Genomic DNA, 57671 nt, shown 5'->3' with positions numbered 1-57671 from the left:
CGGGACGTACGAGGGCTGGCTGGCGTCTCTCGACGAGGACGCACTGACCGATCTGCTGCACCGTCGGCCGGACGTGGCCACCGACCCGCCACCGCGCTCGTTCGGCTTGCTCGCGCAGCTGCTCGGTGCACCGGCTCGGGTGTCGATGCTGCCGCGTCGACTCGACAGCGGCTCGCTCGTTCTGCTCGAATTGTTCGCGCTCATGGGCGATCTGAGCCGCGCCGAGATCGGGCACTGGGCGAGTGAGGGATCGATCAACGAGACGCCGCACATCGATGCAGCTCTCACGACCCTGACGGCCCACGGATTGATCTGGCCGCACTCCTCACCCGGCGCCGGCACCGTCGAATATTCACCCATCGATCTGTCCGGGGTGTTCTCGCATCCCTTCGGACTTGCTCGTAGACAACGAAAGCTGTTCCTGCACTGCGCCGTCGAGCAGGACAGGCTGGCCGTGCTGTCGATCCTCGGTATCGATCCGGCGCTCGAGCGAGGGGCGCGCGCAGACGCCGTTGCGGCTGCGATGACGCCCGAACGCATCAGGGCGCTGTTCGACGGCGGGCCCGAGGAGATGCGAGAGATGTTGTCTCGCTTCGTCGATGGCAAGCCGGTGTCACTGATCTTCGATATTCCTCCGAGCGCGGGGACGCCCGCCTTCGAGCGGGGATTGTTGTATCGACTGGACGGGCACCGCGTCGAGATGCCGTTGGAGGTGAGCATCGCACTGCGAGGGGACGGGTGGCGTCTGCCCATCGAACTCACGCCTCCGACACTCGACACCCGCGTGCTCTCACACGACGACGTGCGGCGCAACCGTTCCATCGCCCTGCTGCAGTTCTGTGAACACACGCAGGCGTTGCTGACGGCCGTCGACGCCGACGGCCTGACGATGATGAAGACCGGTGGCATCAGTGCCAAGGCGCTTCGAACGCTGACGAGCAGGCTGGGATTCGCCGACGAACACGACACCGCGTTGATGCTGATGCTGGCACGCGAAGCCGGGCTGCTCGCCGAACGCGGGAAGACCGGCGTCGCGTTGACCTCGGCGTACGAGACATGGCGGACGAGCAGCCGAGCCGAACAGGCAGCCACGCTGGTGACCGCGTGGTGGACTTCGCCGTTCACGCCCACCCACCGAGTGCCCCGTGCGTCGCAGAAAACCGTTCCCGTGCTCAAGAAGATGCTCGACGACCCCGCTGCAGCCGACCTGCGCGCGACGGCGCTGACAGCTCTGCTCCGATACGAGGCCGCCGACTCGCCGGTGACGATTCTGCACAGTTCCGAGGAGTTCGCCGGGTACCTGGACTGGCACATCCCGGTCGTCTCGACGAGCGCCGGACCCGGTCACGTGCACGCGCTGTGGCTGGAGGCCGGTCGGCTCGGGATACTGGCCGACGGTGCACCGACCGATCTGTGCCGCACTCTCGTCGAGTTCCCCGCGGGTCGAGACGGCGACCCTCGCGAAATCCGTGCGGCACTGGCCGCACAGTTGCAGGACATGGCCGAGTGGGTTCCGTTCTCCGTTCGGCTGTTGCCCGATTCCACGGCGGTGGTGACCGGACCGCCCAGTACCGAAGTGGCGTCGATACTCGGCGCGTCCGCGCAGCCCGAGTCCAGAGAGGTGGCGTCGGTCTGGCGGTTCACCCCGACGACCATCCGAGGCTTCTTCGACACCGGCGGCACCGGCGAGGAGTTGATCGATGCGTTGACCGCGATGGCCGACACCGACGTGCCTCAGGCGCTGAGCTACACGATTCGAGACTGCTGGCGCACTTACGGCGCGCTGGCCGTGCGCAGGATCCCCTGCGCCATCGTCTCCGAGGACGTCGTCCTGCTGACGAACATCGAGAGCGACGAGTCCCTGGCCGTACTGCAGTTCCAGCGCCTCGCTCCCACCGTCCTGGTCAGTTCGGCCACGCCGATCGACACCATCGCCGTGCTTCGCAGGCACGGATACTCCCCGGTGCGGCACTCCGACACCGGGCAACTCCAACTCGACAGCGCACCTCGGATCCGTGCGGGGGATACCCGGTCGACGCATCGTGCCGTCCACCCGGCACGGCACCGACGCGAACCACGCGAGCTCGCGCGGCTCCTGCTGGCCGGCAGCAGCGGAACCGTCGACGAGGCACGAGTGCGGTCTGCATTGGATTCGCACAGCAGGCTGCTGCCGCGGGAGCTGGATCTGTTGACCGACGCCGCAGCGCGCGGCACCCCTGTCTCGATCGACTACCAGAACTCCAGGGGAGCCATCGTGCGGCACGCGATCTCGGATGCGCTGCAGGACGGCCATTGGCTGTACGCGCTCTCGGAATCGACCGGCACCCGCGAGAGCTTCGCCATCATGAACATCAGAGCGGTATCCACCGGCCAACGATGACCGGCGATGCAACTGTGTCCGTGGTCGCCGGTACCCTTTCGGGCGTGGCCCTCTACCGGAAGTACCGTCCTGCGACGTTCGCCGAGGTCGTCGGTCAGGAGCACGTCACCGAGCCGATCAGCGTGGCGTTGGACAGCAACAGAATCAACCACGCCTACCTCTTCTCCGGGCCGCGCGGCTGCGGAAAGACCTCCTCGGCGCGCATCCTCGCCCGATCGCTGAACTGCGCCGAAGGTCCGACGTCGACGCCCTGCGGCGTCTGCAACTCCTGCGTCGCCCTCGCCCCAGGCGGACCCGGCAACTTCGATGTCGTCGAGATGGACGCGGCCAGCCACGGTGGCGTCGACGATGCGCGAGATCTGCGAGACAAGGCCGTGTACGCCCCGGCCGAATCGCGCTACGTCATCTTCATCATCGACGAGGCACACATGGTGACCCCGGCAGGCTTCAACGCGCTGCTCAAGGTCGTCGAGGAACCGCCCGAGCACCTCGTCTTCATCTTCGCGACCACCGAGCCCGAGAAGGTGCTCCCCACCATCCGCTCGCGTACCCACCACTACCCGTTCCGGCTGCTCGCGCCCTCGACGATGCGCGTTCTGCTGGAGAAGATCTGCGGCCAGGAACAGGTCCCGGTCGAGGACGCGGTCTACCCGTTGGTCATCCGCGCCGGCGGCGGTTCGCCCCGTGACTCGCTCAGCGTCATGGATCAGCTCTTGGCCGGAGCCGGGCCCGAGGGCGTCACGTACCCGCGAGCACTCTCGCTCCTCGGCGTCACCGACGTCGCACTCATCGACGAGGCTGTCGACGCATTGGCCGCAGGCGATGGCGGCGCACTGTTCGGCACCGTCGACAAGGTGATGGACGCGGGCCACGACCCACGCCGCTTCGCCATCGACCTCCTCGATCGCATGCGCGATCTGATCCTGATGAAGGCCGTGCCCGACGCCGGAGAACGCGGTCTGGTCGACGTGCCGGGCGACGTACTCGAGCGACTGCGTGACGAAGCCGATCTGCTCGGCTCTGCGACGCTGACTCGGTACGCCGAGATCGTGCACTCGGGACTCGGCGAGATGCGCGGTGCCACGGCCCCGCGGCTGCTGCTCGAAGTGATGTGCGCCCGCATGCTGCTGCCCTCTGCTTCCGACGCGGAATCGGCGGTGCTGCAACGACTCGAACGCGTCGAACGCCGCTTGGACGTCACCCTTCCGGCGGGAGAGCAAGCAGCCGTCGCCCAGGCAGCCGCGGATCCGACGCGACCGCAGCTGCAACCCACCGAGGAACCAGCACCCTCGGGTCCGGCACCGGTGAACAAGTTCCAGCGGCCGTCGCAACGCCCACCGGCCGCAGAGCCGGCAGCCGCCGCACCAGCTGCTCCGGTAGCGCCCGCACCCGCTGCGTCTGCTCCCACACCGGCACCGGCACCGGAGCCCGCCCGGCCCGAGCCAGCTCCGACACCCGAGCCGACGCCGGAACCCGAGCCCACACCCGTGCCCGCTCCGACGCCGGAACCCGAGCCTGCTCCCGCACCCGAGTCAACCCCGCAACCCGAATCTGCACCGGAACCCGTTCCAGCGCAACAGGACTCGGTACCCGCCGCCTCGGTGGCTCACGAGGATTTTCCGCCGGAGCCCGAGGACGATTACGGCCCCGAGCCGGATCCGGTGTTCGAGTCGGAACCGGAACCCGTGGCGGCCCCCGCCGCCGCGTCGAGCGAGCCCGACGCAGCCGCGGTTCGAGCGGTGTGGTCCGAGGTGCGCACGAAGGTACGAGACCGGAGCCGCACCGTCGAGGTGATGCTCTCCGGTGCCTCGGTGCGCGCCGTCGAGAACGGCACCATCACGCTCGGCCACGACTCGGCACCGTTGGCCAAACGGCTCGAGGAACCCCGCAACGCCGACGTCATTCGCGACGCTCTGCGTGACGTCTTCGGCGTCGAATGGTCGGTGGTGTGCCTGGTAGGTGCGGCGGCACCACCGGAACAGTCATCAGCAAAAAAAGATGAACCGGCAGCGAAACCCGCGTCGCTGCCGAAGTTCTCGAGGCCGAGCCAGGCAGGGGCTCCCCGTCCCACGTCGGACGGTTTCGGATCAGCGGGCGACGGATCCTCGACCGGCATCGGGGCGGACGACATTCCGATGCCCGAAGCGCCGGACTATCCCGACGAGCCCGAGCCGGTAGGCCCACCGCCGCCGGAGACCCCGGAGGACGAGGAAGAGCTGCTCAAGGCCGCGGCCGAGCCCGCCGATCCGACGGTTCGCCGCGACCCGGAAACCGTCGCGATGGAGCTGTTGGTCAGCGAACTGGGAGCAGTACCGCTCAAAGAGATCTGAGCGTCAACCGACGCTGAGGTCCTCGTTGTCCGCGAACACCAAGCGACCACTGTCGAGTGCCACGGCCCAACGCCGTGCCACCGCCCAGTCCCGCGAGGTGGTGTCGGCTGTCTGGACACCGAAGTCCTCGACGATCGCCCCGGTCTCGTAGGCGTCCTGACCGGCCTTGTCGTCTGTGCCGGTTGAGTGGATGCGTACTTTGACGCGAGCGCCCACGGTCAGTTCGTTGTCGGTTTCCATGGTGGGTCTTCTTCCGCGCTCGGTAGATCTGATCTATCGGAGTGTCCCATGCCGACTTCGTTCAAACCTGAACCTCCGCGTCGGTCATGGACCACGCTCGTTTCGGTCCTTATGTCGGATCTACCCGCGGCTCTACTGTGGCATGAGCTGAGGTCTGTTGTGGCCTCGCACCGATGCGGTCGGCCACCACTGCGACCGCGAGAAGATCGAGTATCTGGAAGGAACTGCGCGCTGTGACTACAGAGGCATTCATTTACGAGGCCATCAGGACTCCCCGAGGTAAGGGAAAGAACGGCTCCCTGCATTCGGTGAAGCCGATTTCCCTGGTGACGGGCCTGATCGACGAGCTTCGTCGACGTTTCCCCGACATGGACGAGAACCGGATCTCCGATCTGATCCTCGGCGTGGTCTCACCCGTCGGAGATCAGGGTGCGGACATCGCGCGCACGGCAGTGCTCGCGGCGAAGATGCCCGACACCGTCGGCGGCTTCCAGCTCAACCGCTTCTGCGCGTCCGGTCTCGAGGCCGTCAACCTGGCTGCGCAGAAGGTGCGCTCGGGCTGGGACGAGCTCGTCATCGCCGGTGGCGTCGAGTCGATGTCGCGCGTGCCGATGGGCAGCGACGGCGGCGCGTGGGCCATGGACCCCGTCACCAACTACGACACCTACTTCGCCCCACAGGGCATCGGTGCCGATCTCATCGCGACGATCGAGGGGTTCAGCCGCGAAGACGTCGACGCATACGCCGTCCAGTCCCAGGAGCGCGCCGCAGCGGCGTGGTCCGGTGGCTACTTCGCCAAGTCCGTCGTTCCGGTGACGGATCAGAACGGCCTTCTCATCCTCGATCAGGACGAGCACATGCGTCCTGGCACGACGGTCGAGTCCCTCGGCAAGCTGAACCCGGCCTTCACCGGTATCGCGGCCATGGGCGGATTCGACGACGTCGCGCTGCAGAAGTACCACTGGGTCGAGAAGATCGATCACGTGCACACGGGCGGTAACAGCTCCGGCATCGTCGACGGCGCAGCACTTGTCCTCGTCGGCAGCGAGCAGGCCGGTAAGGACCTGAACCTGGTGCCGAGGGCGCGCATCGTCGCGACCGCCACCAGTGGTGCCGACACGACCATCATGCTGACCGGGCCCACCCCGGCGTCGAAGAAGGTTCTCGCAACCGCGGGCCTGACCGTCGACGACATCGATCTCTTCGAGCTCAACGAGGCATTCGCCTCCGTCGTGTTGCGCTTCCAGAAGGATCTGAACATCCCGAACGAGAAGCTCAACGTCAACGGCGGTGCCATCGCCATGGGCCACCCGCTGGGAGCGACCGGAGCGATGATCACCGGCACCGTGCTCGACGAGCTCGAGCGCCGCGGCGGCCGGTACGCCTTGATCACCCTGTGCATCGGCGGCGGCATGGGCGTCGCCACCATCATCGAGCGAGTCTGAGGTATTACGATGTCTGACAACATGATTCAGTGGGACCAGGACGCCGACGGTATCGTCGTTCTGACGATGGACGACCCCAACCAGGGTGCCAACACGATGAACCAGCTGTACAAGGATTCGATGGGAGCGACCGTCGACCGCCTCGAGGCCGAGGTCGATTCCATCACCGGCGTCGTGCTCACGTCCGCCAAGAAGACGTTCTTCGCAGGCGGCGATCTGCACACCCTCATCGCCGCTCAGCCCGAGGACGCCCAGCGGGTGTTCGACGAGGTCCAGGAAGTCAAGAGCCAGCTGCGTCGGATCGAGAAGCTCGGTAAGCCCGTCGTATCCGCCATCAACGGCGCTGCACTCGGCGGCGGACTCGAGATCGCCCTCGCGACGCATCACCGCATCGCGGCCGATGTTCCCGGTGTCCAGATCGGTCTGCCCGAGGTCTCGCTGGGCCTGCTGCCCGGCGGCGGTGGCGTTGCCCGCATCACGCGACTGCTCGGCATCCAGACCGGCTTCATGACCGTCCTCGCCCAGGGCACCCGGTTCCGTCCGGCGAAGGCTCTCGAGATCGGTCTTGTTCACGAGTTGGTCGGCAGCATCGACGAATTGGTGCCCACCGCCAAGGCGTGGATCAAGGCCAACCCCGAGGGCGGCGTCGCACCGTGGGACGTCAAGGGCTACAAGATCCCCGGCGGCACGCCGTCGAATCCGAAGCTCGCACAGATCCTGCCTGCGTTCCCGTCCAACCTGCGCAAGCAGATCAAGGGCGCACCGATGCCGGCTCCGCGTGCGATTCTCGCGGCTGCTGTCGAAGGTGCGCAGGTCGATTTCGACAACGCGTGCACCATCGAGTCGCGCTACTTCACCGAGCTGGTCACCGGCCTGGTGTCCAAGAACATGATTCAGGCGTTCTTCTTCGACCTGCAGGCGATCAACGCCGGCAAGTCCCGTCCCGACGGCATCGAGAAGACCACCTTCACCAAGGTCGCGGTTCTCGGCGCGGGCATGATGGGCGCGGGCATCGCGTACGTGTGTGCCAAGGCCGGAATCGACGTGGTGCTCAAGGACGTTGCCCTCGAGTCGGCGCAGAAGGGCAAGGCGTACTCCGAGGCCATCGAAGCCAAAGCGCTCTCGCGTGGCAAGACCACCCAGGAGAAGTCCGACGCCCTGCTCGCGCGTATCCACCCGACGGCCGATGCGAAGGACGTCGAAGGCGCTGACCTCGTCATCGAGGCCGTCTTCGAGTCGGAAGAGCTGAAGCAGAAGGTGTTCCAGGAGATCGAGGACCTCGTCGATCCGACGGCGCTGCTCGGTTCCAACACCTCGACGCTGCCCATCACGAGCCTCGCTCAGGGCATCAAGCGTCAGGAAGACTTCATCGGAATCCACTTCTTCTCGCCCGTGGACAAGATGCCGCTGGTGGAGATCATTCGCGGCGAGAAGACGTCGGATGCGGCCTTGGCCAAGGCATTCGACCTGGTACAGCTCATCAAGAAGACCCCGATCGTCGTCAACGACAGCCGTGGCTTCTTCACCTCGCGCGTCATCGGCACGTTCATCAACGAGGCCATTGCGATGCTGGGCGAGGGCGTCGAGCCGTCGACCATCGAGCAGGCCGGTCTGCAGGCCGGCTACCCGGCTGCGCCGCTGCAGCTTTCGGACGAGCTCACGCTCAACCTGATGCAGAAGATCCGCAAGGAGACCTACGACGCCATCAAGGCTGCCGGCGGAACTCCGCCGGAGGATCCGGCCGGTGAGGTCATCGACAAGATGGTCGACGAGTTCGAGCGTCCGTCGAAGGCCAAGGGTGCGGGCTTCTACGAGTACGAGGACGGCAAGCGCGCCGGCCTGTGGCCCGGACTGCGTGATGCGTTCAAGTCGGGCTCGGCGGACATCCCGTTCGAGGACCTCAAGGAACGCATGCTGTTCATCGAGGCCATCGAGACGCAGAAGTGCTTCGACGAGGGTGTGCTGAACACCACCGCCGATGCCAACATCGGCTCGATCTTCGGCATCGGCTTCCCCGCTTGGACCGGAGGCGTGCACCAGTACGTCGTCGGCTACCCGGGAGGTCAGGCCGGATTCGTCACTCGTGCAGACGAATTGGCCAAGAAGTACGGCGAGCGCTTTCAGGTTCCCGCCTCGCTGCGCTGACCCCATGTGAACGGAACTTCGTAGCCCACTACAAAGTTTCGCTCACATGCGCGTAGCGCTCAACCGCGATGCGCGATCAACCTCTCGGCGCCGTCTGTGAATTGTTGCTTCATCAATTCGCAGGCGGCGTCGATGTCGTTTCGAATGAGTGCCTCGATGAGTTCCTCGTGGTTGCGCACCGTCGCTCGGCCCCAGTCGCGGTCGGTGGCGTAGAGGCGGGTGGGTGTGTAGCGGGTGGCGTTGTTGAGAAACCACGCCAGTTTCGCGGATTCGGCGAGTCGGTTGAGGACGCGGTGGAACTCGAACTCGCAGTTCTCGACGTCCTCCGGCTTTCCGTTCTCGACGGCGATCGACAGTGCTGCGGTGAGTTCGGCGAGCCGGTCGAGTTCGGCCTCGGTGATCTTCGGCGCAGCGCGGCGAACCAGCTCGACGGCGATCCGCCCCTGCAGCCAGAAGATGTCGACGATGTCGTTCGGCGTCAGCGGCGAGACCTTGTATCCGCGATGCGGGACCAGCTCGACGATGCCCTCACCCCGCAGCGTCAGCAGTGCCTCGCGGACCGGAGTGACGCTCACTCCGAGTTCGGCGGCCGTCTCGTCGAGTCGGATGAAGTCTCCCGGACTCACTTCGCCGGACATGACGAGGTGCCGGACGTGGCTGGCCACCTCCTCCGACAGCTGCGGCCGTCGGCGCAGAACCGATGCTCGACGCTTGTCCACCATCCCGAAAGCCAATCACACGGCGGGCTTCGCGCGCAGGAGGACCTGCGCGACCGGTTCGACGACTCGAGCGGCAATGGGCCCCAGGATTGCCATCAGCAGCACGTATGCCGTCGCCAGAGCCGCGAGCTCGCCCTCCACCGCGCCTGCGGCCACGGCCAGCCCGGCGATGACGATGGAGAACTCGCCGCGTGCCACCAGCGCCGCGCCGGCACGCAGGCGGCCCGGTCGGCCGATGCCCTGACGCCGGGCCGCCCACCAACCCGTCGCGATCTTCGTGGCCGCGGTGGCGAATGCCAACACGACGGCCCAGCCCAGCACCGGTGGGATGGTCGCGGGGTCGGTGGCGAGTCCGAACACCACGAAGAACATCGCTGCGAACAGGTCGCGGAGGGGTTCGAGTACGCGGGTGGCGTTGGCGGCCGTCGAGCCGGAGATCGCGATGCCGAGCAGGAACGCGCCGACGGCGGCCGAGACCTGCAGTTCCGACGCGATGCCCGCCACCAGTAGGGCAGCGCCGAGGACGTTGAGCAACATGACCTCGCGGTCTTTGCTGTCGAGCAATGCGGAGACCGAACTGCCGTAGCGCAGAGCGACGACCAGGACGATCGTGACGACCAGTAGAGATATCCCGAGAGCTTCGAGCCCGCCGAGGAAGCTGGCCCCCATCAGAACGGTGGTGAGGATGGGCAGGTAGACGGCCATCGCGAGGTCCTCGAACACCAGAATGGACAGCACGATGGGGGTTTCGCGGTTGCCGAGTCGGCCCAGGTCGGTGAGGACCTTGGCGATGATGCCCGAGGACGAGATGTAGGTGACACCGCCCATCACCAGCGCCCCGACGCCGCCCCAGCCGAGCAGCAGTGCGACGACTGCGCCCGGGGTGAAGTTCAGGACGATGTCGACCAGCCCGGCCATCCAGGAGCGGCGCAGTCCGGTGACGAGTTCGGTGGCGGTGTACTCGAGTCCGAGCAGGAGCAGCAGAAGGACGACGCCGATTTCGCTGGCGAGTTCACTGAACTCGTCGATGCCGCCGAGGGTGACGATGCCGCCGTTGCCGAAGGCGAGACCGGCGAGCAGATAGAACGGAATGGGGGAGACACCGAACTTGCCTGCAACGCGTGCCAGTAGGCCGAGGACGAAGAACACCGCTCCCAGTTCGGTGAGAGCGAGTGCAGTCTCGGCCACCGGTCAGTACCGACGATTGTCAGGCATTGCCGAGGATCCTGGCGGCTGCGTCGAGCCCGTCGGCGGTTCCGACAGCGACCAGCAGATCGCCGGAGACGAGGGTGAAGCCCGGAGTGGGCGATGGTTGTACTTGGCCCGCACGCATCACTGCGACGATCGAGACGCCGGTCTTGGTGCGCATCCCGGTATCGCCGAGGGGGCGGCCGTCGAATCGCGAGCCCTCCCTGACGGGAAGCTGGCGGGTGTTGATTCCGGGGAGGTCGCGGTGCTCTTCCCCGAGCTGAGCGATGAGTTGCGGCGACCCGAGCAGATTGCCCAGGGCCGCCGCTTCCTCATTGCTCAACGTGATGGATTCCTGCGTCGCATCGGGGTCGTCCTTGCGCGAGACGATCAGCTCGTTCGCGCCGTCCTTGCGGGTGATGACGCCGATGCGACGCCCGGAAGCGAGGGCGAAATCCTTCCGCACCCCGATTCCCGGCAGCAGGGTCACTTCGACGTTCATGGTCGAAATGCTAGCCCTGCAGGCAACGCGTTATCGCAGGTTGTGAATCAGGATGCGACGGCAGCCAGGAGGGCTTCGCGCTGGTTTGCACCGAGGCCACCGATACGGCGGGTATCGGCGATGGACAGCTGCTCGAGCAGCTGTGCGGCGCGCACGGAACCAACACCCGGCAGGGCCTTGATCAGGGCGGACACCTTGGTCTTCTTGACGATCTCGTCGTTCTCCGCCTTGGCGAGAACGTCAGCGACGCTGAGTTCGCCGGACTTGACGGATGCGAGCAGCTTCGACCGCGCAGTGCGTGCCTCGGCCGCCTTGGCCAGCGCCGCGGTGCGCTGTTCCGGTGTCAATACTGGTAAAGCCATGGCCTGTTCTCCTCGATTGTGGTGACCCGTCGCTCGTTGACAGGTCTCGACCCTCTTGCATCGTGCCTGGTGGCTCTCCCAATCTAACCGAACAACACGACTGTCATTCCGGTCGAGCCACCGAACCTTCCCAGCCAGGCTACGTCCTATCCGATTCGGGGTGTGCCCCGACCAGCACTTCGGCCCCGTGTCGGCTCTCGAAGGGCGTCGTGTACCGGGCATGTCCGACGCCTCCCTGAGGCGTCTGTCAGGCAGGTGCAGGCGAGTAGGTCTTCCTGAGTGCGACCTTGACCACCTTGCCGCTCGCGTTGCGCGGGAGGGCGTCGACGACGACCAATTCCTTGGGGTGCTTGAACCGCGCGAGATGGTCGCCGAGCCACACGAGAAGCTCGTCGAGGGTCAGGTCGGGGGTGGCCGGCGAATCGTGCAGTGCGACCACCGCGACGGGCACCTCACCCCATCTGTCGTCGGGGCGGCCGATCACCGCGGCCTCGAGGATTCTGGGGTGGGAGAACAGGACGTTCTCGACTTCGGCGCAGTAGATGTTCTCGCCGCCGGAGATGATCATGTCCTTCTTGCGGTCGACGACGAACACGAAGCCTTCCTCGTCCTGGCGTACGAGGTCGCCCGAGTGGAACCAGCCGCCGTGGAATGCGTCTGCCGTCGCGTCGGGGTTCTCCCAGTATTCGCGCATCAATGTGGGCCCTCGATAGACGATTTCGCCGATCTCGCCCAGCGCCACGTCGTTCATCTCGTCGTCGACGACGCGTGCTGCGATGGTCGGGATGACGCGTCCGACGGAGCCGAGTTTGCGGAGGGCGTCGACGCCGTCGAGCACGCAGGTGATGGGCGACATCTCGGTCTGCCCGAAGACCGCGACGTTCATCGCACCCGGGAACGTTGCCGACATCGCGCGCAGGACGGTGTCGGATGCCGGGGCGGCACCCCAGGAAATGACCCGCAGGGCAAGTTCTCTCGGGTTGGCAGCCTGCTCGGCGCACATCGCCTGCCACTGCACGGGGACGAGGAAGAGGTTGGTGACACCCTCGGCGGCGAGTACGTCCAGCAGGGTGCCCGGATCGAATGCTCCGACCGGGTGGACGACGGTGGGAATGCCGAGCAGCAGGCTCGGCGCGAGGCTGCCGAGTGCGGCGATGTGGAACATCGGTGAGGCGCAGAAACCCACCTCGTCGGTGGCGCTCATCTGCAGTGCCCGGATGCAGGTGAATGCCTGGGCCTGCATGTTCGCGTGCGTGAGCACAGCGCCCTTGGGTCTTCCGGTGGTGCCCGAGGTGTACATGATCAGTGCCGGGGCGTCGTCCGGCACGTCGACGGTGTCCGCCGGCTCGACGGTGGACAGCAGCGCCTCGTAGGCGTCTCCGACGGTGATGATTTCGGTGAGTGAATCGCTCTGCGCTACAACTGCTTCGGCCAGCGGCGCAAGGGTCTCGTCGGTGATCACCAGGGTGGAGCCGCTGTTCTGCGCGAGAAACGCCACCTCCGGTGGAGTCATCCGGAAGTTCACCGGGACGGCGAGTGCGCCGAGCGCGTTGATCGCCAGTACCGCCTCGAGGTATTCGGGACGGTTGAGCATCACGATCAATACCCGGTCGCCGAATCCGATTCCGCGGCTGTGCAGCGCGCCCGCGAACCGCGAGACGCGGTCGTCGAGTTCGCGCCAGCTGATCGATCGTCCCTGAAATCGAAGCGCCACCGCTTCGGGCTGCATGAGGGCGTGCCGTCGAACGTGGTTGTTCCAGTTGTTTCGGTTGGACAATCCGGGTTCGTTCGGGTGAGCGGCCATCGCCGGTTCCTCTCGTCAGCCGTATGAGCAGGGGATCGAATGTGATGCAGCCTACATACTGTGTGCCGCTTTGTCCGGAACTTCGTCGACTACATTCCTGCAGGTCAGTGCAGTAGTAAGTTTGCGATCATTCGCGTCGATGCGGCTACTATGAGGATTCGAGACAACCGGCGGGGCAAGGGCAGGCGATGAGCGAGACAGGTACGACGGCGCAGCGGCGTCGGCCACGGAATCGAAAGGCGCAGATTCTGGTGGCCGCAGCCGAGGCCTTCAGCGAGCGCGGCTATCACCCCGTCGGAATCGAGGACATCGCCGCCACCGTCGGCATTTCCGGACCCGCGCTGTACCGGCACTTCCCCACCAAGTACTCCCTGTTCGTCGACACCGTCATGCGGATGACCGACTCCTTGGTCGCTGCAACCGATCCGGCCGTCATCGAGGTGGAGGATCCGCAGGCCCGGATCGACGCGGTCATCGGTGCCATCATCGCCACCACCATCGACAATCGCCGCACCGGTGGGTTGTATCGATGGGAGGGGCGCTATCTCGTCGGTGCGGACCGCGACTACCTACGCCGCGCGCTGCGAACGGTGCACGAGCGGGTGACGGTCCCGTTGCGACAGCTGCGCCCCGATCTGTCCGAGGCGGATGCCGCACTGCTGGCCACGGCGTCGATCAGTGTGGTCGCCAGCATCACCGCGCATCGATCGGCGTTGTCGGCCAAGCAGATCGAGGAGTCGATGCTCGCTGCGGCACGGTCGGTACTGCGGACCGATCTTCCGCAACAGGGCAGTGAATCTCCCCACCGCGAATCGGTGCTGGAGCACGAATCGAAACGCGAAGAGCTGCTGCATCATTCGATTCGGCTGTTCTACCAGCACGGCTACCACGAGGTTGGCCTGGACGACATCGGCGCAGCAGCGTCGATCACCGCCTCCAGTGTGTACCGCTACTTCCCCAGCAAGGCCGAGCTGCTCGAGGCCGCATTGCATCGCGCCAACGCCCAGCTCACCGACACCCTCGCCGGTGCGCTCGAGCAATCGAACTCCCCGGCCGACGCGGTGCGGACCTTCGCCAGGCTGTACACCGAATTGACCTTCCGGCAGGGCGAACTCGTGGCCGTGTACTTCGCCGAGATCGGAAATCTACCGGCCGATCGGCGGTCCACACTGCGCCGGATCCAGCGCCACAACATCGACGGCTGGTCGCAACTACTGCGTCAGGCACGGCCGAACACGAGCGTGGTGGTCTCGAAGTTTCTGATCCACGCCGCCCTCGGGTTGGTCTTCGACGTCGGTCGCACGGTGCGGTTCGAGCGCTCCGACCGAACCATGGCCCGGGTGCAGCAAACGATGACAGCGGTACTTCTGGGATGAATCCACTCGACGTGAAACGGAGAACAACGATGTCCGAGAACCGAACGATCGCGCGCGCAAACGAATTGCTCGCGCAGCAATCGGGTGTCCTGGCCAGTGAACTGGACGAACTCTGGTCGCAGCTCGCACCCGTGCGCGCCGAGGACATCCTCGGAAGCTGGACCGGTGCCGCCTTTCAGACCGGCCACGGACTGTGCCGGGCACTGCCCGCCAGCAAGTGGCACGGAAAGAACTTCATCTCCGTCACCGAGGCGCAACCGCTGATCTGCCGCGCCGACGACGGCTCGCTGTTCTCCAACGTCGAGATGGGGTCCGGGGAGGCCTCGCTGTGGAACATCGAGTTTCGAGGCGAGGTGACCGCCACGATGGTGTACGACGGCAAAGCCGTCTTCGATCACTTCAAGCAGATCGACGACCGCAGGCTGATGGGCATCATGAACGGCAAACCGGAGCTGGTGCTCTCTCGCGGCGAGCACTTCTACTTCGTGTTGGAGCGAGACTGATGGGCGCTGCGCGGGCGCTGCTCTCGCGTGATCCTGCCGAGTCCTTCACCGTCGAGAACATCGACATCGACGAACCCCGCGAGAACGAGATCCTGGTTCGGATGAAAGCCACGGGGATCTGTCATACCGATCTCGTTGCGCGACGGGCAGGTTCTGCCCAGCGGCCGGTACTGCTCGGGCACGAGGGCGCGGGCGTGGTCGAGTCGGTCGGCCGGTCCGTCCGCGGAATCGATCCCGGCGACCACGTGGTGCTGACGTTCCGGCACTGCGGTCTGTGCGGCAATTGCAGGCAGGGCCGACCCGCTTACTGCGTCGATGGCCACGCCCTGAACCAGTTCGGTGCACGCGCGGACGGCACGTCCCGCGTCACGAGCGCGGGTGCTCCGGTGCTCGACGGATTCTTCGGACAGTCGAGTTTCTCCGAGTTCGCGCTGACCCGTCAGGACAACACCGTCGTCGTCGATCGGGATATCGACTTCGCTGTCGCAGCTCCGCTCGGGTGCAGCGTGCAGACCGGTGCCGGGGCAGTACTCAATGTCCTGAAGCCCCGGGCGGGGGACACCGTGGTGGTGCACGGAGTAGGCGGGGTGGGGATGGCGGCAGTGCTCGCGGCGATCACCACCGGTGCCCGCGTGATCGCGGTGGAACGATCGAACGCCAGAAGAGAATTGGCGTCGAGTCTCGGTGCTCACGCAGTCATCGATCCCGAGTCGGAGGATGCGAGCGCTGCGCTACTGGACGCGACCGACGGAGGCGCTACGCATGCACTCGACACCACCGGCAACGCCGAGGTGATCCGCGACGCGATGGCCGCTCTCGGCAAGGGCGGCACGCTGGCGATCGTGGCCCTCGGCCGTGGTGTGTTGCAGCTGGATCTGCTGGATACGGTGTTGAGCGGTAGGGGTATTCGCGGATGCCTCGAGGGCGACGCCGTCCCGCAGCAGTTCATCCCGACGCTCGCCGAGATGTACTCCGCGGGGGCGCTCCCCGTCGATGCGCTGATCACCCGTTATCCGTACGACCGGATCGACTCCGCGCTCGGCGACCACCGCCGCGGAGACACCGTCAAGCCGGTGCTGGAGTGGCCTTGATCGGTGCTGCCGAATCGGCGGTGTACGGGCACGCCGCAGCGCCCAGATCCCGAGGGCTGTAGCCGACGGGATAGCCGGGGTAGGTCTTGTTCGACGCGTCGGCGGTGGCCCGCGATTGCGTCCGCTTGGGTAGGAACCGCTCGACGCGAGCCTTGGCGCGCAGAGCCCGCACGGCCACCCGCTCGACCGTCGCCGATCCTGCGGGGAAGCCGAAGGCAGCGGCCATCCGGTCGTCCAACAATGCGAAGACTCCCTGCTTCACGGCGGGGGTCAGCGCAGCCGGGTACCAGGAGCAGTACAGATCGAGGGTGTACGTGCCGATCCGACGATTGTCCTCGGTGAAGCGGAACGTTCGCTCCTCGTAGTCGAGCTTGAACTGCGCGAACTCGGTGTACGACTCGGGAATGTTCTTGATGCCCATCCGCTTTCCCACTTCGCGGTAGAAGTGGAACGTCGCGAGTCTCTCCTTGGGGTGCAGGCGACGCCATCCGTAGGTGTCGATCCACTCGATCGGCTCGTAGATGAACGTCGTCAACACGTAGAGCATGTCGTCGTTCGAGATGTCGTACTGTCCGTGCATTCGGTTGACCATCCGAAGCGACTCACGTCCCCGCTCGGAGTCGTATCCGTGCTCGAGCAATTCGGCCATCAGCAGCGAGGTGTCGTCGTAGCGCTTCTGCGGTCGCTTCTCGAATTCGCCGGTCTTTGCCAACAGCGCCGAGATGGTCGGCACGCAGTAGGTACGGAACAACGCGAACTCGAGTGCACGCTGGTAGTCCCACGGGAATTCGTAGCCGGCGGTGATGCGGTGGATCGTGTGGCAATCCCGCACCGGGTCGAGTTCCTCGATGCGCCGGAGCCAGCCGAAGCGCCCCTTCTTCGGCGTGATGTCCATGCTCAGCCCCGTCCGTGACGAAGCTTCAGTGCCAGCACGGAGAGCTTCATGTTTCGCGCTTTGCGCTTCATCGTCAGCAGATTGACCGGAGCTGCAAAACTCTGCACGGTCAACGATTTGACGGTGCTGAACTCGCGCAGGCCGTCGGCCCCGTGGATGCGGCCGAATCCCGAGTCGCCCGTGCCGCCGAACGGCAGCGCCGGAACACCCGCGAACCCGAGCACCGAATTGACCGTCACGACGCCACAATCGAGCTTCTCGGCTGCGCGTCTGCCCACCGCGCCGTCCTGGGTGAACACCGATGCGCCGAGTCCGTACTTGGACGCGTTGGCCCGTTCGATGGCCTCGTCCAGATCGCGCACCTTGTTGACCACCACGGTCGGGCCGAAGGTCTCCTCGGTGATCGCAGTCGAATCCTCGGGTACGTCGGTGAGAACCACCGGGTCGATGTAGGGCCCGTGCAGCGAGTCGAGTCCGCCGACGACGGCCTTGCCGCCCTTGGCCAGAGCGTCCTCGATCTGGCCTCGCACGATCTCGCTCTGCTTGCCCAGTGTCATCGGACCGTAGGACGAGGTCTTCGTTCCGCCGGGCTTCAGCGCTTTCACCGCGGCGGTGAATTCGCCGACGAATCGGTCGTACACCGGAGCCGCGACGTAGATGCGTTCGACGCCGGCGCAGGTCTGCCCGGCGTTGCCCATCGCTCCGAACGTCGCGAATTCCACTGCGGCAGTGATGTCTGCGTCTGCGTCGACGAGCATCGCGTCCTTGCCACCGCACTCGGCGACGAGTGGGGTCAGCGACTTCGCGCAGGTGGCCATGACCTTCTTGGCCGTGGCGGTTGAGCCGGTGAACGCGATCTTGTCGACGCCGGATTCGACGAGGGCGGTGCCGGTGGATCCGTCGCCGGTGATCGTCTGGAACACCGGGTGCGGCGCGGCCAGTGACTGCCACTTCTCGGCCAACCAGGTGCCGACGCCCGGCGTCAGTTCGCTCGGTTTGAACACGACGGTGTTGCCTGCCGCGAGGGCGTACGCGATGGAACCCATCGGGGTGTAGAGCGGGTAGTTCCAGGGGCCGATGACTCCGACGACGCCGAACGGGCGGTAGCCGACGTAGGCCTTCTGGTTCACGGCGAGCAGCCCTGATCCGACCTTGCGCTGCCGCAGAATCTTCTCGGCGCTGCGGGCCGCCCAGTCGAGGTGTTCGACGCCGAGCATGACCTCGAGCAGGGAGTCCTCGTCGGGCTTGCCGGTTTCGGCGGCGATGACGGCAGCGAGGCTCGCGGCGTCCTTGGCGATGGCGGACTTGAATTCGAGCAGCCATCGTTTGCGTCCGACGAAGCCCTGCACGTCCCACCATCGCGCGGCCGACCGGGCGCGAGCGACGGCGACGTCGACCTCGGCGGTGCCCGCGATCGGATACGTGGCGAGTGCGACACCTGTTCTGGGGTCGAGGCTTTCGAAGGTGCTCTCGTTCGTTCGTTCGATCTGGTCCGTCACGGGCTCTATCCTCCAGCAGATCGCATCACATATATTTGATGTGATTCAATGTTGTCCAGGACACACTATGCGCCACCTCGGGTTGCTACAACCCCCGCCGTCCGACCGTGTAGGAGCAAATGCAGGAGTAGTTCCATGAGCACCGATCTCACTCGCGCTGCATCTCCCGAGCGACCGATTCCGCGACGGCCCCAGCTGTCCGAGGATGTCGCTGGGAGTATTCGTCAGCGGATCGTCACCGGAGTGCTGCAGCCCGGCTCGTTCGTACGCATCGACGAGGCAGCGGCCGAGCTCGGGGTCAGCGCGACTCCTGTTCGGGAGGCACTCGTCGCGTTGCGAGGTGAGGGGCTGGTCGAGCAGGTGCCCCATCGTGGCTACCGCGTGAACGAGTTGTCGCCGCAGGACGTCGACGACATCTTCTGGCTGCAGGGCACCATCGCCGGCACCCTCGCCGGCCGGGCAGCTCGCAGCATCACACCCGAGCATCTGGAACAGTTGACCGCACTCAACGACGGTCTGCGTGACGCAGTGGCCCGCTCGGATACCGAATCGGTGGAGTACTACGAGTTCGAGTTCCATCGATTCGTCAACAAGATCGCAGGCGGAACCAAGTTGGCGTGGTTCCTGCTCGGTGCGGTCAGATACACGCCGCGGTTGTACGCGACCGACCGCCGGTGGGGCGACGATGCAGTGCGCAGTCACGAAGAACTGATCGAGGCCTTTGCTCGACGCGACGTCGAGGCCGCAGACGAGGTGATGCGTCGACAGTTCCGGCAGTGGGACATCGCGTAGGACGACCCACTGCCGGCCGCGCCGGTGCCCGTCAGCTCAGATGATGCGGCTGCGGGTGCGACTTGTGGCCCTCGTCCGATCCCTCGTTGTCCTGATGGCCGTTCACCGTTCCCTGCACACCCGTCCCCGCCGGAACCATCGAGATGATCACCGACTTCGAGGTGGGGCAGTTGCTCTGCAGCGCAGTCGAATCCAGCGGGATCAACGGATTGGTCTCGGGGTAGTACGCGGCGGCCGATCCACGCGGGGTGTCGTACTCGACGATGCGGAACGACGGTGCGCAGCGTTCGACATCGTCGTCGTCCCACTTGGTGACGAGGTCGACCATGTCACCGTTGCGGAAGCCGAGAGACGAGATGTCCTCCCGGTGCACGAAGATGACGCGTCGGCCGTTCTCGATACCGCGGTACCGATCGCTGAGGCCGTAGATGGTGGTGTTGAACTGATCGTGGCTACGCAGGGTCTGCAGAATCAGATGGCCCGGCGGAACCTGCAGCACGTCGATCGGTGATACTGCGAATTCGCCTCGGCCGCTCTTGGTTTCGAACGTCCGGCTGTCCCGGGGTGGATGTGGGAGCACGAACCCGCCGGGGCGTCGAACATTGACCTCGTAGCCCTCGCATCCGGCGACGACGCGGGAGATGTGCTTGCGAATGTTGCGGTAATCGTCGCGGAAGCCCTTCCAGTCGAGACCGTAGCGATCCCCGAGGGTGGCCTCGGCGATACCGCTGACGATGGCGACCTCCGAACGGAGGAACTCGCTCGCAGGCTTCAGCGGACCGCGTGAGGAGTGCACCGAGCAGGTGGAGTCCTCGACCGAAATCCATTGCTCGCCACTGGCTTGCACGTCCTTCTCGGTGCGGCCCAGGGTCGGCAGAATCAGTGCGGTCTCGCCGCACACCAGGTGTGAGCGGTTGATCTTGGTGGAGATCTGCACCGTCATCCGCATCGACCGCAGCGCCAGGAAGGTGACGTCACTGTCCGGGGTGGCCTGGACGAAGTTCCCGCCGAGGCCGAGGAAGAAGTGCGCCTTGCCGTCGCGCATGGCTCGGATGGAATCGACGGTGTCCAAGCCGTGTTCGCGCGGTGGCTCGAAGTCGAACTCCGCCGCCATCGCATCGAGGAACTTCACCGGAGGGCGCTCCCAGATGCCCATGGTGCGGTCGCCCTGGACGTTGGAATGGCCACGGACCGGCAGGAGACCGGCTCCTGCCTTGCCGATGTTGCCTTGCGCGAACGCGAGATTGGTGACTTCCTTGATGGTGGCGACGGCATTGCGGTGCTGCGTCAGGCCCATTGCCCAGCAGAAGACCGTTGCCTTGGAGTCGCGCAGCATCTCGGCGGCCTCGGTGATCTGCGCTACCGACAATCCGGTCACCTCGGTGACGAGATCCCAGTCGACTTCGGCGACATGCGCTTTCCACGCGTCGAAACCGACGGTGTAGTTGTCGAGGAACTCGTGATCGAGCGCGTCCCACTTCACCAGCAGGGAACCGAGCGCCTGGAACAGTGCGAGGTCGCCGTTGAGCTTGATCGGCAGATGCAGATCCGACAGGTCCGTTCCCGGTCCCACCATGCCGCGCGGGGTCTGCGGGTTCTTGAAATTGAGCAGACCCGCTTCGCGAAGTGGGTTGATGGACAGGATCTTTGCGCCGTTCTGCTTCGCCAGCTCGAGGGCCGAGAGCATGCGCGGGTGATTGGTGCCGGGATTCTGGCCGGCCAGGATGATCAGTTCGGCGTTGTGGACGTCGTCGAGCGTGACGCTGGCCTTGCCGATGCCGATCGACTCCTGCAGCGCGATGGACGTCGACTCGTGACACATGTTGGAACAGTCGGGCATGTTGTTGGTGCCGAATGCCCGGGCGAAGAGTTGATAGGCGAATGCAGACTCGTTCGAGGCGCGGCCCGAGGTGTAGAAGATGGCCTCGTCCGGACTGGCGAGGGACTTCAGCTCGTCGCCGATCAGGCGGAACGCGTCGTCCCACTCGATGGGCTCGTAGTGAGTGCCGCCGGGCAGCTTGATCATCGGATGCGTGATGCGGCCCTGCTGGCCGAGCCAGTGCTCGGTGTGAGCATCGAGTTCGGCAATGCTGTGCTGCGCGAAGAACTCCGGCGTCGCACGCGTCGTCGTCGCCTCCTCGGCAACGGCCTTCGCGCCGTTCTCGCAGAATTCCGCCGCATGCCGATGGCCCGGATCCGGGTCGGGCCAAGCGCAGCTCATGCAGTCGAAACCCTCGGCCTGGTTGAGCTTGAGGAGCGTCTGCGCGGTGCGCTTCGGGCCCATGTGCCCGAGTGCTCGCTTCATCGACACTGCGACGGCGACGGGGCCTGCCGCGTGGGTCTTCGGCTTCTCGATATCGAGCTCGGCCTCGTCGACGTCGCTGTCGGTGCGTCTCATGCGGGTCCCTTCGTTGCGTTACCCCCGCACTCGACCATAGCCGTAGGCTCAGCCGGCGAGGAGCTTGGTCACCAGATCCACGTACTGCTGCTTCGCCGAATCCTGGCTCGTACCTTCGAGCTTCGCCCAGGCATCGAACTTCGCGCGGTTCACCATGTCCAGTCGTCCGGGCCGCTTACCCGAGGCGTCACCGATCGAACCCTGCTTGTAGAGCGAGTACAGGCTCAGTAGGTCGTCGTTGCTCGGCTTGGACGTGAGCTTCTTGACGTCTACCTGCGCGTCGGCGAAAGACTGGTCGAGATCGGACATGGAAAAACTCCTTCGATTAGAGGTGGTGTCATCCTCGCATGGAGGCTTCGGAAATCAGCCGAATGCAGTGCGCCACGAGGGCTTCGCGGGTAACGGTGACGGTGCCGTCGAGATAGCCGATGAACAGGGCGGTCAGTGCCCCGACGGTTCCGACGGCGATCAGCTGTCGGTCGGCGGAGTCGGGGAGTTGGGCGTGCACCAGTTCGACGAAGCCCGGCAGCAGGTCGAGTCCGCGGCGGCTGAGCGCCGGTTCGGCCAACGGTGCGATGAGCAGCACCCGTCCCGTTCGCGGTTCGTCGATGATGAGTTCGACGAATGCGCGTACCGGCGCGGCGATGGTGTCCTCGGCGGTGGTCGCCTGCATGACGGCGTCGAGCAAGGTGCTCTGCGCTCTCGTGCCCACCCATGCGTACACCGCCCGGACGAAGGTGTCGCGGTCGGAGAAGCTCTCGTAGAAATACCGCTCGGTCAGTCCGGCGGTACGGCAGACGGCGCGCACGTTGACGGCCGGTCCGTCCGGGGAGCCGAGGAGCTCGACCCCGGCCGCGAGCAACGCGTCGTACCGCTTGGATCTGCGTTCCTCCAACTGTTGACTACGCATGTTGTCAACCCTAGTCTGACAACATGCGTAGTCAGTCCGATCGACCCGTCCCGCTCGGTCCCGATTCACTCACCTGGAAGTACTTCGGCGACTGGCGCGGGATGCTGCAGGGCGTCTGGGCAGGCTCGATGCAGAACATGCACCCGGGGCTCGGAGCCGGGGTGGAGCAACACTCCACGTTCTTCGACGAGCGCTGGCAGCGCCTGTATCGGTCCTTGTATCCCATCGGCGGGGTCGTGTTCGACGGCGATCGGGCCGAGGAGACCGCACTGCAGGTCCGCGGCTATCACACGAACATCAAGGGAGTCGACGCCAAGGGCCGCAAGTACCACGCGCTCGATCCCGACACGTTCTACTGGGCACACGCCACCTTCTTCATGGGCACCGTGCTCACTGCGGACCACTTCATGGGCGGACTGACCGAGGCGCAGAAGGTCCAGCTGTTCGACGAGCACGTGCAGTGGTACCGCCTCTACGGCATGAGCATGCGGTCGGTGCCCGCCACCTGGCCCGAATTCCAGACGTACTGGGACCACATGTGCTCGGAGGTGTTGGAGGACAACATGGCTGCGCGTGGGGTGTTGGACCTGTCGAAGCTGGGACCACCGCCGTACGCATCCTGGCTGCCTGAGCCGATCTGGGCCGTGCTCCGGCGTCCGGTGGCGAGGCTGTTCGTCTGGATCACCGTCGGTCTCTACGACGAGCCGGTACGCAAGCTCCTGGGCTACAGCTGGTCCGCACAGGACGAGAAGCTTTTCACGCTGTTCGGCAAGGCGGTGAACCTCGTGTTCGGGTTGGTACCACCGCGACGGCGCCTGCACCCGCGAGGCCGCGCCGGGTGGGACCGCGTGAAGGGCCGGATCCCGAGAACGGCACCGCTCGTGCACACACCTGCCCGCAATCTGCCGCCGGTGGAGAGGCGTTCGGACCCCTCGCACTACAGCCCGAAGGTGTAGAACGGCGCGCTCGGGGTACCACGCGGGGTATGCACAGTGTCAGAACCGGAACCGGAACCCCGATCGTCCTCGTCCACGGGCTCGGGTCCTCCTACCGAAACTGGGACCCGATCGTTCCCGCCCTCGCCAAGCATCGCGAGGTCATCGCCCTCGACCTGCCCGGGTTCGGGCAGACCCCGCCGCTCCCCGAGGTCTCCATCGCGACGTTGACCGACGCGCTGAGGGAGTTCCTCGACAACGAGGGACTGTCCGACGTAGACCTCGTCGGCAGCTCGATGGGTGCGCGGATGGTCGTCGAACTGGCCCGTCGCGGTCATCGGGGGTCGATGGTGGCGCTCGATCCCGGTGGCTTCTGGAACGACCGTCAGGTCAAGATCTTCGGAGCCACGATCACCGCATCGTTGGCGCTGATGAAGAACGTGCAGCCGCTGGTGCCGTTCCTGGCCGGCAACCCGGTCACCAGAACCGCTGCGCTGGCTCAGTTCTCGGCTGCGCCGTGGAAACTGCCGAGCGGACTTGTCGAGCAGGAGCTCAAGGGCTTCTCCTCCAAGACGTCACCGTCGCTCGACGCCGCGCGCAAAGCGCTGATCCACGGACCGAAACAGTTGGGTGCGACCAAGGGCTCCTTGCAGGGCTCACTGCTCATCGGCTGGGGCCGACAGGACAAGGTGACGACGCCCAGCCAGGCGAAGGTAGCGCTGGAGCGGTTCCCCGACGCCACCCTGCACTGGTTCGACAAATGCGGGCACTTCCCGCACTGGGACCAGCCGACCGAGACCGCGCGGGTGATCCTGCGGGCGACAGGTCGCTGACGCTCCCATGTGAGCGAAACTTCGTAGCAGGCTACGAAGTTCCGCTCACATGCTTCAGCCGTTCCACCAAGGTCGCAGGGGGACGTCCGCCTGCCCCTTCGGTCCGAGTTTGACCGCCAGAACCTGGTGCAGCTGAACCACATTGCGCTCGAATCCCAGACGTGACCCGGCCATGTACAGGCCCCATACGCGGGCTGTTCCCTCGCCCGCCTCGGCGACGCAGGCGTCCCAGTTGTCGACCAGGTTCCGGCACCATCCGGCGAGGGTCAGGGCGTAGTGCTCGCGGAGGTTCTCCTCGTGACGGACCTCGAGTCCGACGTCCTGGATCTCGGTGATGATGCGGCCCGAGCCGGTCAGTTCGCCGTCGGGAAAGACGTACCGGTCGATGAAGCTGCCCGCCTTGGCGTGCGCGCGATTGTCCGGACGGGTGATCGAGTGATTGAGCAGACGGCCGCCGTCACGCAGCTTGGACTGGATGAACGTGAAGTACGACGGGTAGTTGTGCACGCCGATGTGCTCGGTCAGTCCGATGGAGGAGATGGCGTCGAAGTTGGTCTCGGGCACGTCACGGTAGTCGGAGAAGCGCACCTCGGCGAGATCGGAGAGCCCCTCTTCGGCGATGGCCTTCTGCGCCCACGACGCCTGCTCCTGCGAGAGCGTCACACCGATGACCTGGACGCCGCGGCGCGCGGCATAGCGCACCATCGAGCCCCAACCGCAGCCGATGTCGAGCAGGCGATCACCCGATTGCAGGCCGAGCTTGTCGAACACCAGGCGGTACTTGTTCTCCTGTGCCGCCTCCAGAGATTGATCCTCGCTCTCGAACGCCGCGCAGGTGTACGTCATCGAGGGGCCGAGCACCTTCTCGTAGAAGGCGTTGGACACGTCGTAGTGGTGGTGGATCGCTTCTGCATCGCGAGTCTTGGAGTGGCGCAGACCTTCTGCGATGCGACGCCACCGCGGAATCGCCTCCTGGGGCGGGGGAGCGATGGGCCGCAACACATCCCAGCCGAGCGAACGGGCGATCGATGTCAGTGTCATAGCCGAGGGCCGGCGAAAGTGCAGCTCGTCGCCCATCAGTGCCAGTAACTGGTAGGGGTCGCCGGGATGGACTCCCGTTGCTTCGAGATCGCCCGAGACGTACGCGCGCGCCATGCCGAGATCGCCGGGAGCGGTTGCGAGATAGGTGGTTCCGCGAGGACTCTTGAGGTTGAGACCGATTCTCGCGTCCTCGGGTCCTGCGGTGCTGCCGTCGTATGCGGTGAAACGCAGTGGGATGTTGCCGTCGGAGATCAGTTCCAGAATCTCGGAGATCTTGAGCTTCTGGGCACCGTTCACCGTGCGATTGCCGGAGTCCTTGAACGTCGTCATCTGCGTTGCACCGCCTTCGAGTACAAATCCAACAATCGGGATTCGGGATCGTATTTCTTCTTCAGCTGGATATATCTCTCACCGCCGTACAGCACGGCGAATTCATCCTCGGTGTAATAAGCATCCGAGTACAGCGATTTATGCCCGTCGAACTCGGTCACTTTCTTCTCGATGGCGCGGTTCGCGGCACCCTCGGGTTCGCCTGCAACGATCGGGACCGAGGACCAGAAGCCGATGTTGACGTAGGTGCGTTTCGGTTCGAGTGGGTACAGCGGCCACGGTCGGGCCGGATTGGCACCTGGCGCTGCGGGCTCACGAAGACGCAACGGGCACAACCACAACGGCTCGATCGGGATGTTGTCGAGGAACCACTGCGCGAAGCCGGCGGTGTGTTCGATCGGAACCTCGACATCCTGCACGACGCGTTCGCGCGGCGGATTTCCCTTGCGCTTCTCGAGTCGATCGGCGATGTCGTACTTGCGATCGAGGCCGATCAACTTCCAGTAGAAACTACTGCGCCGGTACCTGCGCGGCCAGAAGCGTCGGATTCTCGGGTTCTGTGTTCCGAATGCGCGGGAGCACCAGAACCAATCGGTGTCCCAGCGCCACAGGTAGTCGTGAATGGTGAGGCGGTCGGTCTTCGGTGTGTCCGACGCGTGCTGGATCGAGCGGTAGAAGATGTCGGCACCGGTGTAGTCGCTGACCGGCCCGGGTTCGTCGGTCTGGACGCCGAGGGTGAGGTAGCTTTCGTCGGCGCTGAACACCACACCGTCGAGGTACTGGACCTCGATGCCGTCGTACTCGCGCTGTTCGACGATGGTGTCCATCGTGGACTGGAGAGTGTCGAGATCGTGAAACCGTAGGTGGCGCAACGCGACATACGGCAGCACCGGTTCGAGCTGAATCCTCAGCCGAGTGGAGTAGCCCAGGGTGCCGTAGGAGTTGGGGAAGCCCCAGTAGAGATCTGCGTGTTCGCCCTCCGGTGTCGCGGTGACGATCTCGCCGCTGCCGGTGAGTACATCGATCTCTAGGACCGATTCGTGCGGGAGTCCGCTACGAAACGACGTCGACTCGATACCGAGTCCGGTGACGGCTCCACCGAGGGTGATCGTCTTGAGCTGCGGGACGACGAGGGGCGCGAGACCGTAGGGAAGCGTCGCGTCGACCAGGTCCTCGTAGGTGCACATGCCGGCGACATCGGCTGTGCGCGAGGCGGGATCGACGGAGATGACCTTGCTCAGGCCCGATACGTCGAGCCCCGGCGTGGTGGTGTTCGTCCTGGCCCGGAACAGGTTGGACGTCTTCTTCGCCAGACGCACCGTCGCATCGGCCGGAATTGCGCGATAGCTGCGAAGCAGCTGCTCGACACCCGACCGGTGCGCTGCGTAACCGCTCTCCCTCGGTTCTGGCCGTCGTCCGAGAAGAGCATTCACTGAAGCCACATACTGACGCTATATCTCGTACCGCGTGGTATCCACCGGCATTGGCGTCCGACCGGTGAAACTTCACGCAACTGTTGCCGAATCTCGACCGGGAATCCGATCAAATCGGACAAATGGTTGGGTCATGCATGTGTTTTGCGGGCTCCAGAATTATCTTGTTAAGCACATCACACGGCGCTCGACGCGATGTCGGACGCGAGCGGTCGGCGAGGCAGGATGGATGCACATCCCGTCCGCTAGAGAAGGAGAACGTTTTCGTGGCTCAGGTCAGTGCATCCAGTTCCGTCACCATCGCTGCCGCACCGGATCGGGTGCTCACCGCGCTCGCCGACTACGAGACGGTGCGCCCGCGCATCCTGCCCGAGCAGTACCGCGATTACGAGGTGGTCGCGGGCGGGCAAGGAGACGGAACCGTGGTCAGGTGGACTCTGCAGGCCACCGAGAAGCGAGTACGCAATGTCGCCGCCACCGTCACCGTCGCCGGATCGACCATCACCGAACGCGACGCCAATTCCTCCATGGTCACCACGTGGTCGGTCGCCCCGGACGGCGCAGGCACCACGGTCACCACGACGACCGAATGGAAGGGTGCAGGCGGCATCGGCGGATTCTTCGAGAAGACTTTCGCGCCGCTGGGACTGAAGAAGATCCAGGCCGCGACGCTGGAGAACCTGCGTCGCGAGTTGATCTAGAAGGGTCGTTCCGCAGGCTCCACTCCTGCCTAGACCCGCTCGAAGTCGGGGGCCTGGATGAGCGCCAGGGTCCCGACCACCACGGTGCGCATCGACCACAGAAACATCCCGTCGGGTCCGCGGTCGATCGTGTCGTAGGCCCCGGGCAGGGTGTCGAGGTCGGTGCGGGCAGCGATCGCGTCGTCGTACTCACGATCGCGTCGGGCATCGTTGTAGACGATCTCCGCCAATGCAATCGCGTGCTCGACGACGGTGATGACGGCCCACGTCGCCTGCTTGGGGGTGAGGTCGTAGCGCAGTCGGTAGCGCGTCTGGACGGCGTCGGCCATACGAAGGGCATCGATCGAGCTGGGGGTCAGGCCGATCAGGTACTGCGCGATGCCCGGATTCGTGTGCACGAGTTTGCGCATCGCGGAGGCGAGTTTCAGTAGGGCGTCGTGCATCGATTCGTCGTCACCGGGAAGCGGCGGCGACCACCTGCGGAGAATCTCCTCCGCCACCAGGGCTTTGAGTGAGCAGAGATCATCGATGTTGTTGTAGATCGCAACGATCGAGACACCCAGGCTCTCGGCCACCGATTTCACCGACACCTTCGGCAGCGTCAGCGCAATACCGGCCTCGGCCATGGTCTCGGGAGTCACCCGACGCTTACGAGGGGAGTGGCCCTCGGGGCTCGTCGGTGCGGGCATTCGAGGATGGTACGCGCTTCAGTTGTGACGCATCCTCAGCTGTGTGGCGCGCCGCCCGCGAACTGCCGTACGACTACGCTGGAGTTCGCTTCGACCCACGCGAGAGGACGGCACAGTGCAACCCGGTGAACAGCCCGACATGGCATCGATCCTGCAGCAGGCCCAGCAGATGCAGCAGCAGCTGATGGCGGCGCAGGCCGAGATCGCGGAAACCGAAGTGACCGGCCAGGCGGGCGGCGGACTCGTCGTCGCCACCGTCAAGGGAACCGGTGAGGTAGTCGGACTGACCATCGACCCCAAGGTCGTCGATCCCGACGACATCGAAACGTTGCAGGACCTGGTGATCGGTGCCATCGCCGATGCGTCGAAGGCAGCGCAGAACGTCGCGAGCGAGAAGCTCGGTCCCCTCGCTGGTGGTCTCGGTGGCATGCCCGGCCTGCCCGGGTTCTAGTCAGTGTACGAAGGTCCGGTACAGGATCTGATCGACGAACTCGGCAAGTTTCCCGGAGTCGGTCCGAAGAGCGCTCAGCGCATAGCTTTTCACCTCCTGGGCGTCGAACCTCCCGAGGTGGATCGGCTCATGCGCGCGCTGCAGCGCATTCGCGACGGTGTGCAGTTCTGCACCGTGTGCGGCACGGTCTCGGACAAGGAACTGTGCCGAATCTGCGCGGACTCACGACGTGACAGATCCATGATCTGCGTCGTCGAAGAGCCCAAAGATGTTCAGGCCGTGGAACGTACACGAGAATTCAAGGGCCGCTACCACGTGCTCGGTGGGGCGCTCGATCCACTGAACGGAGTGGGGCCGGATCAGCTCCGCATTCGAGAGTTGTTGACTCGCGTGGGAACTCAGGACGACGGCGTCGACGTCACCGAGGTCATCATCGCCACCGACCCCAACACCGAGGGCGAAGCCACTGCCACGTATCTGGTCCGCATGATGCGAGACTTCCCCGGCCTGGCCATCACCCGCCTCGCGTCGGGCCTGCCGATGGGTGGAGACCTCGAATTCGCCGACGAACTGACCCTAGGGCGCGCGCTGACCGGGCGCCGACGTATGTAGAGCGGCTTCGCCGCACGTGCATGGAACCTCGTAGCAGGGGTCGAGTTTCCGCTCACGACCCGGAGTTATGCACAGCCTGTGGATAGATTCTGACGCGGTCATCGCAAACCGGCCATCCTGAGGTCCATGAGGACGAGACCAGCGGGTGCCTGGCAGCGACTACTGGACGATCAGCACGGAATAGTCACCACGAAGCAGATGCATGCGTTCGGCGTCAACAAGGATTCGATCAATCACTGCGTGGAAACCGGTCAGTGGCTGAGAGTGTTTCGTGGAGTCATCTCGGTGACCAACGGGCCGCTGACTAGAGAGATGCAGCTGTCGGCAGCGTTGCTGTACGCGGGGCGAGGAGCATTGCTCAGCCACGCCACTGCGGCAGAGGAATGGGGGTGGGTTCGGCCCGGGTCAGGCCCCGTTCACGTCACCGTTCCCTACGGATGCTCGGCGACCAGCAGGCCGCCGACTATGCGGCACGCCAAACAGAACTTCACCTCGGAGAGCAACGAACAGATCCATCCCGGGGTCGTGGTCCACCGCTCCCGCGCCATGGGACACATCGGTGTCGAGACGAATCCGGCGCGTACGAGCATCGCCGACACGGTGCTCGACCTGGCAGTCGCAGAGCCATCGTCGAGGCTGGCGACGATCTCGTTGGTCTCGGCAATGTCGTCGGGTGGTGTGAACGTTGCGGCCATGACTCGCAAGATCGAAGCGCGGCGACCGATGCGCTACCTGAAACCGATCTTGCACACCCTGTCGCTGATGCGCGACGGCGTCCATTCTGCACTGGAGCATCGCTACGTGCTCGACGTCGAGCAAGCGCACGGTCTTCCGGCCGGGCAGCGTCAGGCTCCGGTGTTCGTCGACGGCCGACAGCTCTTCGAAGATATTCGTTACGAGCTCTGCGACCTCATCGTCAGACTCGACGGCCAGGCCTTTCACTCTGCCAAGCAGCGACGATATCGCGATCGCAGACGTGACAATGCCGCCGAGCTTCGGAACCTGCCGCGGTTGATGTACGGCTGGCACGAAGTGACCCAAGATCCCTGCGGCGTGTACCGCGAGGTTCGCGATGTGCTGGTCAGAGAGGGATGGGACGACGCGTCGTACCCGTGCGAGCGGTGCGCCTTGTGAGTGGAAATTCGTAGTGGGCTACGAAGTTTCGTTCACGTGCGGCGAAGCCGCTCCTTGCGCAGCTGCGCAACCTCGGCAAGTTCGAGCGGCGCGAGAGTGGTGCCCAGAGCCCGCTCCAGCAGGTAGTCCGCCAACTCCGGGTTTCGGGCGAGTACCGGGCCATGCATGTAGGTGCCGATCACAGAACCTTGTACGACGCCTTCGCGGCCGTCGCCGACGCCGTTGCCCACGCCGTGGGTGACCTTGGCCAAAGGGGACGCGTCGAGTCCGAGAGTTGTTCCACCGCGGTGGTTTTCGAAGCCGGAGAGTTTCTGGCTCAGGCCGTCGAGCGCGGGTTCGGTGACGACTTCACCGATGGATCTGGTGGCCTGCGGTGCGGTGGTCACGTCGAACAGGGAGATGCCGTCGACGCGTTCACCCGCAGAGGTTTCGTACCAGTGACCGAGGACCTGGATCGCGGCACAGATGGCGAGCACCGGCACCCCGCGGGCGGCCGCGTTCTGCAGTCCCGGGTATCGGGTGAGGTGACGGGTCGCGAGGCGTTGAGCTGAATCCTCCGCTCCACCAAGGGTGTACACGTCGAGTGAATCGGGAACCGGATCGTTCAGGGTGATCTGGACGACCTCGGCGTCGATGTCTCGCATCCGCAGTCTCTGCCGCAGAATGAGCGCGTTTCCGTTGTCGCCGTAGGTGCCCATCACGTCGGGCAGGACGAGGCCGATGCGAACGGTGGACTCAGACATCTTTCACCTCACGTGCCAGCGCGCGCCCGAGATCGCGGAACGCGGTGTAGTTGGCGAGCACTTCGACGCGTCCCGGCGGGCAGGACGCGATGGCCTGCAACGGATCTGCGATGGTGGTGTGCTGAGAACCGGCGTAGAGCAGACGCACACCGAGGTCGGTCGCGCGCTCACCGGCGGCGACGACGGCGACGTTCTCGAAGTGCTCGAAGCGGACATCCCACAGCCACGACAGGTCTTCGCCGTCGGGAACCTGCCCGTTGACCGCGATGACGAGTCCGTCGCAGGTGGGGTCGATCATCGACAGCGCTTCCTGCCAGCCGGCGGGATTCTTCGCGAGAAGCATTCGGACGGAATGCGATCCGTACTGAATGGTGGAGTAGCGCCCGGCCACCTCGTCGACGCTCGACGCTGCCGCGACGGCATCTTCCGCGCTCGCGCCCAGGGTCACTGCCGCGGCGACAGCCTGAGCTGCGTTGCCGCGGTTGGCTTTTCCTGGCAACGCCAGAGTCATCGGCAGTACGAGCCCGTCGGGGCCGTAGAGATTCTCGTCGTCGAGCCACCAGTCCGGCGTCGGGCGCTTGAAATCACTGCCGGTGCTGTACCAATGCTCGCCGTCCCACACGATGGGTTCGCCGGTGCGCGGGCAGCTGACCGAGTCGCCTGCCCATCCACCACCCGCTGCGACCCACACGACGTTCGGTGCGTCGAATGCGGCAGAGGTGACGAGGACGTCGTCGCAGTTGGCGATGACGACGGTCTCGGGGTGCCGGGCCAGGCCCGCGCGCAGCTTGCGTTCGATCATGTTGATCTCGCCCACACGGTCGAGCTGATCGCGACTGAGATTGAGCAACACGATGGCAGCGGGGTCCACCGCATCGGACACATGCGGGACGTGCAGCTCGTCGACCTCGAGAGCCGCCAGCTCGGCGTCGAAGTGGGCGTGCAGTGCAGCGACGATGCCGGCGTCCATGTTCGCGCCGTCGGCCTGGGTGGCGACGTCACCGAGGGTGGCCAGCGCCGCAGCAGTCATTCTGGTGGTGGTGGACTTGCCGTTGGTGCCGGTGACGATGACGGTGCGTCGACCGCGGCCGAGTCCGCCGAGGATGTCCGGGTCGATCTTGAGTGCGACGAGGCCGCCGATCATCGATCCCTTGCCGCGGCCTGCTTTGCGGGACGCCCAGGTCGCCAGCTCCGCCGCGCGCAGAGCCACGCGACCACGTGCGCCGATACGTCTGCGCTCACCCACTTCAACCATCCGCCGAGTCTGGCACAGAAGAGCGCACAGTTTCACGTCGGCGGTCGCCCTTTACACCGGTGCTTTCTCCAGTACTTCGACAGGTCGTCGGACGGCCATGCCCCCGAGACACCCGCCGATGACGACGACGCCACCGATCAGTGCCAGCACCGAGGGGTTCTCGCCCAGGAAGATCCAGGCACCCGCGATGCCGACGACGGGAACGAGCAGCGAGAACGGCGCGACGAGACCGGCGGGGTTGCGGCTCATCAGGATGCTCCACAGGCCGCTACCGACGATCGTGGCCGGAATCACGATGTAGGCCAACGCGACCAGACCGGGCCAGCCCTGCGGACCGAACGATGCCATCAGTGCCTGCCAGCCCGTGCTCGGACCCTCGACCATCGCCGACAGCGCCAGCATCGGCACCGGCGGGACGACGGTCATCCACAGCATCAGCGTCATCGGCGAATCGGACTTGGCGAGTCGATTCCCCAGGTTGCCGAACGCCCAACCGAGGCCGGCGAGCAGGGTGAGGATCACCGGCAGCAGGGTGGCGTTCTGGGCGCGATCCCACCCGATCAGCACCATGCCGATCACGGCGATCGCGATACCGATCGCCTGTCGGCGGGAGACGTGCTCGCGCAGCAGAATCGCGCCGAGAACGACGGTGAACGGGGCGGACGACTGCAGCACGAGCGACGCCAATCCGGTGGGCATGCCGGCCGCCATCGCTGCGAACAGGAAGGCGAACTGCAGGAACCCGAACCCGAACCCGTAGAGCAGCAGCCACTTCAGCGGAACCTTCGGCCGCGGGACGAACAGCGCGACGGGAACGGCGATGACCAGGAATCGCAGTGCGGCGAAGAAGAACGGCGGGAAGTGATCGAGCCCCACGCGGATGGCGAGAAAGTTGAGTCCCCACAATACGACGACGGTCAGTCCGAGGAGGCGGTCGCGAGTGGTCATGCCGTCCATCGTGACGGCAGCAAATGATCAGCACAATCGAATATATCCGCAGCAACAGTTAAGATTTACTACATGAATGTGGAGCGGCTCAGGGTTCTCCGGGAACTCGCCGACAGGGGGACCGTCGCTGCCGTCGCCGAGGCGCTGTCCATGACGCCGTCGGCGGTGTCTCAGCAGCTCAAGCTGCTGGTCAAGGAAGCTGGGGTGACGCTCCTCGAACCCGACGGGCGTCGGCTGCGCCTCACCGACGCCGGGCGGGCATTGGTGCTCAGGACCGACGATGTGTTCGCCGCTCTCGATCGAGCCACAGCAGAGATGGATCACTACCGGGCGTCCCCGCGGGGACGCGTCCGAGTTGCGCTGTTCCCGTCCGGTGCCGCGCTGCTGCTGCCCGGGTTGCTGACGCGGTTGGCGAACTCGGACGTCGACATCGACGCCCGCGACGAGGATCTGCCCGCATCCTCGGTGCCGGAACTGTTGGCGGATTACGACGTGGTGCTCACGCACCGTGACGACCGGGCACCGTCGACCGCGGGCCCGCGCATCGAAGTGACCACCCTGATGCGTGAGCCCATCGATCTGGTGTTGCCGCCCGGTCATGCGCTGGCGCAACACGAATCGATAGATCTTAGGGACCTGGTCGACGAACGATGGATCAGTGTTCGCGGCGGATTCCCGGTCGACGACGTACTGCTCTCGGTGGCCGCCGCCACCGGCGTCGAACCGCGAGTGATGCAGCGAGTGAACGATTTCCGCGTCACCGAGGTGTTGGTGGCGGCGGGGCACGGCGTGGCGTTGATGCCGCGCTATGCCGTCGTGCATCCGGGCTTGGTGCGCAGAGAACTGTCCGGGGTGCGGGCAGGGCGCATCTACGAACTCGCGACGAGACCCGACGCAGGACGGCTACCGGCGATCGCGGCAGTGCTCGACGCGTTCAGGGCGGAAGCGACGTTCAGGACAGGGCTTTGGCCTTCAGCGTCCTGAACTCGTCCTGGTCGATGGTTCCGTTGTCCAGCAACACTTTTGCGTGTGCAATCTCCTCCGATGCCGACCGCCCGGCCACTTGCTTGATGTAGTCCTCCTGCTGGTCCTTGGCGTGCTGCATGGCTGCAACCTGGCGCTCGGCCATGTTGCCGCCGTTCACGATGAGGTAGATCAGTGCGGTGAAGAACGGCGCAATGATGAGGAACAGTACCCACGCGGCTTTCACAAGCCCGGATGCCTTGTGGTTTCGGAAGAGGTCTCCGATGATCGACAGCATCACCATGAGATAGGCCACGAAGGCGAATCCGACGATGAGTAGCCAGAGAAAATCCCAGAAAGAGTCCATGGCGAACTTCCATTCCCTCAAGGTGCCCCGACAGCAGAGTTATTGTCCCACGCGGAGTGTCGGCTGGACGCGGGTTGAACACTTTCGCTCGCCCGAGCATTGGGTTAGCCTGGGTAACGATCCTGATCGACGAGAACCAGGGGAGATACGATGATCGTCTTCGTGCGCAGTGGTCTGTTCACCGTCTTGTGGTTCGCTTGGCTCGTTTTCTTCCAAGACGGAGCGGTTTGGGAATCGCTCATTGGCGCGGTTCTCGCGGGAGCGGTGTTCACTGCGCTGATGTGGCTCTACGAGCGCAGGGCTCCCGACGCCGCATCCACCGAATAGCGCCCGACACAGGAAAGGCCGCCCATTCGACGTGTGGATGGGCAACTTTTCGTCGAGCAGAGGATTTATTTCAGTGCACGGTTCGCAGCCGCGACCACGGCACGCGCGATCAGCACCGTGACCTTCATCGAAGAATTTGCCGAAGCGGTTCCGTAGGTAATGCGCGTCGATCCGGGCACTGGGGGTTGCCAGAAAGCATTGCTACGCCTATTCGCCGCAGTACCTTTCCACCCTCCCGCGTATCTACTCACCGAATGGAGATACCAGCCCGTGGCACCCAAGTCCAAAGTCGAAACCGTCGCCAACCTCGCCAAGCGCAGAGGCCTCGTCTACCCGTGCGGCGAGATCTACGGCGGTACCAGGTCGGCCTGGGATTACGGTCCGTTGGGCGTCGAGCTCAAGGAGAACATCAAGAAGCAGTGGTGGCGCAACATGATCACCAGCCGCGACGACACCGTCGGGCTGGATTCCTCGGTGATCCTGCCGCGTGAGGTGTGGGAGGCATCGGGCCACGTCGAGACGTTCTCCGACCCGCTGGTGGAGTCGCTGCACACGCACAAGCGGTACCGCGCCGATCACCTCATCGAGGCATACGAGGTAAAGCACGGCCACCCGCCGGAGAACGGCCTGGCCGACATCCGCGACCCCGAAACCGGCGAACCCGGCTCGTGGACCGAACCGCGGGCGTTCTCTCAAATGCTCAAGACCTACCTCGGCCCTGTCGACGACGGGTCGGGCCTGCATTACCTGCGTCCCGAGACCGCACAGGGCATCTTCGTCAACTTCGCCAACGTGTTGACCACCTCGCGAATGAGGCCGCCGTTCGGCATCGGCCAGATCGGCAAGAGCTTCCGCAACGAGATCACCCCGGGAAACTTCATCTTCCGTACCCGCGAGTTCGAGCAGATGGAGATGGAATTCTTTGTCAAGCCTGGCGAGGACGACGAGTGGCACCAGTACTGGATCGACTACCGCATGAAGTGGTACACCGATCTCGGTATCGATCCGGAGAACCTGCGGCTCTACGAGCACGCCAAGGAGAAGCTGTCGCACTACTCCAAGCGGACCGTGGACATCGAGTACAAGTTCGGCTTCCAGGGCAGTGCGTGGGGCGAGCTCGAAGGTGTCGCCAACCGCACCGATTACGACCTGTCGGTGCACTCGAAGGCGTCGGGTCAGGACCTGAGCTACTACGAGCAGGCCACCGACACTCGCTACACCCCGTACGTCATCGAGCCTGCGGCAGGTCTGACGCGTTCGCTGATGGCATTCCTCGTCGACGCGTACACCGAGGACGAGGCACCCAACGCCAAGGGCGGCGTCGACAAGCGCGTCGTGCTCAAGCTCGATCGTCGTCTGGCTCCGGTGAAGGTTGCGGTGCTTCCGCTCTCGCGTAACGCGGACCTGACGCCCAAGGCGAAAGATCTTGCGCAGCAATTGCGTCAGTACTGGAACGTCGAGTTCGACGACGCCGGAGCCATCGGTCGCCGCTACCGTCGCCAGGACGAGATCGGTACCCCGTTCTGCATCACAGTCGACTTCGACACGCTCGACGATCATGCCGTCACCATCCGTGAGCGCGACACGATGGCGCAGGAGCGCGTCGCTCTCGATCAGGTGGAGGGTTACCTCGCACAGCGGATGATCGGCGCTTGATGGTCTGAGCCGTTGGTTCGTCGGGTTCTGGCCGCTTCGTTGTGATCGACTAGTTCGAGGGTGACTGAATCAGTCGCGGTACGTAGATCCAATCGCGACCCGGTGAGGTGTCATCGTTGCGAAGCGCACATAAGGTGTGCAGGGAGCCGCTCAACCGGAGGTTCGGTAATGGGACACCTGTCAGCGAGTTCAGAGGCGGTTCTTCGCTTCGAGGGTCGAGGCAGGATCCTTGCCAGCGGCATCGACCGCTCCATTCCGCGCTGTGGATTCCGTAGCGACCGGTCATACGGGAGCGCGGAAGCCGCGGCCCCAGCACATGCGGCGGACCCGGGTACTCGACGCCGGTCGGCGGGACCTGCCGTTGCCGCTTCCCGTGTCTGCGGTGTGTTGGCAATAGTAGTTCTGGCGCTGGCGGGGTGCTCGAATCCCCCTGAGCAGGACGCGCCTTCAGACATGACCGCTTCTGCTTACCGGTCGCGCGTCGACGACGCGATCGGTGGTCAGTTCCAGATCACAATCGCCAACACTGCTGAACGACCGATTGCGGTGCACACCATCGCATTCGCCTCTCCAGGATTTACACCCGTCGCGCCTACTGTGCGCGAGATCGAGCTGCAGAAGGGCGGCCGGATCGACGTACCGACTCCGTACGGCGCGGCTCGATGTGACTCGTCTGTGGGACCGTTGGCCGCGCGCCTGTCCGTGACTCGCGAAGGAGAACCGGAGCAGGACGTCGAGGTTCCGCTCGAGCAACCGTACGACATCATCGACCGCATCCATTCGGAAGAGTGCACTGCCGAGCAAGTCTTGTCGAAAGTGTCGATGACGCTGTCGCTTTCGTCGCCCCCGCTGGTACCGACTGATCCACTGTCCGCGAGTTTGCTGGTGTCTCGCGAGTCTTTCGACGGACCGATTCGGGTCGACGAACTGCGGGGCAGCGTCCTCTACGACCTGACCGGTGCGCTCCCTCGAACACTGCAGTCCGACAGTGATTCCCTGGCCATTCCGCTCACCATCACCACAGCGTCGTGCGAAGCGCACGCGATCGCGGACTCGAAGAAGCCATTCGTCTTTCCGATTTACCTTGCCTTCGGCGACGAAACGCCGGTGTACGCGCGGATCCCGGTGCCCACCGAAATGCAGAAGCAATTGGTCGCGTATCAGGGCGCAGCCTGCATGCGCTAGCCGTTCTTCCCAGTCGGCGGCAGGGCGTCCGGCACACGACAAAGCCGCCCATCCGACATGTGGATGGGCGGCGTTTCGTCGAGCCGAGAACTTATTTCAGCGCGCGGTTCACGGCCGAGACCACGGCGCGCAGTGATGCGGTGGTGATCGACGTCGCGATGCCGACGCCCCAGACGGTGGTGGCCACACCGGCAGGTGAGGTGACCGAGGCCTCGACGTAGGCGGCGGCCTGAGCGTCGTCGCCTGCGGACATGGCGTGCTCGGAGTAATCGAGGACGCTGACGTCGTAGCCGATGGTGGACAGTGCGTCGACGAACGATGCAAGCGGGCCGTTGCCGGAGCCGGCGATCTCCTGCTCCACGCCGTCGACCTTCACTGTCGCGACGATCGTGTCGGTGCCGCCGTCGACCTCCGCAGCCTGTACCGACTGTTTGATGCGCTCGAGCGGGCGGATCGGGGTCAGGTACTCCTCGGCGAAGACGTCCCACATCTCCTTGGGCGATACCTCGCCGCCCTCACCGTCGGTGATGCGCTGGACGGCCTGGGAGAACTCGATCTGCAGGCGACGCGGCAGGTTCAGTCCGTGATCGGACTTCATGATGTACGCGACGCCGCCCTTGCCGGACTGCGAGTTGACGCGAATGACGGCCTCGTAGGTGCGACCGACGTCCTTCGGGTCGACGGGCAGGTACGGAACCTGCCAGGTGACATCCCCGATGTCCGAACCTTGCTCGTCCGCAGTGACTTTCATGGCGTCCAGGCCCTTGTTGATCGCGTCCTGGTGGCTGCCGGAGAAGGCGGTGTAGACCAGGTCGCCGCCGTAGGGGTGGCGCTCGGCGACGGGAAGTTGGTTGCAGTACTCCACCGTTCGACGGACCTCGTCGATGTTGGAGAAGTCGATCTGCGGATCGACACCGCGGGTGAACAGGTTCAACCCGAGCGTGACCAGGCAGACGTTGCCGGTGCGCTCGCCGTTGCCGAACAGGCATCCCTCGATACGGTCTGCACCGGCCTGGTAGCCGAGTTCTGCTGCGGCAACACCAGTTCCGCGGTCGTTGTGCGGGTGCAGTGACAGCACGATGCTGTCGCGGCGATCGAGGTTGCGGCTCATCCACTCGATCGAATCGGCGTAGACGTTGGGGGTCGCCATCTCCACGGTGGCAGGCAAATTCAGAATCAGGGGCTTGTCGGGGGTGGGATCGATGATCGCGGTGACCGCGTCGCACACCTCTTTGGCGTAGGCGAGCTCGGTGCCGGTGTAGGACTCGGGGGAGTACTCGTAGCGCCAGTCGGTATCGGGGAACTTGGCTGCTTCTTCGAGGACCTTGCGGGCACCGTCGGTGGCGATCTTCTTGATGACGTCACGCTCGGCCCGGAACACCACGCGGCGCTGCAGGATCGACGTCGAGTTGTAGAAGTGCACGATGACGCTGCGGGCACCCTCGCACGCGACGAAGGTGCGCTCGATCAGCTCGGGACGGCACTGCGTGAGCACCTGGATGGTGACGTCGTCGGGAATCGCGCCGTCCTCGATGATCTCGCGGACGAAGTCGAAGTCGGTCTGACTGGCCGACGGGAAGCCGACCTCGATCTGCTTGTAGCCCATCCGGACCAGCAGGTCGAACATGCGGCGTTTGCGGGCCGGGCTCATCGGGTCGATCAGCGCCTGGTTGCCGTCGCGCAGATCCACGGCGCACCACTGCGGCGTCCGGTCGATGATCTTGTCCGGCCACGTGCGGTCGGGGAGGGTGATGGGCTCCACTTCCTCGGCGAACGGCCGATAACGGAAGGTGGGCATCGAGGAGTTCTTCTGGGTGTTCCAGGCGGGCTGGTCGCTGGGAGCGGGCCGCGAGGGCGGGGTGATGGTGCGAGATCCCGAGGTGAATGCGTCGGCTGGTGACATGGTCTTCGTCTCTCCGTACAGATCAGAGCAATGTGTTCGACCGGCGCAACGAACCCCGCGACGGGAAGCCAGTCTGGTCTCAGACCCCGTCGCGGCTGTTAAGAAGGAGAGCTCGCAGCATGGGCTGAGTGTACTACCGCCAACCGGTGGCCTACCCCAGGGTTGACGCGTCGAATTCTTCAGCTGCCGCGTCGAGTCGACGTTGCCAATGTTCGATGTCATCCATTCGTCCGACGTCGGTCATCGTCCAGCAGTGCGCGAGGAGTTCGTACCCGAGCCGATCGACCTCGACATGCTGCGACCACACCCGAGTCGTCCAGCGTCGATCGTTGTGCGCGGCCTCGGCCCCGGCCAACGCGGACCCGACGAGCTCGAACTGGACGTCGCGCCGCACGGCGAGGGCGGTCGGCGCGGCCACGTCCTCGGTCCGCAACACCGTCAGCAGATGTGCGCCGAGCGTCAGAACTCGGCCGTCGGACCACCGCAATGTGCGACGAAATGCCCCGGGAAGCAGCAGCCACAGCGCCGCGAATGCGAAAGCTACGCCCACCGTCGTTTCCACGATCCGGTCGACGACGATGTCCTCCAGCACGGCCCCCGGATGCGTCAGTGTGCCCATCAGCAGAGCGAGCGGGGTGATGAACGTGACGGCCAACCCGTAGTTCCGCGCGACCGACACCTCGATCGCGAACTGCAGCACCATCAACACCACGATGACGGCCAGGCCGGTCAGCGGCGAGAGATAGATAGCCGAGAACAATGCAACGCCGGCGAGGGTTCCGCCGAGCCGCTGCAGTCCACGGTAGGTGCCGTGCACCCGATCGGGACCCTGTTGCAGCACCAGGACGGCACCGAGGATGGCCCAGTCCGGTCGGCTCAAATCCAGCGCGACGCTGATCCCGCCCGCTGCCGCCGCCGCGCAGAACACCCGCACGGCCGTGGACGCCGCATGCGAATCCCGATGCAGCGAGCGCCGCAACCGATACCCGACGCTGGGCCGAGCCAGCGGCAGCTGGTCGGACACGGAGTCGACCGTCCGGTCCGCATCCGTGCTTCGAGCGGTCGTCGCCGCGAACGCCCGGTGCGCGTCGAACAATCTCTGAACCAGCACCGGCCTCGACGACAACCGCGCGGCACCCGCGTCGTACACGGCGGCCCATGCTGCGTGCAGACGCGCGGCCGCCGCATGACGATCGGCGGCAGACGCCGTCGGCGAACTCGTGTATTTCTCGATCGCGCCCACCGCGGCTCCGACGGCCTCGCGTTCGGGTCCTCGTGGATCCCACACCACCCCGGACATTGACACCACCAGCGCCGACGCGACGCCGATAGCCGCACACACCGCACCGTGAGCGGCGCTGACGCCGGCTCCGGGGATGTACGACGACACCGCACACACCAGCACGAAAAAGAACGCCCCCGGCGGTCCCAGCCTCAGCGCGGCGACGACGTAGACCGCGACGAGAGCGAGGAGCGAGAGCAGGGTCACCGGGATCATCAGCGCCCATCCGGTACTGCCGAGATCGAGCGCCATCTGCCCGGCCGTCGCCCCGAGCCATACCGAGGCCACCAGTCCGCCGCCGGCGGTCAGCACCACCCACCAACGCGAACGGTAGGGACGACCCTCGCCGTAGATGACGGCGAAACTGCCCGAGACCACCAGTAGGGCCTCGGTATGGAACCCGAGAACCCACGCCGCGATCGCGGGGACACCGAACGCCAGAGCCGAGCGCAGTCCACCCGGCCAGCGACGGCCGACGGCGGGGAGCCCGAACAGCACCCGCAGACCTCGCGGGGGTGGCGGCGGGCGATGCTCGGGAACGGTCACCCGACCATGTTAGGACAGGCGTATCCGCAGGCGAACGGCCCTAAAGTCCCAGCTCGGAGCTACCCGGGCCACCGCCCGGGGTGCCGGATCGGTAGGGTTACCCCGGAACAATCGCCCGATTGTCGGCTATCCAGCGGAGGTAAACAGGCGTGGCTCTCATCGTCCAGAAGTACGGTGGATCGTCGGTGGGAACCGCCGAACGCATCCGACGCGTCGCTGAACGAATCGTCGAGACCAAGAAGGCAGGCAACGACGTCGTCGTGGTCGTGTCGGCCATGGGCGATACCACCGACGAACTGCTCGACCTGGCCCAGCAGGTGTGCCCGGCTCCGCCGGCCCGCGAGATGGACATGCTGCTCACCTCGGGTGAACGCATCTCCAACGCGTTGGTCGCGATGGCCATCCACTCGCTCGGTGCCGAGGCCCGGTCGTTCACCGGCTCCCAGGCAGGCGTCGTCACCACCAGCGTGCACGGCAACGCCAAGATCATCGACGTCACCCCGGGCCGCGTGCGCAGCGCTCTCGACGAGGGCTCGATCGTGCTCGTCGCCGGATTCCAAGGCGTCAGCCAGGACAGCAAGGACGTCACCACGCTCGGTCGCGGTGGTTCGGACACCACCGCCGTTGCGCTCGCCGCAGCACTGAACGCCGACGTCTGCGAGATCTACACCGACGTCGACGGCATCTTCACCGCAGATCCGCGCATCGTGCCCAACGCCCGGCACCTCGACACCGTCTCGTTCGAGGAGATGCTGGAGATGGCCGCCTGCGGCGCGAAGGTGCTCATGCTGCGCTGTGTCGAATATGCCCGTCGCTACAACGTTCCCGTTCACGTGCGCTCGTCGTACACCACGAAACCCGGAACGATCGTCTCCGGATCTATGGAGGACATTCCAGTGGAAGAAGCAATTCTCACCGGCGTCGCACACGATCGCAGCGAGGCGAAGGTCACCGTCGTCGGCCTGCCCGACACACCGGGCTACGCCGCCAAGGTCTTTCGCGCCGTGGCAGATTCCGAAATCAACATCGACATGGTGTTGCAGAATGTGTCGAAGATCGACACCGGCAAGACCGACATCACGTTCACCTGCCCCAAGGCCGACGGCCCGACGGCAGTGGAGAAGCTCACCAAGCTCCAGGCCGAGATCGGCTTCGCGCAGGTGCTCTACGACGATCACATCGGCAAGGTCTCCCTCGTCGGTGCCGGCATGAAGAGCCACCCCGGCGTCACGGCGACGTTCTGTGAGGCCCTCGCCGACGCCGGCATCAACATCGACCTGATCAGCACCTCGGAGATCCGTATCTCGGTGCTGTGCAGTGACACTCAGCTCGACGAAGCAGTACGCGCGCTGCACGCCGCCTTCGATCTCGGTGGCGACGAAGAAGCCGTCGTACACGCAGGAACAGGACGATAGAAGATGACCACAGTTGCAGTCGTAGGAGCCACCGGCCAGGTCGGTGCCGTCATGCGAACCCTGTTGGAGGAGCGCAACTTTCCCGCCGACACCGTTCGATTCTTCGCTTCGGCTCGCTCGGCGGGCAAGAAGCTGCCGTTCCGCGGCGAGGAGATCGTCGTCGAGGACGCGTCCACCGCAGACCTCACCGGAATCGACATCGCACTGTTCTCGGCCGGTGCCACGCTCTCGCGCGAACAGGCTCCGCGCTTCGCCGCGGCAGGCGCTACCGTCATCGACAACTCGTCGGCGTTCCGCAAGGAGTCCGATGTGCCGTTGGTGGTCAGCGAGGTCAACCCCGAGGCAGCGAAGAACCCGCCCCGCGGCATCATCGCCAACCCCAACTGCACGACCATGGCGGCCATGCCGGTGCTCAAGGTGCTGCACGACGAGGCAGGCCTGCAGCGTCTGATCGTCTCGAGCTACCAGGCCGTCTCCGGTAGCGGACTCGCCGGCGTCGAGGAACTCGCCACCCAGGCGCGCGCCGTCATCGGCGACGTCGAAAAGCTGGTGCACGACGGTTCGTCGGTGGATTTCCCGGCCCCGAACAAGTACGTCGCGCCCATCGCCTTCAACGTCCTGCCGCTGGCCGGTGCGTTGGTGGACGACGGATCCGGCGAAACCGACGAGGACCAGAAACTGCGCAACGAATCGCGCAAGATCCTCGGCTTGCCCGACCTGCTGGTCAGCGGCACCTGCGTGCGCGTGTCCGTGTTCACCGGCCACTCGCTGTCGATCAACGCCGAGTTCGCCAGCCCGCTCTCGGTGGAGCGTGCTCGTGAATTGCTGGCCTCGGCACCCGGTGTCACGTTGGTCGATGTGCCGACGCCTTTGCAGGCCGCAGGCGCGGACGATTCCTTGGTCGGACGCATCCGTCAGGACCCGGGCGTTCCGGAGGGCCGCGGACTGGCCCTGTTCGTCTCGGGCGACAACCTCCGTAAGGGCGCGGCGCTCAACACGATTCAGATCGCCGAACTGCTGGTGTAGCTGGTGCTCGTTGTGCACCTCTTGGGGGTGCACAACGAGCACGAGCGGGCGTCAGTTGAGCCGCAGGCCCTCGGCCGACGCGTCGAAGATATGCGCGTGAGCGTCGTCGATGCGGACGTGGACGCGGTCACCCTTCTCGGGCGGGCTGCGCCAGTCGGCCCGCGCGACAATGGTTTCCGGCTTACCGTTGATGTCTGCGCGGCCGAACACGAACGCCTCCGACCCGAGTTCCTCGACCACATCGATCTCCAGAGCGATTCCGCTGCTCGAGATCTCGATGTGCTCGGGTCGAATACCGAACATCACCTCCGTGGTTGACCCGAGAGTCTGCCGCGGTACCGGAATCACTTGATCGGCCAGGCGAACGCCGCCGTCGGTGACCGGAGCCCGGAACAAGTTCATCGACGGTGAGCCCATGAACCCGGCGACGAACGCATTGACCGGAGTCCGGTACAGCTCTCGCGGGGTTGCGCACTGCTGCAGCACACCACCTTTGAGCACCGCAACGCGATCGCCCATCGTCATTGCCTCGACCTGATCGTGGGTGACGTAGACGGTCGTCGTGCCGAGCCGGCGCTGCAACTGAGCAATCTGCGTGCGCGTCTGGACCCGAAGTTTGGCGTCGAGGTTGCTCAGCGGCTCGTCCATCAGGAACACCTGGGGCTGACGAACGATGGCTCGCCCCATGGCAACTCGCTGACGCTGACCGCCCGAGAGTGCCTTCGGCTTGCGATCGAGGTACGGCTCGAGGTCGAGTAGTTTCGCTGCCTCCTCGACGCGAGTGCGGATGTCGTCCTTGCTCGCCTTGGCCAACTTCAGGGCGAAGCCCATGTTCTCCGCGACGGTCATGTGCGGATACAGCGCGTAGTTCTGGAACACCATCGCGATGTCGCGATCCTTGGGCTCGGAATGGGTGACGTCCTTGCCGCCGATCAGAATGCGGCCGGAATTGACCTCCTCGAGCCCCGCAAGCATCCGCAGCGACGTCGACTTGCCGCAGCCGGAAGGGCCGACCAGAACGAGGAACTCGCCGTCCTCGATGTGCAGGTTGAGCTCGTCCACCGCAGGGGCGTCGGAGCCCGGAAACAGCCTGGTGGTGCGCTCGAAAGTAATCGTTGCCATGACAAATAGATCCCTCCACCGGCAGGAACGTGCCGGACGATCCGAGTGTGGGGTGACGGCGGGAGCCGACGGGCACATAGTATGGCCCCAATCACAACAAGGAGAGAGGTGGCCGGGTGAGCGGCTCTGTGTCCAGACGAACCGCCCTACGTGGGCTCGCCGTCGCCGCCGTAGCCGCTGGTGCCGCTGCACTCCCGGTGGCGTCGACGACGCGCCGCGCGATGGCCGACGACTTCCTCCGCGGGCAGAGCCCCCTGCTGTTCCACTCACCGCCCCTGACTCCGTTCCGGGACGAATTGCCACGGTTGCCGCTGATCCGCGGTACGGAGATCTCGCTCGACGCGCACAGCTCCACCCACGTGTTCCACGCCGATCTACGGCCCGCGCCCACCTTCGGGTACGGCGAGTGCGACTACCTCGGACCCACCATCGAGTCGCAGACCGGCCAGCCCTGGACGCTGAAGTACTCCAACACCACCGCAGGTAACCCGCTCGCCGCCGACATCGACACCTCGCTGCACGGCATGAGCGAGATGGACCGCACGATGACGCCGACGTCGCTGCACCTGCACGGCAGCATCACCGAACCGGCGAGCGACGGGCACTCGGAGATGCTGGTTCGCCCGGGCGAGTCGATGACGCACAACTTCCCGGGACTCAACGACGCCGCGGGACTCTGGTACCACGACCACGCGATGTCGATGACGCGCATCAACGTCTATGCAGGACTGCTCGGCATGAACCTCGTCCGCGACCGTTGGGACACCGGCACTTCCAACAACGCGCTGGGTCTGCCCTCGGGTGAGTTCGAGCTGCCGCTGGTGCTGCAGGAAAAGATCATGAACCCCGACGGCAGCATGAGCATCCGCTCCAACATCACCGTCCCTCAGGGTAAGTGGGAGGGCGGCGGCACCGGAGACGTGGGCGTCGTCAACGGCAAGATCTGGCCGACGATGGAGGTCGCCCGGGGGATGTACCGACTGCGAGTCGTCAACGCCGGGTCGTACAGCGTGTGGAACCTGTTCTTCACCAACAGACTTCGCTTCTGGGTAATCGGGAACGACGGTGGATTGCTCGACGCGCCGGTGGAAGCCACCAGCATCCGGCTCGCGCCTGCCGAGCGCGTGGACATCCTCGTCGACTTCGGTGCCGCCGAGCCGGGCGCACTGATCGAGCTGCTCAACGACGAGCCGCCGCCGGCGCAGGCTGCATCGCTCGGTGCGGTGCCGATGCCGATGTTCTGCCAGTTCCGCGTCGCGTCCGCGGCCGGGTTCCGGGGCGGTATGCCGACGTTGCTGCGCGGCGGCAAGGCGCAGCCGGATCTGTTGCCAGCGTTGCCGACCCCGACCTTCACCCGCACCGTCACCGTGAACCAGCCCTCCGGTGGGCTGAACCTCGACATGACGCTGATGAACCTGAACAACCTGCGGTACTCCGACCCGGACATCGAGATGCCCAAGCAAGGCACCGTGGAGATGTGGAACATCGTCAACACGACGGTGGAGCCGCACCCGATTCACCTGCACCTGGCGCACTTCCGGACGCTGGGACGGATCCCCATCGACCTCGCCGCCTACCAGCGCGACTTCCCCAGGCCCACATTCGGTACCAGATGGGCTCCGCCGGTGGAGAAGTTCCTCACCGGACCGTCGGTGCCGCCGGCGGCGTGGGAAGCCGGTTGGAAAGACACCGTCAATACCTACCCGGGCACCGTCACGCAGATCCTCGTTCGATTCCCGACGGCCGACGAACTCGGCTTCGACCCCGACGCCACCTTCGCCGGTCCGGCCGCGCACCACGGCGGTGAGCACGCCGGGCACGACATGGGCGGGTCGAGTGAGTTGCAGGGTTACATGTGGCACTGCCACATGCTCGATCACGAGGACCACGAAATGATGCTGCGGTACCGCACCGTCGCTCCGTGATCCGAACCTGTCGGTGGGTTGGTGTAGCTTTCGTGGTGTGAAGACATGGGGGGATGTGTTCGGGCTCGGGGACCAGGAATTGGTGTCCGAGCTCGTTGTGGTGTCTTCCCACGAAAACGCTCTTGTTGCAGCCAGATACGCGATGCTCGCGGAGATCGAGCGGCGTGGTCTGGCGATGAAACTCGGGCATTCGACGGTCACTCGCTGGTTGGCGAGGTCGGTGCGCATCACCGATGGGTCCGCTGCGCGTCAGATGGAGCTTGGGCAGTGGCTCACCGACCGGCGCACGGTGCTCGACGCCCTCGCCGGTGGTGGGATCCATACTGCGCATGCGTCGGCGATCGCCGACGGCTACGCCACCGTGGTGGTCGCCGACCCGACCCTCGACGAGCAGCGCCGCGACGCTGTCGTCGCCGAGCTGCTCGAGCACGCGATGCGCAGCACCGCCGGTCAGGTCAGCTCCCGTGCTCAGGCACTGGCGCATTCTGCGGCCGAGGACGCGCGAGACCGACACGAGCGGGCCGAGAAGAAACGACGGGAGCGGGAGCGCGAGCAGGCAAGCCGAGCCGATGCCGGGTCGAGAGCCGATGACGATGAAGGTGGCTCGGGTGATTCAGATGGCACAGGCGAGACGGAACCTGCTGGGCCCGAACCTGTTCCGTCGGGGCCGCCGCCGGTACCGGTGTCGGAGAACCCGAACCTGAACCGGTTCGATGTTCATCCGTTGTCCGACGGCCGCTTCCAGATCGGTGGCAACGTCGACCGGCTTCTCGCCGAGAAGCTGCTCACCGCGTTGTCGCCGTTGACTGCTCCGCGGCCCGGCCCCGGTGGTGAGCGTGACCCGCGGAGTCCGTCGAAGCGCCGGGCCGATGCACTCGATCAGATCCTCGACCGGCACCTGCGCGGCAGCACCCGCGGATCGGCAGGTGGGTCGCGGGCGTCGGTGCATTTGATCGTCCCGCTGCGGGAGTTGCTCAGTGACCGCGGCAAGAATCACACTGCCAGCGCACCAACGAGTTCGACAACACACAGTGCCGGTGCCGACGGCGGCGACCGCGCCGGCGGGAGCAGCGCCGGCGGGAGCAGCGCTGGTGCCGGCGACCGTTCACGAACCGGCGATACCACCACGGCACCCGAAGCCGGTGCTGACGGCGGTTGCGTCCGCGGGAGCAGTGCTGGCACCTTCGGCAACTCACGAACCAGTGATGCCGACGCCGGTCCCGATCATGGTGCTGACGGCGGTCACCGCACCAGCGAGAGTGCTGGTGCCAGCGACCGTTCACGAACCGGCGATTTCCGCGACGATCGTGTCGGCCGTAGCGATGCCGGTAGTGATGCTGCCGGTGGTCGCGCTGCCGGGGAGAAGTCTGCTCCCGAGCCGGGCGATGCCGCATGGCCGTTCCACTTCGACTGGACCGGGCCGATGAGTCGCTCCCTCGCCGAGCTTCTCACCTGCGATGCCGACTTGACCCCGGTCATCGTCGATCACCACGGCGTCCCGCTCGCGCTCGGCCGCACCACCAGACTCGCCTCCGACGACCAACGCATCGCCCTGACCATCCGCGACCGATGCTGCGTGATGTGCGGCCGCCCCGCACCGTGGTGCCAAGCCCACCACGTGAAATTCTGGGAATACGGCGGCCCCACCGACCTGAACAACCTCGCCCTGGTCTGCGGAGAATGCCACCGCCTCGTCCACCACGGCGACTGGCAACTACTCATGGGCGACGACGGACACCCCTACGCCATCCCGCCCGAATCCATCGACCCCACCCGACAACCCATCCCCAGCTACCACCGACGAAAACGGCGCGCAGCCTGACAACAAGTCAGCTGCGAACACGCCGTCGAATTTCGGGCCGCCGGGGCGCTGCTTCTGCCCGACACACGACGTACCGTCATGGTCGCTCTGCGTTCGACCGCCCAGCCAGCTGCTAGCTGCTTGCTGCTTGCTGACCTGGCAACTTCGTGACTGCGTCGGCGGTGCATCGGTGCACCGGAGCGCGCCCCGGCCCCCGGCGGCTGGAGTGGTTCGAGTTACGCGTCGTCGGTCGTCATCGGTTGTCATGAGCGGGGGTGGGTGGCACCAGCTCTCGGTAGTGCGTCGCGATCTCGCCCGGGGTGGTGAACCAGACGCCGTCGCTGTTGTCGGTCATGTGTTTCAGCGCCGCCCGGAACCGTCGAAGTCGGTAGGGCTGTCCGGTGAGGAAGGTGTGCAGCGAGATCGCGAGCACTACGGGTTGGTACGCCGAGTTCTCCTTCAGCTCGTCGAAACTGTCGATTATGTTGCGCTCGAACGTCGCTGCGGTCTGGTGATGGTGGACGAACACCGGTAGGTCGTTCACCTCGTGCGGGTACGGGACGCTGAGCAACGGGCCACCACGGGTGTTCAGCCACACCGGCTGATCGTCGATGGGCCAGTCCAAGGTGTAGTCGTAGCCGCGTTCGGCGAGAAGGTCTTCGGTCACTCGGCTGGGGTTGGCACCGGGGCTCATCCAACCCCGAGGTGGGGCACCCTCGTGACGCTCGATGGCGGAGGTGACCTCTTCTATCGTGCGGCGCTCCGAGTCCTCGGCCAAGTCGTTCGGTTGCACGGCATTGGTTCGGCCGTGCGCGACGACCTCGGCGTCGAGGGCGCGGAAGGAGTCGATCAGCTGCGGTGCGTGCTCGTACACTTCGGTGTTGACGAGCAGTGTCGGTCGAATCCCGCTCTGCTGCAACGTCTCTGCGATCCGAAAGCCGCCGACGCGGTTCCCGTACTCACGCCATCCCCAGTTGTAGGTGTTCGGCTGATCCATCGCAGGCGTGTATCCGAGGCCGGGTTCGCCGTCGTCGTACGGAAAGTGCTCGCAGTTGACGGCGATGTACACCGCGAGGCGCGCGCCACCCGGCCACTCGAACTGCGGGCGATCGCCGATGGGGGAGTAGTCGAAGCGTCCATGAGAGGCGAGGGGCATGGCAGCAGAATTGCCCACCGCACCTCGGCGCAAACTGCTGAGATTCCCGTCAACTCTTGCAAATCGTAGCCTCGACCACGTGTGCGATGTCCGGATTCCGTAGCTCGAACACCTCGAACAGTCCGATTGCCGCCAGCTGCGGCGCGAGATTCCCCAGCGCTGCCAACAGTTCTCGGTGGGTCTCGGTGCCCGGTTCGGCGTCGTCGAGCGCTCGGGCGTTGGCCACGAACGCCGCGACGGTGCCTTTGCGAATCTCGAGTCCGTTGAACGACGCCCTCTCGGCCCCGTCGGGCAGAACATCCTCGGGACGTATCGAATGGCTGCTCACTGTTCTCGGCTCCTTCTATGTTCGGCGCTGCTGATTCGCTATGAATCGCGCCTTCTTCTGACGGTTTCCGCAGGTGTTCATGTCGCACCACTTACGCGAGCGGCTTTGGCTGGTGTCGAAGAACGCGGCCCGGCAGGTAGGGGACGCGCACAATGCCAATTTGCCGTCTCGCTCACCGGCAATGACGTCGATGGCGTCGGCCGCAATTACGCCGAGGGCGTCTTCTACGGACGGCGTCGAACTCAGCTGCCAGCGGCGGTCGCCCTCGGCCGTCAGAACAGCAGCGGACTGCCCGCGAATGCTGCGATCGTTGATGGTTCGGACGGCCGACCTGGGCAGTGTGTCTTCGACTGCGGCAGCTGTCGCTGCGAGATGAATCGCCTCTCGCAGTTCGTGAGCCAGGAACAGTTGGGCGTCGGTGCACCCCTCGACGGCGAGCCCGTTCATCGCCAACCAGTCGATGAGCCGCTGCGGCACCGGAATCCGTTCCACAGGTTCGCCGCATCGTTCGGTCAGCGTCCCGGTGAAGGCGGTCGAGAGGACGCTACCGGGGCGAAATTCGGGAAACCTTGCGGGCATGGAACCAGCTTAGCCGGTTGCGGTCCAAAGACGGGCCCTGTAGAACTGGCTTAGACGGTTCAACCGAGAGCAGGAGTTCCTATGCAGTCGCTCAGCGGCCTCGAAGTGTGTTCGTTCGAGCCCCTCACACCCGACGACGACCTTGACGACCTGCGCGCGCGGTTGGCCGCCGCACGGCTGCCGGAATCCGAAACGGTGATTTCGACCGAGCTCGGCCGTCGGCGATGGGACCAAGGCGTTCCTCTCGCCGACCTGCAGGAGATCGTCGACTATTGGCGCACGGGCTACGACTGGCGAAAGTTCGAGGAGCGCATCGACGCGATCGGTCAGTTCCGCACGAGCATCTACGGTCTGGGAGTTCACTTATTGCACTGCCGGTCCGCGCGTACCGATGCCACTCCGCTGATCATGACGCACGGCTGGCCGGGCAGTATGGCCGAGTTCGTCGATGTGGTGGACGCTCTGGCGCATCCCGATGACCCCGGCACGCCCGCGTTCCACGTCGTAGTTCCCTCGCTGCCTGGGTTCGGCTTCAGCGACAAGCCGAGTACGACCGGATGGGGAACCGAGAAGATCGCGACAGCGTGGGTCGAGTTGATGCGCCGGCTGGGTTACGACCGGTTTCTGGCCCACGGTGGTGACTGGGGAGGCGTGATCACGACGATCCTCGGAGGCAGATTCCCCGCGCATGTCATCGGAATCCACACAACTCTCGCGCAGGCACCGCCAGGGATGACAACCGAGGGCCTGACTGCTGACGAGCGCCGCTGGACAGAGGAGAACAGCGACTTCCAGCACCACCACTCGGCGTACGCGAAGCAGCAGGCGACCCGGCCACAGACGATCGGGTACTCACTCGTCGACTCTCCGGTCGGTCTGCTCGTCTGGATTCTCGACAAATTCGCGGAGTGGACGGATATCGACGACAGCCCCTTCGAGGCGATCTCCAGGGACCGGCTGCTGGACAACGTCACCCTGTACTGGCTCACGCGCTCGGGAGCGTCGTCGGCCCGGATCTACTACGAAAGCCACAACTCCCTGGACCCGGACCTTCGGGTCGACGTTCCGGCGGCGATCACTACGTATCCGCGCGACATCGAGAAGAATCCTCGTGCGTGGGCTGAGGAGCGCTTCCGTCAGATCGTGCGGTGGAAGGAACCCGAGTCAGGGGGACATTTTCCGTCGCTCGAGAATCCAGACCACTTCGTCAGAGATCTGCAGGAGGGGCTTGCCGCCGTGTTGGCGGCGACCGGCATGCGTCGAACGTGAATACCCAGCTCGGTGGTGCGAAGGCTGTGGCAACGATTCAGTTCGTCGGGTGTTCGCGGATAGCCCGCGCCACGTCTTTCGGTGCTTCCGATTGCGGAAAATGTCCGACGCCACCGAGCGCCGTAACCCGGGCATCCGGTCGCAGTGCGCGGATGGCGTCGAGCACTCGCTGACCCGAGACCGGATCCGCCAGCCCCCATATGAGTCCAAGTGGGCCGTCGTATTCGACGAGCGCCGAAAGCCACCGCTCGTGATGCACCGCCCGCTCGTCGTTGTAGCGAATGAGTCTGTGCGACAGTTTGTGTCCGTCGTGCAGCGCGATTCCGTACCAGAGGTTGTCGAATTCTTCGTCGGACGCTTTCGCGTCTCCGCGCACGGCATCGATGGCCTTGCGTAGGGCGGTCTTGTTGGACAGTCGAGCGAGAACGGGTCCCACCACCGGTTGAGCGAGTAGACGCTGCAGAACAGTCGGGCGGTACTCGCTGTAGACGACCCCGGAGTTGAGTACGTGCACGACAGAGATATCGAAGGACAGGGTTGCGCGGCGTCGACGGTCGAGCAACTCCTGACCGACGATGCCGCCGTAGTCATGAACGACCAACTGCGCGCTCGAAATCGAGAGGTGGCGCAGTAGCTGTTCGACGACGTCTGCGGACCGAGCGACGGTGAAGTTGTGGCCACGTGGTTTGTCCGACGACCCGTAGCCCAAGAAGTCCAGCGTCACGACGTCATGATCGGACCCGAGGTCCTCGGCCACCGGGGCCCAGTCGTAGGACCAGGTAGGAAACCCGTGCAGCATCACCACTGTGCTGCCCGCGCCGCGGCGGCGGTACGTGATCCGAAATCCGTCGTCGGTCTCGAAGCTGTCGCCCTGTGCTATCCACTGCTGCGCAGTAGGCACAGTGCTCGCGTCCGCCATCATCGCTGCCTCCCCGTTCACGATGGGCGGTACATTACTCGCCCAAAATGTGGGTGCTGATGGTGTCCCACGTGTATGTCCCGGCGGCGGAGTCCTGATGGACCGAGAGAAGTTGCACCTCTGTGACGTGCATCCGCACCGACTGCTGGCGACCCCGCTCGGCGCCGAGCCTGGCGAGCTCGGCTGTCAACGGTTCCGAATCGACGTTGGCTGTGCCGTAACCCAGTGAGATATGGGGCGCGGGCGGCATTGCCGGGTCACCGAGAACAGCTGTCGCACCGGCACGTACGGACCGAACCAGGCTGTCCCACTGCGGGCTTCGGTTTCCTTCGTATCCGACCGAATGCTCGAATATGTGGGGGCCGGTCATGTCGACGGTGAAAGGCTCCAGTGCGAGAACGCTGCTGTCGATCTGCGGAAGTGCATAGACATGGAGGGAATTGCGCTCGTGCGGCCACGCCGTCATCGGTAGATCGAACAGACTCTTCACAGGCGAGTTTCCAGGGACATGCAGGTCAGTATCCAAGGGGCGAGTGAACGGACCGGTCGACTTCGGTGAAGTCGACGCGCCTGGGTACGAATGGACGCAATTCACCGGCCGCTACGCCATGAGCCGAGTCACGGCGTGATGACGGTCTGCTCGTCCACCTGGGTGGTGGCGTCGACCAGCAAGTCGAATTGGTCGATGCTGCCGTCGACGTTGATCTGCAGGATGTAGTAGCCGTCCTGCCCTGTGATGATCGTCGTCTTCTGCGCCGACACCAGTTCCTCTCCCGTCTCGTCGTCCGTGTACGTGCCTGCGATCTGGTAGGCGGGGAAGCCCGACAGCGTCGACACTGCGCCCTCTCCGGACGGGGTGAACTCTGGCAGGTTCATCAATTCGCCTGGGCCGTAGTCGATGATGGCCTGCGGATCGACGTCGCCTTCGAGCTTGGAGACGATGGCGATCATGCTCGGGGTGCGTTCGCCGGCGGCGACGTCCGGGTAGATGATCGCTCCGTAGGCCCAGTCGGGGGTGTCCTCGGCCGCGTCCACCCAGCCGTCCGGGATGGCCAGGTTGATGGTGGGTGCGTTCGCGTCGCCGCGGAAGATCGGGGTTTCGGTCAGGCCCGCGTCGACGATGTAGTCGGCGATGGTGGGGTTGGGGCCGGTGGGTGCCTCGGTGGTGGTGGCGGGTGCCAGCTTCTTGACCGTCGTGGTCGCGGCGGCCTCTGTCGTCGTCGTTTCGGCTGTCGAGGTGGCGGCCGTCGCCGTGCCGGACTCGCTGCTGCATCCGGCGGCGGTGAACGCGAGAATCACCACGGCTGCGGATACTGCCCCACGAACGCCAATAGTGGAGATCTTCATCGGTCCTCTTTCGTCTGTTCGGATACGGCTTCGATGCGGCTACAGCAGGGATCGAACCGATCGGATCGTAGAACCGCGGCATTGGAAATGGATTGGAAAGTGGTGCGCACCGTCCAATCGATGTCCAATCCTCGCTGGCTAGCGTCTGCGGTCATGAGGTCAGCAGTGAAGGTGGTCGTGGCAGTTGGGTTGGTACTGTCCGCGTGTGGCTCTCCAGTGCAATCCGCCAGCAGCGCAACGGAATCGACACCCCAGGCGGTCGCGGCAGAGGGTACCGAAACGGATGGGATCGTGGGCGATGCGTCCGATCCGGTGAACGAGATCGCCGCCGCGGCGATCGACGATCTGCAGTCGTACTGGGCCGAGCAGTTTCCCGCGGCCTACGGCAGCGAATACTTGCCCGTCAGTGGCGGTTTCCACGCCGTGGTGCCGTCGTCCGGCGAATTGCCGCCGTGTGCATCCTCGGCCGATGACATCGCGGGCAATGCATTCTATTGTCCAGGTGCGGACGTAGTTGCCTGGGGCAGTGAGGGATTGCTTCCTGATCTCCGACAACGGTTCGGCGACTTCGTGATTCCCGTCGTGATGGCGCACGAGTGGGGGCACGCCATCCAGGCGCGTGTGAACGTCGAGGGCATGACGGTCACCAGTGAGATCCAGGCGGACTGTTTCGCCGGGGCGTGGGCGGCGCACGCAGTGTCCGACGGCACCGTGTTCGATCCGTCCGAGGCCGAACTCGACAGTGCCCTGGCCGGTTTCCTGTATCTACGCGACGAGCCGGGGACCTCGGCCGAAAGCACGTCGGCGCACGGTAGCGGCTTCGATCGCGTCAGTTCGTTCCAGACCGGGTTCGACGGCGGCCCGATGGAGTGCAAGCCGTACGTCGACGGTTCGCCTCCCGTCCTGCAGTTGCCGTTCACCAGCCGGTCCGACGCGGACCGCGGCGGCGACGCTCCGCTGGCGCAGATCATCGACGGCGTTCCGGAAGACTTGGAGGACTACTGGAGTCTGCTCTTTCCTGAGTTGACCGGCCGGCCGTGGCAGCCGCTGAATCCGGTGGTTGCGTTCGACCCGTCCGACGCTCCCGATTGCGGCGGCCGATCCGCGACCGGCTAAGTGTTGTTCTACTGCGTGCCCGACGGCTACGTGGGGTTCGATGCGGTCGACGCGATGCCGCGGTTCTACGAGCAGGGTGGGGATTTTGCCGTCGCGGCGCTGATCGCGACGCAGTACGGGTTGGCGGGGATGGCGCAGGCCGGCATCGATGCCGACGACCAGGATGCGTCCCTGCAGGGCGATTGCTTCGCCGGGAGTTGGGCCGCGAGCGTACTGCTGCAGAACCGCCTCGCGAGTGGGTACACCCTCTCGCCGGGGGATCTCGACGAGGCGATCGCGGCGTTGCTGCTCTTCCGCGGCGAGGGTGACGAGTCCCGTCAGGGCAGCGGGTTCCTGCGGGTGGAGGCGTTCCGGCACGGAGTGATGGACGGGGCGCAGGCCTGCATCCAGCGTTCCGAGCCAACTTAAAGTCAGGCTGGACTGTTTGTTGTTTTGGCGCTACTGTGCGAAGTGTGACTACCGACACAGGGCTCGACGACACGGCGCCCACCGAGCGCCGGACGCAGGCCGAACGCACCGCGGGCACTCGGGCGAAGCTGCTCGACGCCGCGATCGACTGCCTGGTCGAGCTGGGCTTCGCCAAGACCAGCACCCAGGAGATCGCGCGGCGTGCCGGTGTCTCTCGCGGAGCGCAGCTGCACCACTTCCCGACCAAGGAATCTCTGCTGACCGCGGCCGTCGAGCACCTCGTCGATCGTCGTCTCTCGGAAATACTCGAAGCCGAACCGGACCCCGAGCGAGGCCCCGAGATCCTCGCCGACGCATTCTCCGGTCCCCTCTTCCACGCCGCGCTCGAGCTCTGGGTGGCGGCCCGTACCGACCCGGCTCTGCACGAGGCGATGATCCCGCTGGAGCGGCGCGTCGCCGAGGCCATCCAGGGCGGTGCCCAGATCGTCATGGGTAGCCGGATGTCCCCGGAGTCCATCGAGCTCAGTGTCGAACTAGCCCGCGGACTGGCCGTCTCGGCGCTGTTCCGCAGTCCCGAAGCCGACGCGCAACTGCGCGGGCGGCTCCTTCCGATCTGGTCCGAAAAGGTGATGGATTCGTGAGCGCTACGCTGCCCGCACACAACGCAACACTGCCCGAACAGCTCGACGTGCTGGTCGTCGGGGCCGGTTTCGCAGGCCTGGCCGCGGTGGCGAAGATCCTCGCCGCCGACCCGAGCGCCGACGTGACCGTCATCGAACGCGCGTCCGACGTCGGTGGCACGTGGCGAGACAACACCTACCCGGGGTGTGCGTGCGACGTGCCGACCTCGCTGTACTCGTTCTCGTTCGCCCCGAGTCCCAAGTGGAGCCACACCTTCGCGCGCCAGCCGGAGCTGTTCGACTACCTGCGTTCGGTGGTGGATCGTCTGGACTTGAAGAATCGCATCGTCACGAACTGTGAACTTCGGTCCGCCACCTGGGACGAGGTGAGCAAGCGATGGTCGGTGCAGACGTCGCAGGGGTCGGCGAGCGCGCGTGTGTTGGTCGCTGCCACCGGGGCGCTGTCCACTCCGAAGATCCCGGACGTTCCCGGCATCGACACGTTCACCGGCACGGTGTTCCATTCCGCCACCTGGAATCACGAGCACGACCTCACCGGAGAGCGGGTCGCCGTGATCGGCACCGGGGCCTCGGCGGTGCAGTTCGTCCCCGAGATCGTCGACCGCGCCGAGCGGCTCACCGTCTTCCAGCGCACGCCCGCATGGGTGATTCCGCGCCTGGACCGCACCATCGGCCGCCTCGAGCGCACGCTGTACGAGCGAATCCC

The 57671-nt window shown here is 65.2% G+C and carries 54 protein-coding genes (2 of these 54 only partly in view); 27 read left to right on the top strand and 27 right to left on the bottom strand.

Annotated elements, in window-relative coordinates; all coding sequences use genetic code 11:
- Positions 1 to 2380, top strand: partial view of a helicase-associated domain-containing protein gene (locus AB0366_RS07930; RefSeq protein WP_366243373.1) — the 3' portion only. Its footprint begins 14 nt before the window's first position; the window shows 2380 of its 2394 coding nt (coding positions 15-2394); its start codon lies beyond the left edge, outside the window; it ends in the stop codon at positions 2378 to 2380.
- A 44-nt stretch (positions 2381 to 2424) separates the two neighbouring features.
- Positions 2425 to 4710 (top strand): DNA polymerase III subunit gamma and tau, encoded by a 2286-nt coding sequence (locus AB0366_RS07925; protein ID WP_366243372.1) that lies wholly within the window; start codon positions 2425 to 2427, stop codon positions 4708 to 4710.
- 3 nt (positions 4711 to 4713) lie between these two features.
- Here the strand turns inward: AB0366_RS07925 and AB0366_RS07920 are convergent, their stop codons facing one another.
- Positions 4714 to 4950 (bottom strand): hypothetical protein, encoded by a 237-nt coding sequence (locus AB0366_RS07920; RefSeq protein WP_366243371.1) that lies wholly within the window; start codon positions 4948 to 4950, stop codon positions 4714 to 4716.
- Positions 4951 to 5183: 233 nt separating this feature from the next.
- On the opposite strand from AB0366_RS07920, the gene AB0366_RS07915 reads away from it, so the two are divergent.
- Positions 5184 to 6395, top strand: coding sequence for an acetyl-CoA C-acetyltransferase (locus AB0366_RS07915; protein ID WP_121872908.1), 1212 nt, complete (start codon positions 5184 to 5186; stop codon positions 6393 to 6395).
- 9 nt (positions 6396 to 6404) lie between these two features.
- The gene (locus AB0366_RS07910; protein WP_366243370.1) at positions 6405 to 8540 is read left to right on the top strand and encodes a 3-hydroxyacyl-CoA dehydrogenase NAD-binding domain-containing protein; all 2136 of its coding nucleotides are present in this window, start codon (positions 6405 to 6407) and stop codon (positions 8538 to 8540) included.
- Between the two features lie 59 nt (positions 8541 to 8599).
- On the opposite strand, the gene AB0366_RS07905 is transcribed toward AB0366_RS07910, so the two are convergent.
- The 5 genes from AB0366_RS07905 to fadD5 form a co-directional block, all read right to left on the bottom strand.
- Positions 8600 to 9262 (bottom strand): GntR family transcriptional regulator, encoded by a 663-nt coding sequence (locus AB0366_RS07905; protein WP_187298609.1) that lies wholly within the window; start codon positions 9260 to 9262, stop codon positions 8600 to 8602.
- Positions 9263 to 9274: 12 nt separating this feature from the next.
- Positions 9275 to 10447, bottom strand: coding sequence for a cation:proton antiporter (locus AB0366_RS07900; protein WP_366243369.1), 1173 nt, complete (start codon positions 10445 to 10447; stop codon positions 9275 to 9277).
- Between the two features lie 19 nt (positions 10448 to 10466).
- Positions 10467 to 10949 (bottom strand): cation:proton antiporter regulatory subunit, encoded by a 483-nt coding sequence (locus AB0366_RS07895; RefSeq protein ID WP_366243368.1) that lies wholly within the window; start codon positions 10947 to 10949, stop codon positions 10467 to 10469.
- Between the two features lie 47 nt (positions 10950 to 10996).
- Positions 10997 to 11311, bottom strand: coding sequence for an integration host factor, actinobacterial type (gene mihF / locus AB0366_RS07890; protein ID WP_008712632.1), 315 nt, complete (start codon positions 11309 to 11311; stop codon positions 10997 to 10999).
- Between the two features lie 247 nt (positions 11312 to 11558).
- Entirely contained in the window at positions 11559 to 13115 is a 1557-nt protein-coding gene (fadD5, locus tag AB0366_RS07885) for a fatty-acid--CoA ligase FadD5 (RefSeq protein WP_366243367.1), read from the bottom strand.
- A gap of 188 nt (positions 13116 to 13303) precedes the next feature.
- Here fadD5 and AB0366_RS07880 point away from each other — a divergent pair, with 188 nt between their 5' ends.
- The 3 genes from AB0366_RS07880 to AB0366_RS07870 are packed head-to-tail and all read left to right on the top strand — an operon-like array spanning position 13304 to position 16085.
- The gene (locus AB0366_RS07880; RefSeq protein WP_366243366.1) at positions 13304 to 14491 is read left to right on the top strand and encodes a TetR family transcriptional regulator; all 1188 of its coding nucleotides are present in this window, start codon (positions 13304 to 13306) and stop codon (positions 14489 to 14491) included.
- 29 nt (positions 14492 to 14520) lie between these two features.
- Entirely contained in the window at positions 14521 to 14994 is a 474-nt protein-coding gene (locus tag AB0366_RS07875) for a DUF4334 domain-containing protein (RefSeq protein ID WP_366243365.1), read from the top strand.
- Positions 14994 to 16085 (top strand): NAD(P)-dependent alcohol dehydrogenase, encoded by a 1092-nt coding sequence (locus tag AB0366_RS07870; protein ID WP_366243364.1) that lies wholly within the window; start codon positions 14994 to 14996, stop codon positions 16083 to 16085. Before AB0366_RS07875 ends, AB0366_RS07870 begins: the two co-directional genes overlap by 1 nt.
- On the opposite strand, the gene AB0366_RS07865 is transcribed toward AB0366_RS07870, so the two are convergent.
- Entirely contained in the window at positions 16060 to 16980 is a 921-nt protein-coding gene (locus tag AB0366_RS07865; RefSeq protein WP_366243363.1) for an oxygenase MpaB family protein, read from the bottom strand. The genes AB0366_RS07870 and AB0366_RS07865 overlap by 26 nt on opposite strands.
- A 2-nt stretch (positions 16981 to 16982) precedes the next feature.
- Complete coding sequence (locus AB0366_RS07860; RefSeq protein ID WP_366243362.1) at positions 16983 to 18479, bottom strand: aldehyde dehydrogenase family protein; 1497 nt, start codon at positions 18477 to 18479, stop codon at positions 16983 to 16985.
- Positions 18480 to 18614: 135 nt separating this feature from the next.
- On the opposite strand from AB0366_RS07860, the gene AB0366_RS07855 reads away from it, so the two are divergent.
- A complete protein-coding gene (locus AB0366_RS07855) occupies positions 18615 to 19271 on the top strand; it encodes a GntR family transcriptional regulator (protein ID WP_366243361.1) in 657 nt (218 codons plus the stop codon).
- Between the two features lie 31 nt (positions 19272 to 19302).
- Here the strand turns inward: AB0366_RS07855 and AB0366_RS07850 are convergent, their stop codons facing one another.
- From AB0366_RS07850 to AB0366_RS07840, 3 genes are read right to left on the bottom strand one after another with little or no spacing between them, the layout of a single operon-like run.
- Positions 19303 to 21669, bottom strand: coding sequence for an FdhF/YdeP family oxidoreductase (locus AB0366_RS07850; protein ID WP_366243360.1), 2367 nt, complete (start codon positions 21667 to 21669; stop codon positions 19303 to 19305).
- A gap of 48 nt (positions 21670 to 21717) precedes the next feature.
- On the bottom strand, positions 21718 to 21978 hold the full coding sequence (locus tag AB0366_RS07845; protein WP_032379982.1) for an acyl-CoA-binding protein: 261 nt from the start codon (positions 21976 to 21978) through the stop codon (positions 21718 to 21720).
- A 28-nt stretch (positions 21979 to 22006) separates the two neighbouring features.
- The gene (locus AB0366_RS07840) at positions 22007 to 22579 is read right to left on the bottom strand and encodes a TetR/AcrR family transcriptional regulator (protein WP_366243359.1); all 573 of its coding nucleotides are present in this window, start codon (positions 22577 to 22579) and stop codon (positions 22007 to 22009) included.
- A 23-nt stretch (positions 22580 to 22602) separates the two neighbouring features.
- On the opposite strand from AB0366_RS07840, the gene AB0366_RS07835 reads away from it, so the two are divergent.
- A complete protein-coding gene (locus AB0366_RS07835) occupies positions 22603 to 23535 on the top strand; it encodes an oxygenase MpaB family protein (RefSeq protein ID WP_366243358.1) in 933 nt (310 codons plus the stop codon).
- A gap of 29 nt (positions 23536 to 23564) precedes the next feature.
- Positions 23565 to 24347: an alpha/beta fold hydrolase gene (locus AB0366_RS07830; RefSeq protein WP_366243357.1), complete on the top strand. Its 783-nt coding sequence runs from the start codon at positions 23565 to 23567 to the stop codon at positions 24345 to 24347.
- Positions 24348 to 24401: 54 nt separating this feature from the next.
- Here AB0366_RS07830 and AB0366_RS07825 read toward each other — a convergent pair whose 3' ends face one another.
- Both AB0366_RS07825 and AB0366_RS07820 read right to left on the bottom strand, forming a co-directional pair.
- Complete coding sequence (locus tag AB0366_RS07825; protein ID WP_366243356.1) at positions 24402 to 25718, bottom strand: class I SAM-dependent methyltransferase; 1317 nt, start codon at positions 25716 to 25718, stop codon at positions 24402 to 24404.
- Entirely contained in the window at positions 25715 to 27160 is a 1446-nt protein-coding gene (locus AB0366_RS07820; RefSeq protein WP_366243355.1) for an FAD-binding oxidoreductase, read from the bottom strand. Before AB0366_RS07820 ends, AB0366_RS07825 begins: the two co-directional genes overlap by 4 nt.
- Before the next feature lie 257 nt (positions 27161 to 27417).
- Between AB0366_RS07820 and AB0366_RS07815 the strand changes: the two genes are divergently transcribed.
- Positions 27418 to 27852: an SRPBCC family protein gene (locus AB0366_RS07815; RefSeq protein ID WP_366243354.1), complete on the top strand. Its 435-nt coding sequence runs from the start codon at positions 27418 to 27420 to the stop codon at positions 27850 to 27852.
- A gap of 29 nt (positions 27853 to 27881) precedes the next feature.
- Here AB0366_RS07815 and AB0366_RS07810 read toward each other — a convergent pair whose 3' ends face one another.
- Positions 27882 to 28541 carry a hypothetical protein gene (locus AB0366_RS07810; RefSeq protein WP_366243353.1) on the bottom strand — a complete coding sequence of 220 codons (660 nt, stop codon included), beginning with the start codon at positions 28539 to 28541 and terminating at the stop codon, positions 27882 to 27884.
- 139 nt (positions 28542 to 28680) lie between these two features.
- Between AB0366_RS07810 and AB0366_RS07805 the strand changes: the two genes are divergently transcribed.
- The 3 genes from AB0366_RS07805 (at position 28681) to AB0366_RS07795 (ending at position 30738) form a co-directional block, all read left to right on the top strand.
- Entirely contained in the window at positions 28681 to 28992 is a 312-nt protein-coding gene (locus AB0366_RS07805) for a YbaB/EbfC family nucleoid-associated protein (protein WP_220709131.1), read from the top strand.
- Between the two features lie 3 nt (positions 28993 to 28995).
- The gene (recR, locus tag AB0366_RS07800; protein WP_366243352.1) at positions 28996 to 29604 is read left to right on the top strand and encodes a recombination mediator RecR; all 609 of its coding nucleotides are present in this window, start codon (positions 28996 to 28998) and stop codon (positions 29602 to 29604) included.
- 126 nt (positions 29605 to 29730) lie between these two features.
- Entirely contained in the window at positions 29731 to 30738 is a 1008-nt protein-coding gene (locus tag AB0366_RS07795; protein ID WP_366243351.1) for a type IV toxin-antitoxin system AbiEi family antitoxin domain-containing protein, read from the top strand.
- Positions 30739 to 30770: 32 nt separating this feature from the next.
- On the opposite strand, the gene AB0366_RS07790 is transcribed toward AB0366_RS07795, so the two are convergent.
- From AB0366_RS07790 to AB0366_RS07780, 3 genes are read right to left on the bottom strand one after another with little or no spacing between them, the layout of a single operon-like run.
- Positions 30771 to 31481, bottom strand: coding sequence for a glutamine amidotransferase (locus tag AB0366_RS07790; protein WP_366243350.1), 711 nt, complete (start codon positions 31479 to 31481; stop codon positions 30771 to 30773).
- Positions 31474 to 32736, bottom strand: a complete 1263-nt coding sequence (locus tag AB0366_RS07785) for a Mur ligase family protein (RefSeq protein ID WP_366243349.1) — start codon at positions 32734 to 32736, stop codon at positions 31474 to 31476. The genes AB0366_RS07790 and AB0366_RS07785 overlap by 8 nt, the downstream gene beginning before the upstream one ends.
- A 51-nt stretch (positions 32737 to 32787) precedes the next feature.
- Positions 32788 to 33684 (bottom strand): EamA family transporter, encoded by an 897-nt coding sequence (locus AB0366_RS07780; protein ID WP_366243348.1) that lies wholly within the window; start codon positions 33682 to 33684, stop codon positions 32788 to 32790.
- Positions 33685 to 33756: 72 nt separating this feature from the next.
- Here AB0366_RS07780 and AB0366_RS07775 point away from each other — a divergent pair, with 72 nt between their 5' ends.
- Positions 33757 to 34668: a LysR family transcriptional regulator gene (locus tag AB0366_RS07775; RefSeq protein WP_366243347.1), complete on the top strand. Its 912-nt coding sequence runs from the start codon at positions 33757 to 33759 to the stop codon at positions 34666 to 34668.
- On the opposite strand, the gene AB0366_RS07770 is transcribed toward AB0366_RS07775, so the two are convergent.
- Positions 34637 to 35014, bottom strand: a complete 378-nt coding sequence (locus AB0366_RS07770; protein WP_366243346.1) for an SHOCT domain-containing protein — start codon at positions 35012 to 35014, stop codon at positions 34637 to 34639. The two genes, AB0366_RS07775 and AB0366_RS07770, sit on opposite strands and share 32 nt — an antisense overlap.
- Before the next feature lie 150 nt (positions 35015 to 35164).
- On the opposite strand from AB0366_RS07770, the gene AB0366_RS07765 reads away from it, so the two are divergent.
- The 3 genes from AB0366_RS07765 (at position 35165) to AB0366_RS07755 (ending at position 38182) form a co-directional block, all read left to right on the top strand.
- A complete protein-coding gene (locus AB0366_RS07765) occupies positions 35165 to 35341 on the top strand; it encodes a hypothetical protein (protein ID WP_314144924.1) in 177 nt (58 codons plus the stop codon).
- A gap of 270 nt (positions 35342 to 35611) precedes the next feature.
- Positions 35612 to 36997 (top strand): glycine--tRNA ligase, encoded by a 1386-nt coding sequence (locus AB0366_RS07760; protein WP_366243345.1) that lies wholly within the window; start codon positions 35612 to 35614, stop codon positions 36995 to 36997.
- 453 nt (positions 36998 to 37450) lie between these two features.
- Positions 37451 to 38182, top strand: coding sequence for a hypothetical protein (locus tag AB0366_RS07755; protein WP_366243344.1), 732 nt, complete (start codon positions 37451 to 37453; stop codon positions 38180 to 38182).
- Positions 38183 to 38273: 91 nt separating this feature from the next.
- Here AB0366_RS07755 and leuA read toward each other — a convergent pair whose 3' ends face one another.
- Together leuA and AB0366_RS07745 are read right to left on the bottom strand one after the other, a co-directional pair.
- Positions 38274 to 40085 (bottom strand): 2-isopropylmalate synthase, encoded by a 1812-nt coding sequence (gene leuA, locus AB0366_RS07750; protein ID WP_366243343.1) that lies wholly within the window; start codon positions 40083 to 40085, stop codon positions 38274 to 38276.
- Positions 40086 to 40236: 151 nt separating this feature from the next.
- A complete protein-coding gene (locus tag AB0366_RS07745) occupies positions 40237 to 41913 on the bottom strand; it encodes an FUSC family protein (RefSeq protein WP_366243342.1) in 1677 nt (558 codons plus the stop codon).
- A gap of 149 nt (positions 41914 to 42062) precedes the next feature.
- On the opposite strand from AB0366_RS07745, the gene AB0366_RS07740 reads away from it, so the two are divergent.
- Positions 42063 to 43328 (top strand): aspartate kinase, encoded by a 1266-nt coding sequence (locus AB0366_RS07740; protein ID WP_032395287.1) that lies wholly within the window; start codon positions 42063 to 42065, stop codon positions 43326 to 43328.
- A 3-nt stretch (positions 43329 to 43331) separates the two neighbouring features.
- On the top strand, positions 43332 to 44354 hold the full coding sequence (locus AB0366_RS07735; RefSeq protein ID WP_366243341.1) for an aspartate-semialdehyde dehydrogenase: 1023 nt from the start codon (positions 43332 to 43334) through the stop codon (positions 44352 to 44354).
- A gap of 51 nt (positions 44355 to 44405) precedes the next feature.
- Here AB0366_RS07735 and ugpC read toward each other — a convergent pair whose 3' ends face one another.
- Complete coding sequence (ugpC, locus tag AB0366_RS07730; RefSeq protein ID WP_366243340.1) at positions 44406 to 45476, bottom strand: sn-glycerol-3-phosphate ABC transporter ATP-binding protein UgpC; 1071 nt, start codon at positions 45474 to 45476, stop codon at positions 44406 to 44408.
- A gap of 116 nt (positions 45477 to 45592) precedes the next feature.
- Here ugpC and AB0366_RS07725 point away from each other — a divergent pair, with 116 nt between their 5' ends.
- Positions 45593 to 47401 carry a multicopper oxidase domain-containing protein gene (locus tag AB0366_RS07725; RefSeq protein WP_366243339.1) on the top strand — a complete coding sequence of 603 codons (1809 nt, stop codon included), beginning with the start codon at positions 45593 to 45595 and terminating at the stop codon, positions 47399 to 47401.
- Positions 47402 to 47438: 37 nt separating this feature from the next.
- The gene (locus AB0366_RS07720; RefSeq protein ID WP_366243338.1) at positions 47439 to 49223 is read left to right on the top strand and encodes a DUF222 domain-containing protein; all 1785 of its coding nucleotides are present in this window, start codon (positions 47439 to 47441) and stop codon (positions 49221 to 49223) included.
- 232 nt (positions 49224 to 49455) lie between these two features.
- Here the strand turns inward: AB0366_RS07720 and AB0366_RS07715 are convergent, their stop codons facing one another.
- From AB0366_RS07715 to AB0366_RS07705, 3 genes are read right to left on the bottom strand one after another with little or no spacing between them, the layout of a single operon-like run.
- Positions 49456 to 50376: a polysaccharide deacetylase family protein gene (locus AB0366_RS07715; protein ID WP_366243337.1), complete on the bottom strand. Its 921-nt coding sequence runs from the start codon at positions 50374 to 50376 to the stop codon at positions 49456 to 49458.
- Positions 50377 to 50407: 31 nt separating this feature from the next.
- Positions 50408 to 50686, bottom strand: a complete 279-nt coding sequence (locus tag AB0366_RS07710; protein WP_366243336.1) for a hypothetical protein — start codon at positions 50684 to 50686, stop codon at positions 50408 to 50410.
- Positions 50687 to 50701: 15 nt separating this feature from the next.
- The gene (locus AB0366_RS07705) at positions 50702 to 51265 is read right to left on the bottom strand and encodes a CGNR zinc finger domain-containing protein (RefSeq protein WP_366243335.1); all 564 of its coding nucleotides are present in this window, start codon (positions 51263 to 51265) and stop codon (positions 50702 to 50704) included.
- Positions 51266 to 51346: 81 nt separating this feature from the next.
- Here AB0366_RS07705 and AB0366_RS07700 point away from each other — a divergent pair, with 81 nt between their 5' ends.
- Positions 51347 to 52534 carry an epoxide hydrolase family protein gene (locus AB0366_RS07700; RefSeq protein ID WP_366243334.1) on the top strand — a complete coding sequence of 396 codons (1188 nt, stop codon included), beginning with the start codon at positions 51347 to 51349 and terminating at the stop codon, positions 52532 to 52534.
- 37 nt (positions 52535 to 52571) lie between these two features.
- Here AB0366_RS07700 and AB0366_RS07695 read toward each other — a convergent pair whose 3' ends face one another.
- From AB0366_RS07695 to AB0366_RS07685, 3 genes are all read right to left on the bottom strand, one after another.
- Positions 52572 to 53474, bottom strand: coding sequence for an alpha/beta hydrolase (locus AB0366_RS07695; RefSeq protein WP_366243333.1), 903 nt, complete (start codon positions 53472 to 53474; stop codon positions 52572 to 52574).
- Positions 53475 to 53487: 13 nt separating this feature from the next.
- Positions 53488 to 53943 carry a 2'-5' RNA ligase family protein gene (locus AB0366_RS07690; RefSeq protein ID WP_366243332.1) on the bottom strand — a complete coding sequence of 152 codons (456 nt, stop codon included), beginning with the start codon at positions 53941 to 53943 and terminating at the stop codon, positions 53488 to 53490.
- Positions 53944 to 54071: 128 nt separating this feature from the next.
- Complete coding sequence (locus tag AB0366_RS07685) at positions 54072 to 54800, bottom strand: LpqN/LpqT family lipoprotein (protein WP_366243331.1); 729 nt, start codon at positions 54798 to 54800, stop codon at positions 54072 to 54074.
- 33 nt (positions 54801 to 54833) lie between these two features.
- Here AB0366_RS07685 and AB0366_RS07680 point away from each other — a divergent pair, with 33 nt between their 5' ends.
- The 4 genes in view from AB0366_RS07680 to AB0366_RS07665 are tightly spaced (at most 44 nt apart) and all read left to right on the top strand, a layout consistent with a single transcriptional unit that may run on beyond the window.
- A complete protein-coding gene (locus AB0366_RS07680; RefSeq protein WP_366243330.1) occupies positions 54834 to 55916 on the top strand; it encodes a neutral zinc metallopeptidase in 1083 nt (360 codons plus the stop codon).
- Between the two features lie 15 nt (positions 55917 to 55931).
- Positions 55932 to 56324 (top strand): neutral zinc metallopeptidase, encoded by a 393-nt coding sequence (locus tag AB0366_RS07675; protein WP_366243329.1) that lies wholly within the window; start codon positions 55932 to 55934, stop codon positions 56322 to 56324.
- Between the two features lie 44 nt (positions 56325 to 56368).
- Positions 56369 to 56965: a TetR/AcrR family transcriptional regulator gene (locus tag AB0366_RS07670; protein ID WP_366243328.1), complete on the top strand. Its 597-nt coding sequence runs from the start codon at positions 56369 to 56371 to the stop codon at positions 56963 to 56965.
- A protein-coding gene (locus AB0366_RS07665; RefSeq protein ID WP_366243327.1) for an NAD(P)/FAD-dependent oxidoreductase crosses the window boundary here: on the top strand, positions 56962 to 57671 show its beginning. It continues 820 nt past the right edge of the window; 710 of the gene's 1530 nt are visible here — the first part of the coding sequence; its start codon is at positions 56962 to 56964; the stop codon falls past the right edge of the window. The genes AB0366_RS07670 and AB0366_RS07665 overlap by 4 nt, the downstream gene beginning before the upstream one ends.

It is taken from the genome of Rhodococcus sp. NPDC076796, assembly GCF_040702765.1.
In the GTDB taxonomy this organism is placed as follows: Bacteria; Actinomycetota; Actinomycetes; order Mycobacteriales; family Mycobacteriaceae; genus Rhodococcoides.
The sequence above is the reverse complement of the archived record's forward strand: the minus strand, read 5'-3'. Positions and strand labels throughout refer to the sequence as shown.

Coding starts and splice junctions, on each gene's coding strand:
- AB0366_RS07920 (WP_366243371.1), bottom strand. CDS start 4,950: ATGGAAACCGACAACGAACTGACCGTGGGCGCTCGCGTCAAAGTACGC.
- AB0366_RS07910 (WP_366243370.1), top strand. CDS start 6,405: ATGTCTGACAACATGATTCAGTGGGACCAGGACGCCGACGGTATCGTC.
- AB0366_RS07905 (WP_187298609.1), bottom strand. CDS start 9,262: ATGGTGGACAAGCGTCGAGCATCGGTTCTGCGCCGACGGCCGCAGCTG.
- AB0366_RS07895 (WP_366243368.1), bottom strand. CDS start 10,949: ATGAACGTCGAAGTGACCCTGCTGCCGGGAATCGGGGTGCGGAAGGAT.
- mihF (WP_008712632.1), bottom strand. CDS start 11,311: ATGGCTTTACCAGTATTGACACCGGAACAGCGCACCGCGGCGCTGGCC.
- fadD5 (WP_366243367.1), bottom strand. CDS start 13,115: ATGGCCGCTCACCCGAACGAACCCGGATTGTCCAACCGAAACAACTGG.
- AB0366_RS07880 (WP_366243366.1), top strand. CDS start 13,304: ATGAGCGAGACAGGTACGACGGCGCAGCGGCGTCGGCCACGGAATCGA.
- AB0366_RS07875 (WP_366243365.1), top strand. CDS start 14,521: ATGTCCGAGAACCGAACGATCGCGCGCGCAAACGAATTGCTCGCGCAG.
- AB0366_RS07870 (WP_366243364.1), top strand. CDS start 14,994: ATGGGCGCTGCGCGGGCGCTGCTCTCGCGTGATCCTGCCGAGTCCTTC.
- AB0366_RS07865 (WP_366243363.1), bottom strand. CDS start 16,980: ATGGACATCACGCCGAAGAAGGGGCGCTTCGGCTGGCTCCGGCGCATC.
- AB0366_RS07855 (WP_366243361.1), top strand. CDS start 18,615: ATGAGCACCGATCTCACTCGCGCTGCATCTCCCGAGCGACCGATTCCG.
- AB0366_RS07850 (WP_366243360.1), bottom strand. CDS start 21,669: ATGAGACGCACCGACAGCGACGTCGACGAGGCCGAGCTCGATATCGAG.
- AB0366_RS07845 (WP_032379982.1), bottom strand. CDS start 21,978: ATGTCCGATCTCGACCAGTCTTTCGCCGACGCGCAGGTAGACGTCAAG.
- AB0366_RS07840 (WP_366243359.1), bottom strand. CDS start 22,579: ATGCGTAGTCAACAGTTGGAGGAACGCAGATCCAAGCGGTACGACGCG.
- AB0366_RS07835 (WP_366243358.1), top strand. CDS start 22,603: ATGCGTAGTCAGTCCGATCGACCCGTCCCGCTCGGTCCCGATTCACTC.
- AB0366_RS07830 (WP_366243357.1), top strand. CDS start 23,565: ATGCACAGTGTCAGAACCGGAACCGGAACCCCGATCGTCCTCGTCCAC.
- AB0366_RS07825 (WP_366243356.1), bottom strand. CDS start 25,718: ATGACGACGTTCAAGGACTCCGGCAATCGCACGGTGAACGGTGCCCAG.
- AB0366_RS07810 (WP_366243353.1), bottom strand. CDS start 28,541: ATGCCCGCACCGACGAGCCCCGAGGGCCACTCCCCTCGTAAGCGTCGG.
- AB0366_RS07805 (WP_220709131.1), top strand. CDS start 28,681: ATGGCATCGATCCTGCAGCAGGCCCAGCAGATGCAGCAGCAGCTGATG.
- AB0366_RS07795 (WP_366243351.1), top strand. CDS start 29,731: ATGAGGACGAGACCAGCGGGTGCCTGGCAGCGACTACTGGACGATCAG.
- AB0366_RS07790 (WP_366243350.1), bottom strand. CDS start 31,481: ATGTCTGAGTCCACCGTTCGCATCGGCCTCGTCCTGCCCGACGTGATG.
- AB0366_RS07785 (WP_366243349.1), bottom strand. CDS start 32,736: ATGGTTGAAGTGGGTGAGCGCAGACGTATCGGCGCACGTGGTCGCGTG.
- AB0366_RS07780 (WP_366243348.1), bottom strand. CDS start 33,684: ATGACCACTCGCGACCGCCTCCTCGGACTGACCGTCGTCGTATTGTGG.
- AB0366_RS07775 (WP_366243347.1), top strand. CDS start 33,757: ATGAATGTGGAGCGGCTCAGGGTTCTCCGGGAACTCGCCGACAGGGGG.
- AB0366_RS07770 (WP_366243346.1), bottom strand. CDS start 35,014: ATGGACTCTTTCTGGGATTTTCTCTGGCTACTCATCGTCGGATTCGCC.
- AB0366_RS07765 (WP_314144924.1), top strand. CDS start 35,165: ATGATCGTCTTCGTGCGCAGTGGTCTGTTCACCGTCTTGTGGTTCGCT.
- AB0366_RS07755 (WP_366243344.1), top strand. CDS start 37,451: ATGACCGCTTCTGCTTACCGGTCGCGCGTCGACGACGCGATCGGTGGT.
- leuA (WP_366243343.1), bottom strand. CDS start 40,085: ATGTCACCAGCCGACGCATTCACCTCGGGATCTCGCACCATCACCCCG.
- AB0366_RS07735 (WP_366243341.1), top strand. CDS start 43,332: ATGACCACAGTTGCAGTCGTAGGAGCCACCGGCCAGGTCGGTGCCGTC.
- ugpC (WP_366243340.1), bottom strand. CDS start 45,476: ATGGCAACGATTACTTTCGAGCGCACCACCAGGCTGTTTCCGGGCTCC.
- AB0366_RS07705 (WP_366243335.1), bottom strand. CDS start 51,265: ATGCCCGCAAGGTTTCCCGAATTTCGCCCCGGTAGCGTCCTCTCGACC.
- AB0366_RS07700 (WP_366243334.1), top strand. CDS start 51,347: ATGCAGTCGCTCAGCGGCCTCGAAGTGTGTTCGTTCGAGCCCCTCACA.
- AB0366_RS07685 (WP_366243331.1), bottom strand. CDS start 54,800: ATGAAGATCTCCACTATTGGCGTTCGTGGGGCAGTATCCGCAGCCGTG.
- AB0366_RS07680 (WP_366243330.1), top strand. CDS start 54,834: ATGCGGCTACAGCAGGGATCGAACCGATCGGATCGTAGAACCGCGGCA.